Annotated in this window: 57 protein-coding genes, 1 tRNA gene and 1 pseudogene; 31 read left to right on the forward strand and 28 right to left on the reverse strand. The window is 53.4% G+C overall.

The window, feature by feature from the left end; translation table 11 throughout:
* Positions 1 to 158: 158 nt before the first annotated feature.
* Positions 159 to 728, forward strand: a complete 570-nt coding sequence (locus MVC73_RS01800; RefSeq protein WP_297506326.1) for an aldolase — start codon at positions 159 to 161, stop codon at positions 726 to 728.
* Positions 729 to 743: 15 nt separating this feature from the next.
* Here MVC73_RS01800 and MVC73_RS01805 read toward each other — a convergent pair whose 3' ends face one another.
* Positions 744 to 998 (reverse strand): UPF0147 family protein, encoded by a 255-nt coding sequence (locus MVC73_RS01805; RefSeq protein ID WP_297506328.1) that lies wholly within the window; start codon positions 996 to 998, stop codon positions 744 to 746.
* Between the two features lie 201 nt (positions 999 to 1199).
* On the opposite strand from MVC73_RS01805, the gene MVC73_RS01810 reads away from it, so the two are divergent.
* The 4 genes from MVC73_RS01810 to MVC73_RS01825 are packed head-to-tail and all read left to right on the forward strand — an operon-like array spanning position 1200 to position 4139.
* On the forward strand, positions 1200 to 1994 hold the full coding sequence (locus MVC73_RS01810) for a basic amino acid ABC transporter substrate-binding protein (protein ID WP_297506329.1): 795 nt from the start codon (positions 1200 to 1202) through the stop codon (positions 1992 to 1994).
* A gap of 32 nt (positions 1995 to 2026) precedes the next feature.
* Complete coding sequence (locus MVC73_RS01815; protein ID WP_297506331.1) at positions 2027 to 2713, forward strand: amino acid ABC transporter permease; 687 nt, start codon at positions 2027 to 2029, stop codon at positions 2711 to 2713.
* Entirely contained in the window at positions 2691 to 3452 is a 762-nt protein-coding gene (locus tag MVC73_RS01820; protein ID WP_297506333.1) for an amino acid ABC transporter ATP-binding protein, read from the forward strand. The genes MVC73_RS01815 and MVC73_RS01820 overlap by 23 nt, the downstream gene beginning before the upstream one ends.
* Positions 3453 to 3461: 9 nt before the next feature.
* Entirely contained in the window at positions 3462 to 4139 is a 678-nt protein-coding gene (locus tag MVC73_RS01825; protein WP_297064154.1) for an amino acid ABC transporter permease, read from the forward strand.
* Here the strand turns inward: MVC73_RS01825 and cobO are convergent, their stop codons facing one another.
* The 3 genes from cobO to dph5 form a co-directional block, all read right to left on the reverse strand.
* On the reverse strand, positions 4140 to 4667 hold the full coding sequence (gene cobO, locus MVC73_RS01830) for a cob(I)yrinic acid a,c-diamide adenosyltransferase (RefSeq protein WP_297506412.1): 528 nt from the start codon (positions 4665 to 4667) through the stop codon (positions 4140 to 4142).
* A gap of 745 nt (positions 4668 to 5412) precedes the next feature.
* Positions 5413 to 5490: transfer RNA gene (locus tag MVC73_RS01835), tRNA-Val, on the reverse strand.
* A 42-nt stretch (positions 5491 to 5532) separates the two neighbouring features.
* On the reverse strand, positions 5533 to 6327 hold the full coding sequence (gene dph5, locus MVC73_RS01840) for a diphthine synthase (protein ID WP_297506335.1): 795 nt from the start codon (positions 6325 to 6327) through the stop codon (positions 5533 to 5535).
* 88 nt (positions 6328 to 6415) lie between these two features.
* Between dph5 and MVC73_RS01845 the strand changes: the two genes are divergently transcribed.
* A complete protein-coding gene (locus MVC73_RS01845) occupies positions 6416 to 6850 on the forward strand; it encodes a metal-dependent transcriptional regulator (RefSeq protein WP_297506414.1) in 435 nt (144 codons plus the stop codon).
* Positions 6851 to 6864: 14 nt separating this feature from the next.
* Here the strand turns inward: MVC73_RS01845 and MVC73_RS01850 are convergent, their stop codons facing one another.
* The 3 genes from MVC73_RS01850 to MVC73_RS01860 all read right to left on the reverse strand — a co-directional run bounded on the left by MVC73_RS01850 (position 6865) and on the right by MVC73_RS01860 (position 10904).
* The gene (locus MVC73_RS01850; protein ID WP_297506337.1) at positions 6865 to 8196 is read right to left on the reverse strand and encodes an NCS2 family permease; all 1332 of its coding nucleotides are present in this window, start codon (positions 8194 to 8196) and stop codon (positions 6865 to 6867) included.
* Positions 8197 to 8271: 75 nt separating this feature from the next.
* Entirely contained in the window at positions 8272 to 9285 is a 1014-nt protein-coding gene (locus tag MVC73_RS01855; protein ID WP_297506339.1) for an ABC transporter ATP-binding protein, read from the reverse strand.
* A complete protein-coding gene (locus tag MVC73_RS01860) occupies positions 9279 to 10904 on the reverse strand; it encodes an iron ABC transporter permease (protein ID WP_297506341.1) in 1626 nt (541 codons plus the stop codon). The genes MVC73_RS01855 and MVC73_RS01860 overlap by 7 nt, the downstream gene beginning before the upstream one ends.
* A gap of 82 nt (positions 10905 to 10986) precedes the next feature.
* Between MVC73_RS01860 and MVC73_RS01865 the strand changes: the two genes are divergently transcribed.
* Complete coding sequence (locus MVC73_RS01865; RefSeq protein WP_297506343.1) at positions 10987 to 12030, forward strand: P1 family peptidase; 1044 nt, start codon at positions 10987 to 10989, stop codon at positions 12028 to 12030.
* Here the strand turns inward: MVC73_RS01865 and MVC73_RS01870 are convergent, their stop codons facing one another.
* Genes MVC73_RS01870 through MVC73_RS01885 form a run of 4 tightly spaced genes read right to left on the reverse strand, consistent with a single transcriptional unit; the run spans position 12031 to position 15415 of the window.
* Entirely contained in the window at positions 12031 to 12876 is an 846-nt protein-coding gene (locus MVC73_RS01870; protein WP_297506416.1) for a deoxyribonuclease IV, read from the reverse strand.
* Positions 12877 to 12908: 32 nt separating this feature from the next.
* Positions 12909 to 13973, reverse strand: coding sequence for a hypothetical protein (locus tag MVC73_RS01875; RefSeq protein WP_297506345.1), 1065 nt, complete (start codon positions 13971 to 13973; stop codon positions 12909 to 12911).
* On the reverse strand, positions 13930 to 15120 hold the full coding sequence (locus MVC73_RS01880) for a DUF373 family protein (protein WP_297506347.1): 1191 nt from the start codon (positions 15118 to 15120) through the stop codon (positions 13930 to 13932). Before MVC73_RS01880 ends, MVC73_RS01875 begins: the two co-directional genes overlap by 44 nt.
* Positions 15113 to 15415 carry an MTH1187 family thiamine-binding protein gene (locus MVC73_RS01885; protein ID WP_297506418.1) on the reverse strand — a complete coding sequence of 101 codons (303 nt, stop codon included), beginning with the start codon at positions 15413 to 15415 and terminating at the stop codon, positions 15113 to 15115. The genes MVC73_RS01880 and MVC73_RS01885 overlap by 8 nt, the downstream gene beginning before the upstream one ends.
* A gap of 92 nt (positions 15416 to 15507) precedes the next feature.
* Here MVC73_RS01885 and MVC73_RS01890 point away from each other — a divergent pair, with 92 nt between their 5' ends.
* Complete coding sequence (locus MVC73_RS01890; RefSeq protein WP_297506420.1) at positions 15508 to 16125, forward strand: TIGR00296 family protein; 618 nt, start codon at positions 15508 to 15510, stop codon at positions 16123 to 16125.
* A 9-nt stretch (positions 16126 to 16134) separates the two neighbouring features.
* The gene (locus tag MVC73_RS01895) at positions 16135 to 16317 is read left to right on the forward strand and encodes a hypothetical protein (protein WP_297506349.1); all 183 of its coding nucleotides are present in this window, start codon (positions 16135 to 16137) and stop codon (positions 16315 to 16317) included.
* Here the strand turns inward: MVC73_RS01895 and MVC73_RS01900 are convergent.
* Positions 16314 to 17669, reverse strand: coding sequence for an RsmB/NOP family class I SAM-dependent RNA methyltransferase (locus MVC73_RS01900; RefSeq protein ID WP_297506351.1), 1356 nt, complete (start codon positions 17667 to 17669; stop codon positions 16314 to 16316). The two genes, MVC73_RS01895 and MVC73_RS01900, sit on opposite strands and share 4 nt — an antisense overlap.
* A gap of 102 nt (positions 17670 to 17771) precedes the next feature.
* Between MVC73_RS01900 and MVC73_RS01905 the strand changes: the two genes are divergently transcribed.
* The 3 genes from MVC73_RS01905 to MVC73_RS01915 all read left to right on the forward strand — a co-directional run bounded on the left by MVC73_RS01905 (position 17772) and on the right by MVC73_RS01915 (position 21440).
* A complete protein-coding gene (locus tag MVC73_RS01905; RefSeq protein ID WP_297506353.1) occupies positions 17772 to 18353 on the forward strand; it encodes a hypothetical protein in 582 nt (193 codons plus the stop codon).
* Positions 18354 to 18360: 7 nt separating this feature from the next.
* Complete coding sequence (locus MVC73_RS01910) at positions 18361 to 18564, forward strand: hypothetical protein (protein WP_297506355.1); 204 nt, start codon at positions 18361 to 18363, stop codon at positions 18562 to 18564.
* Positions 18565 to 18629: 65 nt separating this feature from the next.
* Positions 18630 to 21440, forward strand: a complete 2811-nt coding sequence (locus tag MVC73_RS01915; RefSeq protein ID WP_297506422.1) for a DNA polymerase domain-containing protein — start codon at positions 18630 to 18632, stop codon at positions 21438 to 21440.
* 5 nt (positions 21441 to 21445) lie between these two features.
* Here the strand turns inward: MVC73_RS01915 and MVC73_RS01920 are convergent, their stop codons facing one another.
* The 3 genes from MVC73_RS01920 to MVC73_RS01930 are packed head-to-tail and all read right to left on the reverse strand — an operon-like array spanning position 21446 to position 23658.
* Positions 21446 to 22153 carry an HAD family hydrolase gene (locus MVC73_RS01920; RefSeq protein WP_297506357.1) on the reverse strand — a complete coding sequence of 236 codons (708 nt, stop codon included), beginning with the start codon at positions 22151 to 22153 and terminating at the stop codon, positions 21446 to 21448.
* Positions 22150 to 23187: a DUF3226 domain-containing protein gene (locus MVC73_RS01925; protein ID WP_297506359.1), complete on the reverse strand. Its 1038-nt coding sequence runs from the start codon at positions 23185 to 23187 to the stop codon at positions 22150 to 22152. Before MVC73_RS01925 ends, MVC73_RS01920 begins: the two co-directional genes overlap by 4 nt.
* Positions 23188 to 23658 carry a DUF2391 family protein gene (locus MVC73_RS01930; protein WP_297506360.1) on the reverse strand — a complete coding sequence of 157 codons (471 nt, stop codon included), beginning with the start codon at positions 23656 to 23658 and terminating at the stop codon, positions 23188 to 23190.
* A 127-nt stretch (positions 23659 to 23785) separates the two neighbouring features.
* Here MVC73_RS01930 and MVC73_RS01935 point away from each other — a divergent pair, with 127 nt between their 5' ends.
* The 3 genes from MVC73_RS01935 (at position 23786) to MVC73_RS01945 (ending at position 27945) form a co-directional block, all read left to right on the forward strand.
* Positions 23786 to 25249, forward strand: a complete 1464-nt coding sequence (locus MVC73_RS01935; RefSeq protein ID WP_297506424.1) for an S-layer protein — start codon at positions 23786 to 23788, stop codon at positions 25247 to 25249.
* Positions 25250 to 25416: 167 nt separating this feature from the next.
* Positions 25417 to 27639 (forward strand): DHH family phosphoesterase, encoded by a 2223-nt coding sequence (locus MVC73_RS01940; RefSeq protein WP_297506426.1) that lies wholly within the window; start codon positions 25417 to 25419, stop codon positions 27637 to 27639.
* 51 nt (positions 27640 to 27690) lie between these two features.
* Entirely contained in the window at positions 27691 to 27945 is a 255-nt protein-coding gene (locus tag MVC73_RS01945; protein WP_297506362.1) for a hypothetical protein, read from the forward strand.
* Here the strand turns inward: MVC73_RS01945 and MVC73_RS01950 are convergent.
* The gene (locus MVC73_RS01950) at positions 27942 to 30254 is read right to left on the reverse strand and encodes a PEGA domain-containing protein (RefSeq protein ID WP_297506364.1); all 2313 of its coding nucleotides are present in this window, start codon (positions 30252 to 30254) and stop codon (positions 27942 to 27944) included. The two genes, MVC73_RS01945 and MVC73_RS01950, sit on opposite strands and share 4 nt — an antisense overlap.
* 83 nt (positions 30255 to 30337) lie before the next feature.
* Here MVC73_RS01950 and MVC73_RS01955 point away from each other — a divergent pair, with 83 nt between their 5' ends.
* Positions 30338 to 30553: a hypothetical protein gene (locus MVC73_RS01955; RefSeq protein WP_297506428.1), complete on the forward strand. Its 216-nt coding sequence runs from the start codon at positions 30338 to 30340 to the stop codon at positions 30551 to 30553.
* On the opposite strand, the gene MVC73_RS01960 is transcribed toward MVC73_RS01955, so the two are convergent.
* The 3 genes from MVC73_RS01960 to MVC73_RS01970 form a co-directional block, all read right to left on the reverse strand.
* Positions 30545 to 31528 carry an asparaginase gene (locus tag MVC73_RS01960; RefSeq protein WP_297506430.1) on the reverse strand — a complete coding sequence of 328 codons (984 nt, stop codon included), beginning with the start codon at positions 31526 to 31528 and terminating at the stop codon, positions 30545 to 30547. The two genes, MVC73_RS01955 and MVC73_RS01960, sit on opposite strands and share 9 nt — an antisense overlap.
* Before the next feature lie 87 nt (positions 31529 to 31615).
* Complete coding sequence (locus MVC73_RS01965; RefSeq protein ID WP_297506366.1) at positions 31616 to 32794, reverse strand: MFS transporter; 1179 nt, start codon at positions 32792 to 32794, stop codon at positions 31616 to 31618.
* A 3-nt stretch (positions 32795 to 32797) separates the two neighbouring features.
* Positions 32798 to 33187, reverse strand: a complete 390-nt coding sequence (locus tag MVC73_RS01970) for a PaaI family thioesterase (protein WP_297506432.1) — start codon at positions 33185 to 33187, stop codon at positions 32798 to 32800.
* A 49-nt stretch (positions 33188 to 33236) separates the two neighbouring features.
* Here MVC73_RS01970 and MVC73_RS01975 point away from each other — a divergent pair, with 49 nt between their 5' ends.
* Together MVC73_RS01975 and MVC73_RS01980 are read left to right on the forward strand one after the other, a co-directional pair.
* Entirely contained in the window at positions 33237 to 33635 is a 399-nt protein-coding gene (locus tag MVC73_RS01975) for a DUF2240 family protein (RefSeq protein WP_297506434.1), read from the forward strand.
* 40 nt (positions 33636 to 33675) lie between these two features.
* Complete coding sequence (locus MVC73_RS01980; protein ID WP_297506368.1) at positions 33676 to 34212, forward strand: nicotinamidase; 537 nt, start codon at positions 33676 to 33678, stop codon at positions 34210 to 34212.
* Here the strand turns inward: MVC73_RS01980 and MVC73_RS01985 are convergent.
* Positions 34148 to 35185: an AI-2E family transporter gene (locus MVC73_RS01985; RefSeq protein ID WP_297506370.1), complete on the reverse strand. Its 1038-nt coding sequence runs from the start codon at positions 35183 to 35185 to the stop codon at positions 34148 to 34150. The two genes, MVC73_RS01980 and MVC73_RS01985, sit on opposite strands and share 65 nt — an antisense overlap.
* Before the next feature lie 47 nt (positions 35186 to 35232).
* Between MVC73_RS01985 and MVC73_RS01990 the strand changes: the two genes are divergently transcribed.
* Entirely contained in the window at positions 35233 to 35550 is a 318-nt protein-coding gene (locus tag MVC73_RS01990; RefSeq protein WP_297506372.1) for a hypothetical protein, read from the forward strand.
* 6 nt (positions 35551 to 35556) lie between these two features.
* On the opposite strand, the gene MVC73_RS01995 is transcribed toward MVC73_RS01990, so the two are convergent.
* Positions 35557 to 35943 carry a hypothetical protein gene (locus MVC73_RS01995; RefSeq protein WP_297506373.1) on the reverse strand — a complete coding sequence of 129 codons (387 nt, stop codon included), beginning with the start codon at positions 35941 to 35943 and terminating at the stop codon, positions 35557 to 35559.
* Positions 35944 to 36001: 58 nt separating this feature from the next.
* On the opposite strand from MVC73_RS01995, the gene MVC73_RS02000 reads away from it, so the two are divergent.
* Positions 36002 to 36685 (forward strand): DUF4152 family protein, encoded by a 684-nt coding sequence (locus MVC73_RS02000; protein WP_297506375.1) that lies wholly within the window; start codon positions 36002 to 36004, stop codon positions 36683 to 36685.
* Positions 36686 to 36689: 4 nt separating this feature from the next.
* Here the strand turns inward: MVC73_RS02000 and iorA are convergent, their stop codons facing one another.
* Both iorA and MVC73_RS02010 read right to left on the reverse strand, forming a co-directional pair.
* On the reverse strand, positions 36690 to 38597 hold the full coding sequence (gene iorA, locus MVC73_RS02005; RefSeq protein WP_297506378.1) for an indolepyruvate ferredoxin oxidoreductase subunit alpha: 1908 nt from the start codon (positions 38595 to 38597) through the stop codon (positions 36690 to 36692).
* A gap of 142 nt (positions 38598 to 38739) precedes the next feature.
* Positions 38740 to 39009 (reverse strand): hypothetical protein, encoded by a 270-nt coding sequence (locus tag MVC73_RS02010; protein ID WP_297506436.1) that lies wholly within the window; start codon positions 39007 to 39009, stop codon positions 38740 to 38742.
* Between the two features lie 85 nt (positions 39010 to 39094).
* Between MVC73_RS02010 and MVC73_RS02015 the strand changes: the two genes are divergently transcribed.
* A complete protein-coding gene (locus MVC73_RS02015; protein ID WP_297506380.1) occupies positions 39095 to 39382 on the forward strand; it encodes a hypothetical protein in 288 nt (95 codons plus the stop codon).
* Positions 39383 to 39391: 9 nt separating this feature from the next.
* Complete coding sequence (locus tag MVC73_RS02020; RefSeq protein ID WP_297506382.1) at positions 39392 to 39718, forward strand: nucleotide pyrophosphohydrolase; 327 nt, start codon at positions 39392 to 39394, stop codon at positions 39716 to 39718.
* A 5-nt stretch (positions 39719 to 39723) separates the two neighbouring features.
* Here the strand turns inward: MVC73_RS02020 and MVC73_RS02025 are convergent, their stop codons facing one another.
* From MVC73_RS02025 to MVC73_RS02045, 5 genes are all read right to left on the reverse strand, one after another.
* Positions 39724 to 40461 carry a hypothetical protein gene (locus MVC73_RS02025; protein WP_297506384.1) on the reverse strand — a complete coding sequence of 246 codons (738 nt, stop codon included), beginning with the start codon at positions 40459 to 40461 and terminating at the stop codon, positions 39724 to 39726.
* Positions 40462 to 40544: 83 nt separating this feature from the next.
* On the reverse strand, positions 40545 to 41195 hold the full coding sequence (locus tag MVC73_RS02030) for a CGP-CTERM sorting domain-containing protein (protein ID WP_297506386.1): 651 nt from the start codon (positions 41193 to 41195) through the stop codon (positions 40545 to 40547).
* 82 nt (positions 41196 to 41277) lie between these two features.
* Positions 41278 to 41970, reverse strand: a complete 693-nt coding sequence (locus MVC73_RS02035) for a CGP-CTERM sorting domain-containing protein (RefSeq protein WP_297506388.1) — start codon at positions 41968 to 41970, stop codon at positions 41278 to 41280.
* A gap of 4 nt (positions 41971 to 41974) precedes the next feature.
* Positions 41975 to 45838 carry a lamin tail domain-containing protein gene (locus MVC73_RS02040; protein ID WP_297506390.1) on the reverse strand — a complete coding sequence of 1288 codons (3864 nt, stop codon included), beginning with the start codon at positions 45836 to 45838 and terminating at the stop codon, positions 41975 to 41977.
* 171 nt (positions 45839 to 46009) lie between these two features.
* Entirely contained in the window at positions 46010 to 46471 is a 462-nt protein-coding gene (locus MVC73_RS02045) for an HIT family protein (RefSeq protein WP_297506392.1), read from the reverse strand.
* A gap of 52 nt (positions 46472 to 46523) precedes the next feature.
* On the opposite strand from MVC73_RS02045, the gene MVC73_RS02050 reads away from it, so the two are divergent.
* The 9 genes and pseudogenes from MVC73_RS02050 to MVC73_RS02090 form a co-directional block, all read left to right on the forward strand.
* Positions 46524 to 46742 (forward strand): hypothetical protein, encoded by a 219-nt coding sequence (locus MVC73_RS02050; RefSeq protein ID WP_297506394.1) that lies wholly within the window; start codon positions 46524 to 46526, stop codon positions 46740 to 46742.
* Between the two features lie 63 nt (positions 46743 to 46805).
* Complete coding sequence (psmA, locus tag MVC73_RS02055) at positions 46806 to 47588, forward strand: archaeal proteasome endopeptidase complex subunit alpha (protein WP_297506396.1); 783 nt, start codon at positions 46806 to 46808, stop codon at positions 47586 to 47588.
* Between the two features lie 11 nt (positions 47589 to 47599).
* Positions 47600 to 48310, forward strand: a complete 711-nt coding sequence (locus MVC73_RS02060) for a ribosome assembly factor SBDS (protein WP_297506398.1) — start codon at positions 47600 to 47602, stop codon at positions 48308 to 48310.
* Positions 48307 to 49083 (forward strand): exosome complex RNA-binding protein Rrp4, encoded by a 777-nt coding sequence (rrp4, locus tag MVC73_RS02065; RefSeq protein ID WP_297506400.1) that lies wholly within the window; start codon positions 48307 to 48309, stop codon positions 49081 to 49083. The genes MVC73_RS02060 and rrp4 overlap by 4 nt, the downstream gene beginning before the upstream one ends.
* The gene (rrp41, locus tag MVC73_RS02070; RefSeq protein ID WP_297506402.1) at positions 49067 to 49816 is read left to right on the forward strand and encodes an exosome complex exonuclease Rrp41; all 750 of its coding nucleotides are present in this window, start codon (positions 49067 to 49069) and stop codon (positions 49814 to 49816) included. Before rrp4 ends, rrp41 begins: the two co-directional genes overlap by 17 nt.
* The gene (gene rrp42 / locus MVC73_RS02075) at positions 49809 to 50624 is read left to right on the forward strand and encodes an exosome complex protein Rrp42 (protein WP_297506404.1); all 816 of its coding nucleotides are present in this window, start codon (positions 49809 to 49811) and stop codon (positions 50622 to 50624) included. Before rrp41 ends, rrp42 begins: the two co-directional genes overlap by 8 nt.
* A gap of 27 nt (positions 50625 to 50651) precedes the next feature.
* Entirely contained in the window at positions 50652 to 50933 is a 282-nt protein-coding gene (locus MVC73_RS02080; RefSeq protein ID WP_297506406.1) for a hypothetical protein, read from the forward strand.
* Between the two features lie 49 nt (positions 50934 to 50982).
* Positions 50983 to 51384, forward strand: a complete 402-nt coding sequence (gene sepF, locus MVC73_RS02085) for a cell division protein SepF (RefSeq protein WP_297506408.1) — start codon at positions 50983 to 50985, stop codon at positions 51382 to 51384.
* Positions 51385 to 51507: 123 nt separating this feature from the next.
* A pseudogene (locus MVC73_RS02090) lies at positions 51508 to 51691 on the forward strand (Lar family restriction alleviation protein); the annotation flags it as partial.

A 51691-nucleotide genomic window follows, 5' to 3' on the forward strand; every position in this document is an offset into this window, starting at 1 on the left:
CTTTGACGGGGAATACTGGTGTGCTAGGGGGATCGAGGAGGATATATTCACCCAGGGGAAAACCCTCGATGAGCTCATGGAGAACCTCCGAGAGGCCGTTGAGCTTCATTTTGAGGAGGAAATCGAGGGGGGAGAGAATATTTCAAAAGGTGATCTTTGTGAGCCGTATAATTAAATCCCAGCTGGTAGAATACTCCCGTCTTGCCCACCAACGCGGTTTAACCGCCGCCTTCGGCGGGAACCTGAGCGTAAGGCTCGGGGACAGGGTTTTTATAAAAGCCACCGGTGTTGTTATGGACGAGATGAACGAGGCTCAGGTGGCTGTTATTGACATGAAGGGAAACCAGCTCTCGGGCGTAAGGCCCTCCTCGGAGTACCGCCTTCATCTGGCCGTTTACAGGAAGAGGCCCGACGTTAGGGCCATAGCCCACCTCCATCCGCCTTATTCGATAGCGGTCTCGGCCCTTTTGAGGGGCGAGCTTCCGATAATAACCCCCGAGGCGGAGCTCTACCTTGGGAAGATACCAATAGCTCCCTTCAGGCCCGCTGGAACCGAGGAGCTCGCCGAGGTGACTTCAGAGGCTCTGAGAAAAGCCGACGCGGTTATAATGGAGAGGCACGGTGTAGTCACCGTCGGCAGAACCCTAAGGGAGGCCTTTTACAAGGCCGAACTCGTCGAGGAGAGCGCGAAGCTTTGGTACCTGACTGAAAGACCTTGCGGAAAATGAGCGAAAAAATAAAGCTCACTTCACCTGCTCAAGGGCTCCGAGAACCTCCCAGATGATGGTTCTCGTGTGCATGGGCATGTTCGGGTCTTCGCTTATCTCCTCAAGGATTGCTATCGCATCAGCCGCCCTGACGGCGGGCTCCTTGCTCTCGTCGAGGAGAACCTCGATGGCCTGCTCGGCAGCTCTCCTAATGTTCCTCGGGACGACGGTGTCCTGGACGACCTGCTCCTTGAGAACCTGCACTATTTGCTGGATCAGCTCGTTGCTCATATTCTCACCTCCGACCTATTCTAAAAAATTGTTACTAAAATCTTCCCGGCTTATTTTAATCACTCCCAACTAAAAAGCTTTTCGGTTAATGTCGAAACCCGCTAAGGAGTCACCCGAAAAATCATCCTCCTGAGGAATTTCTCACCGTGAAAATTTTGGGCTGGAAGTTTAACAGATGGATAAAAGCAAATTTTTAAATGAATGCAGTCAATTTTCAGAACGGTGGTCATCGTGAGGGCAAAGTCCCCGTACGTCGCTGTTGTTTTGGTGGCCCTTCTGCTGGCGGTCGCCGCGAGCGGGTGCGTCAGCACAGGGGCAAAGGAGAAGGTTCTCGTTGTCGGAACCAGTGCGGACTTCCCGCCCTTCGAGTATAAGAACGCAAGCAACGGCCAGATTACGGGCTTCGACATAGACCTGATAAAGCTCATAGCCAAGAAGATGGGCTACGACAGGGTCGAGATAAAGGACATGGACTTCGACTCCCTCATCCCTGCCCTCCAGGCCGGCAAGGTTGACGTCGTCATAGCCGGAATGACCATAACGCCTGAGCGCGAAAAGGTCGTTGACTTCAGCATACCCTACTGGGAGGCTGATCAAGCCGTCCTCGTGAGGAAGGGCTCGGGGATAAAGGTCTCCTCTGTGGATGACCTCAAGGGCAAGAAGATAGGCGTTGAGAAGGGAACAACGGGGGCAATCTACGTCAAGAAGCACCTCGGCAACAGCTCGACGATAAAGGAGTACCCAACTTACGTTGCGGCCCTTGAAGCACTCCTCAACGGGCAGGTTGACGTGGTTGTGCTCGACAGCCCGGTCGCGAAGATGTTCTCCAAGAAGTACAGCGTTGAGATAGTCTACACCATAAAGACCGGCGAGCACTATGGAATAGCCGTCAAGAAGGGTAACAAGGAGCTCCTCGACGGGATAAACAAGGCCCTCAAGGAGATAATGAACTCCCCTGAGTGGGACAAGCTCGTCGAGAAGTACTTCGGTAGCTGATTCCCCTTTCCCTTTTCCGGAGGGTGCCGGCGTTGATAGGAACCGCGGTTTCTCTCGACGTTGCAATGAGGATGCTCCTCGAAGGGGCAAAGATGACCGTTATCCTTTCGGTTCTCTCGATAATCCTCGGCCTCCTCGTTGGGCTCCCCGTGGCGATAATGGAGACCTACGGGGGTAAGGTGCTGAGGTACATAGCTATGGTTTACGAGGGAACCCTCAGGGGGATTCCGCTCCTCGCGATATACATGGTGATATTCTTCTCCATACCCCTCCTGACTGGAATAGGCCTGCCGGCCTTCTGGGCGGCGGTTATAGGCCTCGGGATACGCTCTTCAGCCTACCAGTCCCAGATATTCAGGAGCACCATACAGGCCGTTGGCGAGGGGCAGATAGAGGCAGCTTACTCCCTCGGGATGTCCAAGTTGGAGACCCTCAGGTACGTTGTTCTGCCGCAGGCGATAAGGATGGCCGTTCCGGCGTGGATGAACGAATACGTCATAGTCCTGAAGGACACCTCGATAGCCCTCGCCATAGGCATAGTCGAGCTCACGAGGCAGGCCCAGTACCTCGTTTCGATAACAGGCGAGCCCTTCCGCTACTACGGTCTCGCCGCCTTCCTGTACCTGATAATGGTTCTCCCGCTCACCTATCTGGCGGGGGTTCTTGCGAAGAAGTATGGAATAAAGGGAACGGGGGGTGCCTCCAACGTCAGAATCTGACGTTCTGATAATTAGAAACCTGAAGAAGAGGTTCGGGGAAAAGACGGTTCTCGATGGGGTCTCTTTCAGCGTGAAGAGGGGCGAAACGAAGGTCATAATAGGGCCGAGCGGTGCCGGGAAGAGCACCCTCCTCAGGTGCATCAACAGGCTCGTCGAGCCCGATGAGGGGGAGATAATCTTCGACGGGATAAACGTCCTCTCGAAGGACGTGGACATAAGGAAAATCCGCGCGAGGATAGGCTTCGTCTTCCAGCACTTCAACCTCTTCAAGCACCTGACCGCGCTCGAAAACGTCAAGATAGGGCCCAAGGTGGTGAAGGGCCTGAGCGACGAGGAGGCCGAGAAGATAGCGGTCAAAGCTCTAAAGGCGGTTCACCTTGAGGAGGACGCCTTTGAGAAGTACCCGGCCGAGCTGAGCGGTGGACAGCAGCAGCGCGTAGCAATAGCGAGGGCCCTCGCGATGGAGCCCGACATAATACTCTTCGACGAGCCGACTTCCGCTTTAGACCCCCAGCTCGCGGGGGAGGTCTTGGACGTCATGAGGGAGCTCGCTAAGAAGAAGGTCACGATGCTGGTGGTTACGCACGAGATTGGCTTTGCCCTGAACGCTGCTGACGAGGTGCTCTTCTTCTACAACGGAAAGATCTGGGAGAGGGGAGAGCCGAGGGAGCTGCTCTACAACCCGAAGAAGGAGGAGACAAAGGCCTTCCTGAGAAGGATAGCAGATTTGTCACTGTGAGGTGGGAGGATGGACTACGGGTTCATAATCGGCCAGCTCGCCAAGGGGCTTGAAGTTACCCTTGAGCTAACGCTCCTCGGCTTCCTCGGGGGCTTTGCCCTGGGCTTTCTCTTGGCTATAGCGAGAACCTACGGGGGTGGCATAGCCAGAGCGCTGGCAGTGGCTTACATAGAGCTCATAAGGGGCACCCCAATGCTCCTCCAGCTCTACATAATCGGTTTCGGGTTACCCCTCCTCATAAGGCAGTACCTCCCGAACTTCGTCATGAACCCAACGATAGCGGCCCTCCTCGGGATAATGCTCAACAGCGCGGCTTATCAGGCCGAGTACATGAGGGGAGCCTTCAACTCGATAGAATCGGGCCAGATAGAGGCTGCACTCTCCCTCGGCATGACGAGGTGGCAAATAATAAGGCACGTCGTGTTTCCGCAGGCCTTCAGGATAATGCTCCCCAGCTGGACGAACGAGATGGTTTACCTCCTCAAGTACTCCTCGCTAGCCATGCTCCTCGCGGTTCCCGAGCTCATGTACATGGCGAGCGTCACCGCGTCGGAGACCTTCCTCTACGCCCAGATATACCTGATAGTCGCGGGGATTTACCTGGTCTTCGCGACGCTGATAATCCAGCTTATGCGCATTGTCGAGCTTAAAATCCACATCCCGGGGGTAACGACGATAAAGAGGTGATCAGTACTCCACGCCCCTCCTCGCTAGGACACCCCTCTGGTAGGGGTGCTTTACCTCCCTCATCTCCGTCACGTAGTCGGCCAACTCGAAGAGCTCTTCGGGGCAGTACCTCCCGGTGAGGACGAGCTCGGTGTGGGGAGCTTTCTTCCTTATCAGCTCCTTAACCTCACCCACGTCGAGCATGCCGAAGCTTAGGGCAACGCAGAGCTCGTCGAGGACGACCAAGTCCCACTCCCCACTTGATGCAACTTCCCTGGCCCTCTCAAGGGCCCGCTTTGCAGCTTCTATGTCTTCCTCGCTCGGCTTCCCGTGGACGAACTTGGGAAGGCCGTAGGACTCTATAACTGCCCCGCACTCCTCTATCTTAACCTGCTCTCCGTAAGCCCTGCCAGCCTTCAGGAACTGGATTATTATCACCTTTCCGCCAGAACCCAGCATCCTGACGGCCAATCCAAAGGCTGAAGTCGTTTTTCCCTTCCCGTTGCCGGTGTAGATGTGCACTAGGCCAAGTCTGTCTTTCCACGACATTTCCTTCACCGGGTGGATATAATCGCCAGGCTTTTTAGTGGTTTGGGTGAATTAACCCGAGAGCTCAATTCAGAGAGTCATCGTACTGGATAACCATTCTGTGGGTGGGTCAAACGCCCAAGAATCAGCAATTGGTCGATAAACCCTCTGGAACCAGAAAGGCACTTCATTTCCGCCAGCGCTGAAGCTTTTGGGAAAAGCTTCACTAAAAGTTTGTATCTCTCTTTAAAGCGAGAAATTCAAGTTGGTTTAACTTCTAAAACAAACCCTTTAATAGGAGAACTCTCTTTAAGGTCTCAACCGTGAGAAGTTTACTCTTCCTTTGACGCCCTTTGGGCGTCGATTTTAGGGGTAAACTCACTCTGCGGAGCAATTCGAAAAGTCCTCACTTCAAAAGGGCTGTTCAAGGGAAACCAACTTAGAATTTTGCTTTTTAGAAGGAGCTACGAACTTTGATTAAACTTCGCGCAGGCGAACAAACTTTGCGGAGCAAAGTTTGGTCAAAAGAGTGCCTTTCACATGAAAGGGCAAAGGGTCAGTCGTGCACTCTTCAAGGAGTAAGTTTTGAGGGGTTTAACATTAAATTGGCCTTTTCAGACAGTTTCAATTTTAATCCGCGCCTGAAGGGCGCCTTCTTGAGTGAAGCACTCACCAAAGGAGCTAGCGAGTAAAACCCTTTCAAAATCCGAACATTATGGAAAGGGCACTTTATTTTCCGCCAGCGCTTGCGAGGCAAGGGCTGTTGTGGTGGGCCCGCGGGGGTTCGAACCCCGGACCTCCGCCGTGTGAGGGCGGCGTCATAACCAGGCTAGACCACGGGCCCATCCCGGGAATAGTGGGAGGAAGCAAAAATATAAAGGTTTCGCTAGACCTCGCGCAGGATTTCCTCGGGGGCACCGGCAAACTCCACCAAATACTCCGCCTCGACGATGTGTAGCCTTCCGGGCACTATGAGAACGTGGGGCTGTCTCCCGAAGTCCTCCCCAATCATATCCTTCACGTAACCAGCCCTTATGGTGGGGTTCAGCGAACCCGCCCTGGCAAGAACTACCACTAGGGTCTCGGGCGTAAAGACGCCTTCCCCCTTCATCTCCTCGACCTTTTGGAGTATCTCCATGGCCTCGTTGGCCGTCATGTAGCGGTTCTGCTCGGCCTTTATGTCGAGGAACAGGAGTGTATGAAGGCCCCTCTCACGGTTTTCCCTTATTACATCGTAGTGGCTCGTGGGAAACCAGTTCTTCTCGGGATAGGCAACTGTGGCGCTCTTCCCGAACTTGTATATCTGGAGTCCCGTTACAGCCACCGCCGAGTAAATGCTGGGGGCGTGGATGACGTAGCTTTCCACTCCTGCCCTCTTCGCCCTTATCCTCAGGTCAGCGTGGGTCGTGGCAACCATAGGGTCACCGGCGGTGAGAAAGGCAACGTCCTTCTCCCTCGCCTCCGGAAGGACTATTTTCTCGAAGTTCAGCTCAACGTCCTCCCTTGTGAGTCTCTTTATCGGCTTCCCTATCAGTTCCTCAATCCTTTCTATCGTTGTCCCTGCCAGCAGGGAGGTGTAGAACTCGGCAAAGACCCTCTCGCATTTCTTCGCTATCTCAAGCCCCTTGAGAGTTATGTCCTTTTCATCGTGGAGGCCCAGTCCTATGAAGTAGAGCGCCATATCATCACCGTTCGGAGTTCTCCTAAAACTTTTAAGCCTTGGGAAAACTACTTAAAGGTTTTTGGCAAACCTAATGCAGGTGGGACCCGTGAAGATCAGCAAGAGGGAGGAGGAGTACCTGGAGGCGATGTACATCCTCCACAAGAACAAGGGCGTTATCCGCGTGAAGGACATAGCCAAGCTCATGAACGTCAAACCCCCGAGCGTCGTCGATGCCCTCAAAAAGCTCGCCGAGAAGGGCCTCGTCGAGTACGAGAAGTACGACAGGATTCTCCTGACGGAAGAGGGAAGGAAGGTGGCCGAGGAGACCTACTCCAAGCACGTCTTCCTCACCGAGTTCTTCATAGACATACTCGGCATCCCGCCGGAGATAGCCGAACACGACGCCTGCCAGTTTGAGCATTACGTCAGCGAGATAACCGTCCAGAGGATGAAGGAGTTCGCCAAGTTCATACAGGAGCAGTGCCCCTACGTCCTCAAGCAGTTCCTAAAGGAGAAGCTTGAAGAAAAAGAAAAGGGCTGACTCTTCTTCTTTCATCAGAAGACTCCTGCGAGGTAGGCGAAGTAGGCAACGAAGACCAGCGCTAGGGCGTACATGAGCGGGTGCACTTCCCTCCAGCGTCCGCTGAAGACCTTGAGCAGTGTGTAGCTTATGAAGCCAACGCCTATGCCGTCCGCTATCGAGTAGGTGTAGGGTATGGTTATGAGCACGAGGAAAGCCGGAAGTGCCTCTGTGTGATCGCTGAAGTCAACCTCCCTCAATGCTGTGAGCATGTAGTAGCCGACTATGACCAGTGCCGGAGCCGTTGCGAAGGAGGGTATCGCGCCCGCGAGCGGGGCTATGAAGAGGCCTATCGCGAGGAAGAGAAGGCCAGTGACGAGGGCTGTCATCCCGGTTCTTCCGCCCTCCTCTATTCCCGCGGCACTCTCGATGTAGGTCGTTACCGTTGAAGTTCCCAGGATGGCCCCAAAGGTCGTTCCTATCGCATCCGTGAGGAGAACTTTTTCAGCATCGGGGACCTTTCCGTCCTTTGTGAGGAAGCCCGCCTTGGCACTGAGCCCTGTTACCGTTCCAAGGGTGTCGAAGAAGTCCACCATAAAGAAGGCGAAGACAACTCCGAGTGCTCCGGCGTTGAGGAGGCCGTGGAGGTCCATTTTGAGGAAGGTGTAGCTTATGTCGGGAGTTGAGAGTATCTGCTTGGGCCAGGGTGCGAGGCCCGTTATCCACCCGAGGAAGGCAGTTGTGAGGATTGAGATGAGGAGCGCCCCCTTGATGCGCCTCGCTATGAGTATTCCCGTGAAGAACAGGCCGAAGAGAAAGAGCAAGATTGGCCCGGTCTTCAGTGCCGGGGCGTTGAGGCCGGTAAACTTCAGAACGCCGGTCTTGCTAACGACCGCTGAGAGAAGTCCAACGTCGTTGAGGCCTATTAGGGTGAGGAACAGGCCGATTCCGGCTCCGATGGCATATTTCTGGCTCCTCGGAATTGCGTGTATTACCGCGCTCCTGACCTTGGTGAGGGTGAGGGCTATGAATATCAGACCCTCTACAAAAACGGCCGCGAGGGCAACCTTCCAGCCGTACTTTGGGGCAACCGTGTAGGCGAAGTAAGCGTTGAGACCCATTCCAGGGGCAAGTGCAAAGGGCTTCTTGGCGTAGAGGCCCATCAGTATCGTTGTCAGACCAGCTGCCAGGGCCGTTACAGCCACGAGAGAGTTGAAGGCCTCCTTGCCGATTGCGTCGCTGAGTATGGCAGGGTTCACGAAGAGTATGTAGGCCATCGTCATGAAGGTCGTTACTCCAGCGAGGACCTCGGTTCTCATGTCCGTGCCGTACCTATCAAACTCGAAGTACCTCTCGAACCAGCCCATTGTATCACCCCGGGTTATCTTGACATTAACATGGCTATAAAACCAACTTATAAACCTTATCTTGACAAAAATAAGTCAAAAACGTGGGGGGAGAACAGCGTAGGACGTTACCTCCAGACCGACCCTCTCGGGCGGTCTTTCGGGGTCGAAGAAGAGCTCCCCTATAAAGCGCTCGGCCGTGATGGTGGTTCCTTCTATTCCCACCCTCAGCCTCGCCCTTCCCGGAAGGAGCTCGACCTCCAAGAGCTCTGCACTCTCACCGGGCTTTATGAGGACGTTTTCCGGCCTGAAGAAAACCCTGACGGTGCCTTTCCCTTCGACGTCAAAGCACAGCTCACCCAAGCAGGCCTTCCCGTCCCGGGCCTCAAGCTCAAGGATGTTGCCGGTTCCGAGGAAAGTGGCCACGAACTCCGTTTTGGGGTGATAGTAGAGCTCCAGCGGTTTCCCGACCTGCTCTATTGTCCCGACGTTCATGACGGCTATCCTATCGCTTATCGCCATTGCCTCCTCCTGATCGTGGGTGACGTAGAGGGCCGTTATCCCGAGCTCGCGCTGAATCCTCCTCACTTCACCCCTCAACCTCTCCCTTATCTTGGCGTCGAGGTTGCTCAACGGCTCATCAAGGAGGAGAACCTCCGGCTCGATGACGAGTGCCCTCGCGAGGGCAACCCTCTGCTGCTGTCCCCCGCTGAGCTGTTCCGGGTAGCGGTTCTCGAATCCCCTGAGGCCAACGAGTTCAAGGGTCTCCCTGACTTTCCTCTCTATCTCTGCCCTCGGGAGCTTTCTCATCTCAAGGCCGAAGGCGACGTTCTTGAAGACCGTCATGTGGGGGAATAGGGCGTAGTCCTGAAAGACTATCCCGATGCCCCTCTCGTAGGGGGGCAACTCGTTGACAACCCTGCCTCCGAAGAGAACCTCCCCCGAGTCCGGCCGTTCAAAACCCGCTATAACCCTCAGGGTAGTCGTCTTACCGCATCCGCTTGGCCCTAGGAGAGTGAGGAGCTCGCCGTCCCTGACCTTAAGGCTCTCTATACTCAGCCTGAAGTCCTCCCAGCGCTTTTCAATCCCCCTGAGTTCTACGCTCACCATACCTCCTCACCGACGCGCTCTATTATCATGAAGCTGAGTGCGGAAACGAGCATCAGGAGAACCGAGAGGGCCGATGCGCTCCCGAACTGTCTCGCCCCGATGAACTTGTAAACCGCTATCGTCATCGTCGTGTACTCCGGTGTGGCCAGCATATACGTCGCCCCCAGCTCGGCTATGCTCATCGCGAAGGCGAATATCGCCCCCACGACGAGCCCTCCGATGGCCAGGGGTAGTTCGACCCTGAGGAAGGCAGTGACCTCTCTGGCGCCGAGGCTGAGAGCTGCCTCGAAGAGGTTCCTCTTTATCTTCCCGAGGCTCGTCGATATTGCCCTCAGGACAAAGGGGTACGCTATGACAACGTGAGCTATGGCAACTATCCAGAAGGTGTAGTAGAGGGGGGTGCTGTGGAAGAAGCGGACGTAGGCGAGGCCTATCGTTATCGGGGAGCTGGCCAGGGGCAGCATAGCCAGAACGTCGAGAATCCTCTTTCCCCTGAACTCCCAGCGGTTGAGGGCGTAGGCTATCGGGAGGGCAACGAGGGTCGAAAAAACGACCGTTGCAAAGCCGAAGAGGAGGGAGTTCCTCACCGCGCCGAGCGTTGAAGTGCCGAACATCGGGTTATACGCGGTGGAGAAAACCCTGCGGTAGTTTTCGAGGCTGAGGTGGCCGTTGAAGACCAGCGAGTCGTAGAGAACGGCCAGAAGAGGGGCGACTATGAAGAGCAACACAACGAGGATGTAAAGGGCCATCCCGATGCCCCTCAGCCCGAGGAAGTCCCTGAGGGTGAGCCTTCTGGTTTCCCTCACCAGCTTCTGCTCCTCCCTCTTTGAGTAGGCCTCAAGGCTCTTGAGGTAGAGGTACATGAAAACTCCACTCAGGGCGATCTGGATGACGGCTAAAACCGCCCCGGTTTTGAAATCGAGGAGCGTCATGACGGAGGTGAATATGTCAACCTCAATGGTGGCGTAGCGGTAGCCCCCGAGGATGAGGGGTATCGAGAAGCTAAGGAAGCAGAAGACGAAGGTGAGCATGGCGGAGGCGAAGATGGCCGGGGAGATCAGGGGCAGTGTAACCCTCCAGAAGAGCCTCCACCCCCTCGCCCCGAGGGCCATGGCGGCTTCCTCGTAGTGGGGGTTCACCCTCTGCCAGAGCGCTGAAACCATCCTGACGACAACGGGGAAATTGTAGAAGGCGTGTGCCAAGAGGATGGCCTTCCATGTGTAGATGATGCCCGGGTCGTGGCCGATGAGGTTAGCTATAATCCCGTCCCTGCCGAAGAGAATTGTAAAGCCGAGGGCGACCATTATGCTCGGCATGACAAAGGGGACGGTGAGAATGGCCTTTACGGCCCTCTTCCCCGGGAAATCGTAGTTGGCGAAGAAGTAAGCCCCGGGCAGGCCGATTGCCAGGGTGAGCAGGGTAGAAGCGAGGGCCTGGGCTATGGTGAAGGCTATTACCCCCCTGTGGTAGCCGTTCTCAATAACGGAGATTACGCCGGTGAGAGTGAGCCCGTTTTCCCAGAGGCCCAGCTTGAGAACGCTGGCCATGGGGAGGTAGAAGAAGACCAGCAGGAAGGAAACCGGGATGAGGAGGAGCAGGTGGGCAATCCTAAACCTCATGGGCAAAACTCGGTTTTTGCAGTTTATAAGTGTTGATTGGCAAAGCCCTTAAGGACAGTGGTTAAACCCCTCCGGTGGTTCTATGAAGGCCCCTGATTTGGGAATAAGAATCGGCCTTCACGAGCACGGAAAGAGGAACTCCATAGCGGATCTGGGCGTTAGAGTTGGACACAAAACGCTGATGGAGGGAGAGAACATCAGAACGGGCGTTACCGTTCTTCTACCGCCCGTTGAAAACCCCTACCGCGAAAGGCTTTTCTCGGCTACCTTCATCATGAACGGCTTCTCAAAGCCCATAGGCTTCGTCCAGGTTGATGAACTGGGATACATCGAGACGCCCATCGCACTAACAAACACGCTGAGCGTCTACACCGTTGCGAACGCGATGGTTAAGCACATGATAGAGCTGAACCCGGATTTGAGGAGCGTCTCGCCCGTTGTGATGGAGTGCAACGACTCATACCTCAACGACATAAGGGCGATGAAAGTTGGTGAGGAGCACTACTTTGAGGCGCTCAAAAATGCCAAACTCGACTTCGAGGAGGGTTCCGTTGGAGCGGGAACGGGAATGAGCGCCTTCGAGTTCAAGGGCGGAATAGGCTCTTCCTCAAGGGTCGTCGAGATAGGCGGAGAGAACTACACGGTCGCTTCCCTCGTTTTGGCGAACTTCGGGAGGAGGGAGGATTTAACCACCGCCGGTGTTCCCGTCGGCCTCTACCTGAAGGACTACCCCGGCAGGGGCACCTCTGGAAGGGGGAGCATCTCGATTGTTGTAGCGACGGACGCCCCGTTAACTGCCAGAGGGTTGAAGAGGCTCGCGAAGAGGGCAATCGTTGGACTCGCGAGAACCGGGGGCTACGCCTACCACGGGAGCGGTGATGTTGTTTTAGCTTTCTCCACAGCTCAGACGGTTCCAGCCGGGAAAGAACCAGAGCTTGTGAGTTCTCTCCCAGACAATGCCCTGAGCGGGCTCTTCAGGGCGACCGCCGAGGCGACGGAAGAGGCGATAATCAACGCCCTCCTTCAGGCTAAAACCGTTGAAGGCAACGGGCACGTGAGGTATGCCCTCCCCGTTGGGAAAGTCCTTGAAATCCTTGGGAAGCATGGGTTAATTGAGAAAGCCTGATCAGGCCTTTATCTCCTCGTATTTCTTCTTCATAAGGAGCGCATCACCCTCGATGTTCGGGCTCTCGCTTATGACGACTCCCTTAACGCGGAACTCCTTGAGAACCCTCAGGAGGTCTTCCCAGTTCATGTCGCTCTCCTGGAGGTTGAGGTGCCTCCTCTCGCCCTTGTCGGTGTACTCTATACCGCTCACGTGGATGTGCATGTTGTCGAGAGCCTCTCTCCCGAGCCTGTCTTCTATAAGGGAGAGCATCTCGCGCCACTCCTCGGTGGAGTTGCACCTGCCTTTGTTCCTCGCGTGTGCGTGAGCGAAGTCTATCGTCGGGAGAACCATCTCAAGCTCCTCGCTGAGCTTGACTATCTCCTCCAAATCGCCGAACTGGGTGGGCTTCCCGGTAAGCTCGGGCCGTATCCAGACCTTAACGCCTTTGTCCATTAGTTCCCTCTGGACGTCCTTCAGGGCCTCAAGAACCCTCTGGTAAACGCTCTCCTTCGGCTGTTTGAGGTAGTAGCCTGCATGGAAAACCACGCTCCAGCCACCCGCTTGGTAGAGCCTCTCGGCGCTCTGGATAATCCTCCTTTTACTTGCCTCAACCTTGGCCTTCTCACTCGCGTTGAGGTTTATGTAGTAAGGCGCGTGGGCCGTAAGAAGGACGTCGTGCTTTTTGGCTACGTACTTTATCTTTTTCGCCAGCTCGGGCTTGAGGTTAACTCCTCGCACGAACTCAAGCTCCATCGCGTCTAAACCGAGGTTTCTGACGTGGACTATGCCGTCTATCGTTGAGCGCTTTGGAGTTGATAGGGGAATCCCGGCCGTGCCGAAGCGTAGCCTGTCAACCTTGAACATGCTCACCACCAGTCGAATTAGGGGAGCCTAACTTAAAAGGCTATCCCGATTTCAACACCTAGGAGCTCTTCGAGCTTCTTTTTCTCCCCCGCGATTTCCTCCTCCAAGTGGGCTCTCTTGCGCTCAAGCTTTTCCTTCATGGCCTTTTTCTCCCTGAGGTCTCTCTCAAGCTCCCTTATCTCCTCCTCAAGTGGCTTAATCTCCTCCAGAAGTTTCTCCCTCTCCCTTTCGAGGGCCTCGATTTCTTCCCTGAGGCTCTCCAGCCTCTCGACCTCCGCCGGCAGGTTCTCCAGGAGCCACTCGGCTGCCTTCTTCGCCTTCCCGTCGAGTCTGGGGTAAATGGAGCGTAGCAGGGAGAGAAACTCCACCGGCCTTTCGAGGGCAAGCCCGCTGTTCCTGGCAACTTCATCAGCGAGACCGCCGAGACGCATTCTCTTCAGGGGCTTTCCAAGCTTGGAGACCTTTGATCTTACCTCCATCTCTCTCCTACGCAACTCTCTCCTGAGGTTCTCAATTTCCTTCTCCGTTTCCCTGATCTCGGGAGATGCCATTCTGGACTCCAGCTCCTCCCTTTTCCTCCCTAGCTCTTCCGCGATTGCGCGGATTTCAGAATCCAGCTCCTCAATGCGGGAGGAAACATCCCTCAGCTCGGAAATGGCCTTTTCCAGCTCGACCTCGGGGAGGAGGAGAGAGGAAAGTTCCTCCACGTATCTGGCGTATCCCTCGCTCAGCTCCTTGAGGAGGGCGTTTATGGCGTAAACTTCCTTCTCGTAGAGCACCATCACGTGCCTGCCGTGGCTCACATGGAGTTTGCCCAGGTCGGGAAGCCTCTTGCCGAGTTCCTCGATGTCCTCTATGGACTCAAGGGCCCGCCTCAGAGCGGAGACGTAGGCCCTCCTCTCCGCCTCGACCCTCTGTAGGAGGCGCTCGTCTACTTTCTTGGGGGGCTTCTTTTTCTCCAAGGCCGAAATCTTCTTTAATATCTCCTTCTTTTTCCTTGAAAGCCAGCGGTTGTACTCTCCTCTGAGCTTCTCAGCCTTCTCTTTGCTCTCTTCACGCCTTCGCCTGTACTCCTTCAACGCCTTTTCCAGGCTCATCCTTTGCTCCTTCAACCTTCATCCATCCCCTAACCTTTCCTCTGAGGTAGACCCCAACTATGACGGAGAACGCGATGTCGAAGACCGCGAACAGCAGTTTCTGGAAGACGTCTATGTCCGATATGGTGAGTATCGAGAGTGCATACCTCGTCGTGAGGTCAACGGTGACCCAGAGGGCGGGCGTCATGAGGAGCGCCGATGTGCTGTACCAGATGTGAGGGTCCCTCTTGAGGTATGCCTGGAGAACCTTTCCCGCTATCATGACGCCGATTCCGATCGCAAGCGGGCCGGCCAGCGCGTTTAGGTAGATGAGCGTGGCGAGCAACGGCGTTCCGGGGTAGCTACCTATCAGCTCCAGCGAGTACCTCTCAAGGTTGAGGTAGGCGTTTATCGCACCGCTTATTATGATTAACAGGCCTGCAATCACAGAGAGGACTACGATGAACTGCTCAACGACCGCCCTCTTGATGCCCCTGAGTATCGCCCCGAAGTCCACGTTGAAGCCCTTGGCGAAGAATATCCCGCCGATCAGGAGGAGTATCGTCCCCGAGATTATTGTCGAGACTATCTTCTCGCTCTCCGGGTTCCAGACCCCGAAGAGCTTCGCGAGGCCGTAGAGAAGGGCCATGAGGCCGGGTATTCCAAAAACCACCTTGGCGACCTCGGGGTCACTGAGTATTTCCCTTGTGTACTTGACGATTATGTACCATGTGGTCTCTATCCCGGGGCTCTGCTTGACGACGACGCGACGGGAGCTTATTATAGGCACCTTGGAGGCAATTATCGGGAATATCTGCTCGTCCTCGGCGCCGTCCGTTACGGGTATAACCCCATCCGCCGGGAAGACCGTTAGAACCTCGTCGAGTTGTTTTGCTAGTTCCATGTCGCTCTTGATGCCGACCTTCGGGTGGCCTGTGATGAGGGCAACTTCGACGGCGTTGAACTCCCCCTTCTCCCTAAGCTCGTCCGCGAGCTTCACCGCGGCGTAAACGACGTTCGCGTCGCTGTCCTCGGGATCGGCCAGGCTGAGCTTTAGGGCCGCGTCTATGCAGGCTTCCCTGCCTATCACGGGGCCTTTAACGCCCGCCTTCCTGCCGAAGTCGTCGTCGCGGTCTATCGCCAGAACAAGAACCCTGATGTCAACCACCCCTCACCTTCTCCATTACGGATTTAACCTTGTCCTCCATACTCCGCTCCTTATCGCGCCTGTCGTCTATCCTTATCGTCGTCGAGACCCTCCTCGCACCCAGCCTGAACATCAGTTCGTGGGCCTCCTCAATAACATCGAGGGCCTCCCTCACCGTTGGAACCTCTATTATCGTTGACATAGGCGTCAGCTGATATTTAATACCCCTCCTCTCTAAAAGCTTTATCACCTCGGCAACGTACCTGCTGAGGCTCCTCTCCCCGAGGGGCACTATGACGAACTCCACAATGACCACCTTCGACACCCGTCTTATCTTCCTTCGGCGATGTTTTAAGGCTTGCGATACGTTAATAAACTAACCGGTGGTAAATTTAAGTGGTGGTGGCGATGTACAGGATAAAGGATGAGTGGGGCGAGTTCCTGGTCAGGCTCGCGAGGAAGGCCGTTGAGGAGTACGTGAGGCACGGGAAGGTTATAAAACCCCCAGCGGATACACCGCCCGAGCTGTGGGAGAAGATGGGCGTCTTCGTTACCCTGAACAGGCACAACGTTCCCCCCCAGATAGCCCTTCGTGGCTGCATAGGCTTCCCGCTCCCGATTTACCCGCTCGTCGAGGCGACGATAAAGGCGGCAATCTACGCCGCCCTTGACGACCCGCGCTTCCCGCCGGTGAGGGAGAGCGAGCTTGACGATATCGTCGTTGAGGTAAGCGTTCTGACGCCACCCGAGCCTATCGAGGGCCCGCCGGAGGAGAGGCCGAAGAAGATAAAGGTCGGCAGGGACGGCCTGCTCATCGAGAAGGGCATCTACTCGGGATTACTGCTCCCGCAGGTTCCTGTTGAGTGGGGCTGGGACGAGGAGGAGTTTTTAGCGCAAACATGCTGGAAGGCAGGCTTACCGCCCGACTGCTGGCTTGACTCGGACACTAAGGTTTACCGCTTCACAGCCGAGATATTCGAGGAGGAATATCCCCGAGGCCCCGTGAGGAGAAAGCCTCTGGTTTGAGGTGATAGGATGAGCCTCCCCTATTCATTGGCCCTTATTTTACTGGCTGGAGCACTTTATTACCGGCTTACGGAGAAGGCGATTGAAAAGTACAGGGAAGCGTGGATAGATGGGAGGGGCTTTGGCGTTCGCATCGTGGCATACACGGCGCTGTACTACCTGATTGCCCTCTACGCTGTTTGCCATGCCTAGCCCTTTCCCATCTTCGCTATAAAGAAGCTGTTGCAGTCGTGCCTGTGGGTCCAGGCGCGGAAGACCTTATCTCCAATCTCAAGGAATCCCCTGTCGCCCCAGCTGAACTCGTAGGGGACAAGCTCAAAGCCCACCTTATTGACCGCGAAGAGCACGTTTTCTTCGTCTTCATCGATTCTGATCGAGCATGTTGAGTACGTCATCTCGCCACCCTCGCGGAGGTTCTCGTAGGCGTTGCGGAGCATGTTCCTCTGGACGCTGATTATTCGCTTTATCTTCTCCTCGTTAAAGCGCCACTTCACCTCTGGGAACTGGCGGTAGGTTCCGGAGCTTGAACACGGCGCGTCGAGGATTATTTTGTCGAACTTGTCTTTATCCCTGAAGCTCTGCCCGTCGGCGTGGACGAGCTTGACGTTTTTAATCCCCAAAAGCTTCATCTTCTCCTTCATGCGCATGAGCCTGTCGTAGGAATAATCCACAGCAATTATCTCGCCCCTGTTCTCCATCAGCGATGCAGCATGGAAGGTCTTCGAGCCGGGGGCCGCAGCTAAATCGAGAACCCTCTCGCTCGGCTCTGGAGCCAGAACGTGGGCAACGTAGGCAGAGGCTAAATCCTGAATCACGAACTTGCCCCCTTTATACCAGTCGAGCCTCGTAACCGGCGTCTTGTATTCAAGAACCTTCAAAACGTCTGGAACCGGAGTTAGGGCCGTCCTTACACCGTTTTCCTCAAGGTAATCCCTGAGGGAATCAACATCCGTCTTCAGCGTGTTGGCCCTGACGTAGTAGCGCTGAGGTTTATTGTTGCTGAGAAGTAAGCGAACCGCCTCGTCGTAGCCGAAAAGCTCTATTACGTACTCTACGTACCAGCGCGGGTGGGAGAAGCGAACGCTCAGCCACTCTATTCTGTCCTTCTCCTTGAGCCTTTTTAGGGCCTTTTCGACGTCGAACTTCTCCACCGAGTGCATCAGCGCGTTGACGAATTTGGCGCGGGAGAAATCGAACTTTTCTTTAACCACGCGGATTATTGAGTCAGTCGCTATCGCGGGAGGAACCTTCCGGAAGTGCATCTCAAAGGTCCCTATCCTCAGAAGATTCGCGAGATAGGGGTCGAGGTCTTCAACGGTTGAGCCCTTCAAAACCGAGTTGATTATGAAGTCTATCTTTTTCCTCCACTTCTCTATCTCGAAGACGTACGCATGGGCCAAACCGCGCGCCTTCTCGCGGTCTTTTCCAGCGACTCGCTTAAAGACTCTCTCAAGCGCGTGCTTGGAAGATAATTCGCGCTCCTCAACGAGCATCAGCGCGTCCGCCACCACTTCCTGAAAGCTTGCCCTGTAAAACAGCTCCATGGGCGGGACTTGAAAAAGGAGGTTTAAAAAGGTGATGCACCCGAAACCCATCTGCAAAAACGATAAATATCAGCGTGAGAATGGACATATAGTGGTGTGTCAATGGGAATTGAGGTCGGAAAAGGGGGAATAAGGATTTCAAGGGAGCTCAGCGACTTGGACAGATTCGTTCTTGATGTTGTGCACTTCATAGAGAGGCATGCAAACTACGTGATAGTCAGAGGTTACGTAACCATACTCTTCGGCCGCTCGAGGGGTACGGAGGATGTAGACTTTGTAGTGGAGCGGGTATCTAAAGAGAGATTCGTGGCCATGTGCAGGGAGGCCCTGAACGCAGGTTTTGAGTTTTTAAATCCTGAAGACTGCGGAGGCCTCTACGAAATGCTTGAAGAGAAGATGGGGATCAGGATGGTCAGAAAGGGCGAGATAATACCTAACGCGGAAATCAAGTTTCCAAAGGATAGTTTTCATGAAGAGGCTTTAAAGAAGAGAATCCCCCTCAGGCTGAATGACGAAACCCTCTATATTTCCCCTATAGAACTTCAAATCGCCTACAAACTTTACCTTGGGAGCGATAAGGACATAGAAGACGCCGTTTTCCTATACGAGATGTTTAAGGACTACCTGAACTGGAGGGCTCTGGATGAGTACGCAAAGAGGCTCGGAGTTGAAGTCCCGTTCTAAACGTGATATGGAGGAAAGACTAGCCTTTATACGGCTCTACGTGAGAAAGCTGAAGGAGAACCCGGATGAGGTGTTCAGACAACAGGTCAAGCTCGTTAACTCCTTCCTGCAAGCCGCTAAAGACTTCCCGCTCACGAAGGAGGAGTACCTTAGGCTGAAGGGCGAGCTTAAGAAACGGCCAAAATCCTCCCGCTCTTCGCCAACGTCTTGAAGTGAGTCCGAGTGTCCTAGTGAGGTTTATTAGGATGCAGTCTTAAACTTCTCTTGGTGTTCCTCATGATCCTCGACACAGACTACATAACCGAGGATGGAAAGCCCGTTATAAGGATTTTCAAGAAAGAAAACGGTGAGTTCAAGATTGAATACGATAGAAACTTCGAGCCCTACTTCTACGCCCTCTTGAAGGACGACTCTGCAATTGAGGATGTCAAGAAGATAACAGCCAGCAGGCGCGGGACGGTTGTCAAGGTAAAGCGCGCCGAGAAGGTTGAGAAGAAGTTCCTCGGCAGGCCGATAGAGGTCTGGAAGCTCTACTTCACCCATCCCCAAGATGTCCCGGCAATCAGGGACAAGATAAGGGAACATCCTGCTGTCATAGACATCTACGAGTACGACATCCCCTTCGCGAAGCGCTACCTCATTGATAAGGGCCTCATCCCAATGGAGGGCGATGAGGAACTCAAAATGCTCGCCTTCGACATCGAGACGCTCTACCACGAGGGCGAGGAGTTCGCCGAAGGGCCTATCCTGATGATAAGCTACGCCGACGAGGAGGGGGCGCGCGTTATTACCTGGAAGAAGGTTGATTTGCCCTACGTTGACGTCGTCTCCACCGAGAGGGAGATGATAAAGCGCTTTCTGCGCGTTGTCAAGGAGAAGGACCCCGATGTGCTCATAACTTACAACGGCGACAACTTCGACTTCGCCTATCTGAAAAAGCGCTGTGAAAAGCTCGGCATCAACTTCACCCTCGGGAGGGACGGTAGCGAGCCGAAAATCCAGAGGATGGGCGACCGCTTCGCCGTTGAAGTCAAGGGAAGGATTCACTTCGACCTGTACCCCGTCATAAGGAGGACCATCAACTTACCAACCTACACCCTTGAGGCGGTCTATGAGGCCATCTTTGGGAAGCCGAAGGAGAAGGTCTACGCGGAGGAGATAGCACAGGCCTGGGAGAGCGGGGAAGGTTTGGAAAGGGTAGCCCGCTACTCGATGGAAGATGCCAAGGTAACTTTTGAGCTTGGAAAGGAGTTCTTCCCGATGGAGGCGCAACTTTCGAGGCTCATAGGCCAGAGCCTCTGGGATGTGTCGCGCTCAAGCACCGGAAACCTCGTCGAGTGGTTTCTCCTGAGAAAGGCCTACGAGAGGAACGAGCTTGCACCAAACAAGCCCGATGAGAGGGAGCTGGCGAGGAGAAGGGAGAGCTACGCGGGTGGATACGTCAAGGAACCAGAACGCGGATTATGGGCCAATATTGTGTATCTAGATTTTCGCTCTTTGTACCCCTCGATAATCATCACCCACAATGTTTCGCCGGATACGCTCAACAGGGAAGGCTGTAGGGAATACGACGTGGCACCACAGGTTGGACATAAGTTCTGCAAGGACTTTCCGGGATTCATTCCAAGCCTTCTCGGCGACCTTTTGGAGGAGAGGCAGAAGATAAAGAGGAAGATGAAGGCAACGATAGACCCCGTTGAGAGGAAGCTCCTCGATTACAGGCAGCGGGCTATCAAGATCCTGGCAAATAGTTTCTATGGTTACTACGGCTATGCGAAAGCACGTTGGTACTGCAGGGAGTGCGCCGAGAGCGTTACCGCTTGGGGCAGGGAATACATTGAGACCACGATAAGGGAGATAGAGGAGAAATTTGGCTTTAAAGTGCTTTACGCGGATAGCGTCACAGGAGACACCGAGGTTATCATCAGAAGAAACGGCAGGATTAAGTTCGTTCCAATCGAGAGACTCTTTGAGCGCGTTGATTACAGAGTTGGTGAGAAAGAATACTGCGTTCTCAGTGGGGTTGAGGCACTGACACTCGACAAGAGGGGTAGACTCGTTTGGAAGAAGGTTCCGTACGTCATGAGACACAGGACCGACAAAAAAATTTACCGCGTCTGGCTGACTAACAACTGGTATCTGGACGTTACAGAGGATCACTCGCTCATTGGCCACTTAGATGGAGAATACTTGGAGATAAAACCCGTTGATATTCTCAAAACTCCCGACATGAAACTGATAACCATTGCATCCCGCGAGTTGCAGGAGGTTGGGCTCAGAAATCCATCGAGGATTGAAGAAATCTCCTATGACGGATACGTCTATGACATTGAAGTTGAAGGAACTCACAGGTTCTTTGCCAACGGGATACTCGTTCACAACACCGACGGTTTTTTTGCCACAATTCCCGGAGCAGATGCCGAAACCGTCAAAAAGAAGGCCAGAGAGTTTCTAAAGTACATTAACGCCAAACTGCCCGGCCTGCTCGAACTCGAATACGAGGGCTTCTACAAGCGCGGTTTCTTCGTGACCAAGAAGAAGTACGCGGTTATAGACGAGGAGGACAAGATAACGACGCGCGGGCTTGAAATAGTCAGGCGTGACTGGAGCGAGATAGCGAAGGAGACTCAGGCGAGGGTTCTTGAGGCTATACTCAAGCACGGTGACGTCGAGGAGGCAGTTAGGATTGTCAAAGAGGTAACGGAGAAGCTGAGCAAGTACGAGGTTCCGCCCGAGAAGCTCGTCATCCACGAGCAGATAACCCGTGATCTGAAGGACTACAAGGCCACCGGACCGCATGTGGCCGTTGCAAAACGCCTCGCCGCGAGGGGAATAAAAATCCGGCCCGGGACGGTCATAAGCTACATCGTGCTCAAGGGCTCGGGAAGGATTGGAGATAGAGCAATACCCTTCGATGAATTCGACCCGACGAAGCACAAGTACGATGCAGAATACTACATCGAGAACCAAGTTCTGCCCGCTGTCGAGAGGATTCTTAAGGCCTTTGGTTACCGTAAGGAGGACTTACGCTACCAGAAGACGAGGCAGGTGGGGCTTGGCGCTTGGCTCGGAATGGGGAAGAAGTGAAAGATTTACTCGCCCTCTCCACTCCCCATTTTCTCCAGCACCTCCAAAATCCCTTCAACGCTCGGCACCTCAAAGCCCCTCTCGTGGATTCTCCTCACTCCTTCCGCTTCCGGATTTATCCAGACCGCCCATAGACCGGCCCTTAAAGCACCTTCGAAGTCTTCCGCCTTTGTGTCGCCGATGTGGATGGCCTCTTCGGGCTCAACGTTGAAGGCCTTGAGCGTTTTTTCGAACATCTCGGGCATCGGTTTGTACGCTAAAACCTCATCCGCGAAGAAGGTCTTGTCCACGTAGTCCATAAGGCCGAACCTCTCCAGCAGGAGCCTCGTGTATGAGCCGGGCCAGAACATGACGTTGCCCGTGACGGTAACCTTCAGTCCTTTCCTTTTGACGCCCTCCAGAGCTTTCTTGGCCCCGGGGAGGACTATTTCGTCGCCAACCTTCAGCACCGCCCTGGCAGAGGCCCTCTTGACGAGCTCAACATCAACCTCGAAGAGGCCCGCGAGGAGCTCCTGACTCTCCTCCAGCGCCCTGCGCGGGTTACCTTCGCCCCTGGCGCGCATGCCCTTCAGCGTTCCTCTCGCCAGCATTATTCCCTCGACCACGTCTACTATACAGACACCCATAAGCTTCGAGAGCTCGACCGCGAGTGCGTCGAGCATGACGTTTATGTCGAGGAGGGTATTCCAGACATCGAAGGACACCAGCTTCATCTCCTCCCCCTCCCCTCAGCCCATGCGAGGCGTTGGAGGCCCTCCATGAGGCCCGCTTCCCTGAGAATGGACTTCAGGTTTCTAAATCTGGAGCGCATGACGAAGAGCTCGTAGAAGCCCTCAAGGTTGCCCCAGTGGCCGTAGGCCGAGAGGGCTAGATACATAACTTCCTTCGGCTTCAGCTTTCTCCCGAGGCTCTCGTTGAGGGCCTTGATACCCGGCTTAATCCTCTCAAGGAGGCCTTCCCTCTCTATGAGGTGTAGCATGAGGTCTTCGACCGTCGGTTTCTTCCATTCTATGGTTTCATCCTCGAAGGGAAGGCCTATTATGAGTGGAACAACCTCTGTACCGCCCACGAGGTAGCCGAAGGCCGTTTTCTCGTGCCTGAAGTTCGAGAGCTTTCCCGTTATTGAAGCGACAGCGCTCTCCCTATCCTCGTCAACGTCAATGGCAACCCCTATTCTCTCGACAGAAAAGTTGAAAACCTCCATCGCCCTGAGAAAGTTTCCAAGGTTTCTTATGACCCCTGAGTTTCCCTCGCTCGGGATTACGGCAAGGAAAACGCCGTCGGATTCCCTCCTCAGCAGGTCGAAGTTATCCCGCTCAAAGACCCTCTCGACGAATCTCAACGCCCTTGGGGCTTTTCTGCTCTCCCTGAACTCGAAGAGTTTCTTAAACACGGCTTTGAAGAACTTTGCATCGGTCTTTCCCTCGACGAAGAGAACGCTTGTCCCTGCCTCCTCCCCAGAGAACCCTCCCCTGACGTCAAAGTCGAGGTATTTCCTGAGTTCGTAGACCTCCTTCAGGGTTAGGGCCTTCCCTGTGTCCGAGTATATCAGGACGTTATCCTCTCCCCTCCTGAAGCGCTCCGAGAGAAGGTCAACAACCTCAAGGCTTGAGGTCACGACTGTCTCGTCTCCCCTGAGGGAATCGGCAAAGTCTATCAGCTCGTCCCGGTTCTTTCTGTATTCCGGGAAGAGGACTGCCCTCTCGTCGGCAAACTCCTCAAACCTGTTTCCGGTTACAATCCTCATTCACTTCACCATGTCAACGGTTATCGCCCCTATAACGGCGAAGGTGCTTATTATGACGGTGGCGTTAACGAACTGCTCCCCTGTGAAGTTCGCTATGGAGTTTATACCGTAGAGGTATATGAGAAACGCCGAGACGGCGTAGGATATTGAAGCCACCGTCAGAAGCCTCTTGGGGACGTGGAACACCTCCTCGCGCTTTATGTTCCCTATACGTGATTTGGCGAGGAACAGGTAGGCGAGCAGGAGGGTGAGGAGGAATATTATGAGGGAGCGCTCGATGGAGATGTCCTTGGCCACGTCCCAGACCTCGCCGGTGAAGAGGAACGGAAGGGCAAAGGTCACCGCGCCGATTATCTCCTGGGCGATGTCGTCCCAGCCAAGTCTGTCGGGGAGCGATTTACTTTCCTCGGCCTTCCGCAGGCGTTCGAGTTCGAGGCCTATCTCCTCAAGCCTCTCCCGGATCTCTCCCATTTCCCCAACCTCTTGCTCAGGTATGGGGTTCATCATCCCGTCAGCATTGGATTCACTCATCATCGCGCTCTCCCTTTCTCGGGAAGGGTTATAAATGTTGACGCGGTCATATGATAAGGTGATAGCTATGAAAAAGTTTGCCGGGGCACTGGCCGTTCTCCTTTCGTTTCTGATGCTCTCCACTGCCGGCGCCGTTACCTTCAACTCCGCCAACACGGTGATAGTGCTACCCACAACCAAGGTCGTCAGCAACGTTCCGCTCCACATCAACGAGGACGCAATAGCGGGTTCGAGGCTCGGGGCCTTCCTCGTCCTCAAGGGAATCGTCACGAACCCCCACTATCAGACGGTAGAGGTTCCAGTTGAATACCACAGCATCCTCATCAAGGACGAGAACCAGAGCTACGTTCTGACTTCCAGGGACATGCCGGATCTCGGACTGCCCCTTGGGAGCCGGCCCATTGGAAAGACAATCGTTCTGAGGGTCAACTTCGACAGGGTGAGGTACAACTCCACGAAGCACATGGCCGAGTTCATGGACAGAAGCGTTGAGATAGTCTTCAACGAGAACACCACCCCCCTCAACATTGGGGGCAACTACAGGGTCGTCTACAACACCGTCAACGGGACAGATTACATGTACTTCTATTCCTATCAGTCCGGCGACGGGAACATGAGCTCCATAGGTGACACGATAACTTTTGGTAGCTGGAGCATACACTTCATAGACATAAACATCAACCAGAGTAGCGCCCTTGTCGAGGTCAGCTATCCGAGCGGTGTGCTCAAGCTCAAGCCCATGCTCAAGGGCAAGTACTACCTGATGTACCTCGACGCCAAGGGCAACGAGGATTACGAGGAATACGACACCTATCCGAGCGTCAGGATTAACGAGCTCCTCAAGAACGGAGTCGTCCAGATGGTCGTCTTTACCCCAACGAGCTTCTTCATAGGCGTCAACGAGATAAAGTCCGTCATCTACAGCTACTGGTTCTACGAGAAGGAGAGGGAGTACCACGACGGTGAGGTCTACAGCGGGCAGTGGGTGTGGGACATAGACCCGCAGGACAACCTCTACGTGCTGTACCTCCACGTGAAGGCCAACACTACCTTTGAGCCGGTGTTCATAGGTTCGGGCGCGCGCCTTGAAATACCTATACAGTCCTGGGGCCTCTCTATAGTCCCGGTCTTCAACAGGACGAAGAACGGTGGCGTCATAGTTGGCGTCCTCGGCTACCGCTTCGTCAGAACAGTTATGCTCAAGAAGAGGGTGAAAGTCGACGTCCCAACGGTCGTGGCTACAAACGACGTCAACAGTTTCATAATCAACGATACGGCCCTTCAGAAGCTCCCAAGCGACAAGAATGTCATAATCATCGGTGGTTGGGTCAGCAACAAGGCCTGGAAACTTTTAGAGGGAGTTTACGGCTCGGCAAAGATAAACGAGCTGAAGAACGAGCTTGAGAGCAAGGGCTACATAGTGGCTGAGCTCCCGAACCCCTACAACGCCAGCTACAAGGTCGTAATACTGGCCGGTAAGACCTACCGCGAGACGGCTAAGGCCGTAGAAGAGTTCATGGAGGGCATTTGAGCCCCTTATTTTATCCCCTTATTTTAGCTCGAAGGGTGAATTTCGCCCTGAGTAATTCTTTTTTACTGATAAATTTTTTGGTTCACCAGTGCAAGGAAACAAGGGAAAGGTTATAAGCCGACCCTCGGTTTAGGCTTGAGGGAGAGAGGCGTTTTTGGGTGATGCTTATGGTGGTAAAGGAGTGTCCCGAGTGTCATGGAACCGGAAAGGTAAAGGTGGGTGAGAAGGAGTGCCCCGTTTGCGAGGGATGGGGCTACGTTCCCGCTGACTTCAAGATAGGTGACAAGCTGAAGGGCTACCGTAACCTTGACCACCTCGGAGTCGAGGACGAGGTTGACGAGATACCCTGTCCAGAATGCCACGGAAAGGGAACTGTCCCGGTTTACGACACCTGCCCAACGTGTGGCGGAACCGGAAAAGTTCTCGCCTGCGACATCTGCGGTAAAATCAAGGGCCCCTGGGAGCCGGGTATGGAGACCACGTGGGTCTGCCCCGACTGTCTGAGGAAGTACAAGGTGGTCTTCATACTCGACAAGACCTGCGACTACGAGGACGTTGAGATAGGGAGCCTTTACAAGGGCACGATAGACAGGGTGGAGCGCTTTGGCGTTTTTGTCAAGCTCAACCCGCACGTGGTTGGTTTAATCAAGAGGAAAGACCTTCTCGGTGGCAGGGACTACGTTCCCGGGCAGGAGATAGTAGTTCAGGTTCTCGACGTGAGGCCGGACAAGAGGGAGGTTGACCTCATCGAATCGGCCCTCAGGCACTACAAGACCGTCGTGGTTAAGAAGGAACTCCCGGTGACGCTCATCAAAGACCTCAACAAGGACATGGCGGGCAAAACGGTAAGGATACAGGGGAAGGTGACGCAGATACAGGTTACCGGCGGTCCAACAGTCTTCACAATAACAGACGGAACCGGAATAACCTGGGCCGCTGCCTTTGAGGCACCGGGAGTGAGGGCTTATCCGAACATAAACGTCGGCGACATCGTGGAGATAATAGGCAAGATAGCCTTCCACTCGGGCGAGATACAGATAGAGGTCAGCGACATGGCGAGGCTCTGGGGACCGGATGCAGCGAGGGTTAAACAGCAGATAGAGGCCGAGCTGGACAAGCGTGCCCAGCCCAAAGACGTTGGCTTCCTCGTTGAGAGCGAGGTTTTAGAGAAGCTCAAACCCAAGATTATGAAGGCCGCGTTCATGATAAGGAGGGCAATCTTCGAGGGAAGGCCCATCCTACTACGGCACCACGCCGATACCGACGGCTACACCTCCGGTTTGGCTCTTGAGTACGCTATAGTCCCGCTCATCGAGCAGGTTTCGCCCGATCCACAGGCAAGATGGAAGCTCTTCAAGCGCAGACCTAGCAGGGCACCCTTCTACGAGCTTGAGGATGTTCTCAAGGACATTATCTTCATGGTCGAGGACCACGAGAAGTTCGGTGATCCCCTCCCGCTGGTTGTCATAGTTGACAACGGCGGAACCAGCGAGGACATTCCGGCTTACAAGCGCATAAGGGCCTACGGAGTTCCTATCGTCGTCATAGACCACCACGATCCGCGCGAGTGGGTGAGCGAAGGTAAAGCCAAGGTCGATGAATACGTTGACGTCCACGTCAATCCCCACCACGTGAAGAGAGGTTACTACGAACTTACCGCTGGAATGCTGGCAACCGAAGTGGCAAGGTTCATCAACCCCGAGGTGGAGGACAGGATAAAGCACCTGCCGGCAATAGCCGGAACCGGCGACAGGAGTAAGGCTCCAGAGTTCTACCAGTACCTCGAGATAGCCAAGAAGGCCAAAGGCTTAACAGAGGAGGATTTGAAGAAGATAGCCGAAGTAATAGACCACGAGGCCTACTTCTGGAAGTTCATGGACGGGCACGGAATCATCGACGAGATTCTCCTCCTCACCGGCAACCTCCAGAGGCACCGCGAGCTGATAAATGCCATCTACCCCGAGGTTAAAGAGAAGCAGGAGAAGGCCCTCAAAGCTTCTCTGCCGCACGTCAAGAGCGTCGTCCTTCCGAACGGCATAAGGTTCAACACGATAGACGTGGAACTCTTCGCGCCTAAGTTCAGCTATCCATCGCCGGGCAAGTTAAGCGGACTCATCCACGACCACTTCAAGGAGAAGTACGGCGAGGACAGTCCAATCCTGACGCTCGCCTACGGCCCGGACTTCGCCGTTGTGAGGGCCAGCGACGGAATGGCCGCTTACAACTTCGACCTCAACGAGATAATCCCAAGGCTCCAGGAGAAGCTCCCGAGTGCGGGAATAGAGGGCGGCGGCCACAGCTACGCGGGCTCTATTAAATTCTTCGAGGGCATGCGCAAGGAGGTCTTAGAGGAGTTCGCGAAGCAGGTGGTCAGGCTGAAAAGGGCCTAATCCCAACCTTTTTAACCCTCCCGGAGAAATAGGAGAAACGGAGGAATTTGCATGAAGATAGTTCTCGAAGTTACCTTCAGGATGGGCGGGGTCTCCTACAGGGGCCACCGCTGGGAAGACGATGCACTCGTTTTTGAGTTCGAAAGGCTGGGGGATGCTTTCATACAGGTTTTGAGCACGAGGAAGGTTGAGGTAGAGGTAGAAAAGACTCCAGAGAAGGTTCTCGTCGAGCTGAAGACGAAGGAAGGGGGAAAGGTCTTCGAGGCCTTCGAGAGGGATGGCGTTTACCTGGCGGTGGAGCCCTAGGTTTCTCTCTTCCCAACCATCAGCACTAGGAGGGCCAGTATTCCTATAAAGGCAGGCCCACATATGTTTCTTTTCTCGTTTAACGGTTGTGTACCCATGTTTTGAGCTGGGGCGCTTGAGGTTTTGTCATGAGTAACGGATGAAGATGTATTCATCGAGCTTGTTGTGGATGGCGTCACCGGGGTGAGAGTGATGTCCAGTTTTCTGGTCTCTCCAGGATCGAGGGTTATGTTCATGGAGTAGTTCTGGTAGCCCTCCCGTGACAGGACTACACTGTAATTTCCGGGATTAAGGGTAACAGTTAGGGGGGTTATATTGTACATCTTCCCATTTATCAGCACCCTTGCTGATGGGTTGCTTGATATTACCAGAGTAGCGGGCTCGGGCCTAAGGTTGAATGTTAAGTTAATAGCACCAAAAGTCCATATCTTCTTTGATTGGGGAACGTAACCATCTTTAATGGCAGTAACAAGGCAGTGGTAGCTAGTTGGCAATATTATTCCCCTTGTCTCGGGTGTAAGGTTAAATGTGAACTTGTAGGTTGGTCTATAGGATATTGGGCATATTATCTTTATAGTGGCGTTTTTTGGAGAAACAGAAAGCCGCAAAAATGACGCAAGAACATCGACATGAAAACCATAACTAACAAACGCCTGTAAGTGAATCTTCTCCGTGTGGGATATGAAACCGGGACGGGTTACAGTAACATTGTGTGTTCCGGGAAGGAGGTATAGAGTAGTCACTGAGCTAACGTTAATTTTAGTGTTGTCTACGTAAATTGACGCATCTTTTGGAAATTGTGAATTTTTTCCCCGGATTATTTCTACCTCAACCATTGGTTTTGGATTTCTGAGTTCAACAAGGTTCAAGGCAGAATCAACAGGAACAATGCTGATATTTCCGGGATGCATCTCAACGTTGAGAAGTTTTATGTTATAAGGGGCAATATATCTGCCTGCCTTAATCCTGAAACCCGTATTCCGTAGCTGTATCGAAAAGTTTCCTCCATAGAGGAAGCTCTTGCTCAGTTCTGAAGGGTTATGGAGCTTGGTGTAGGGAATCCTGATGGCTAGAAGGGGATTGTATATCTTGAAGTTCGTATCTGAGTATCGTGTAGCAGTTAATAAGAGAACTAGGGAATTGTCCATGCTGAAAACAGAGGTGAATGGGGGAATGGTTGAGGGATAGTAAGTTACGGGAGAGCGGTTAACGTTAACAAAATAGCCGTCTATAGAGCTATTGTGAATCCACCCTACAAAAAATCTCTCATAGTTCTTGTAGATCCCAGACACTATCAGAGATTCGTTGGCAACCGGTAAATGATACAGGGTGAGGACACCGGAATAACCAAGCTCAATGGGGCTGGAGTTAACGATAGCTTCCTTAAATGAATAATAAATGGGGTTAAGGTTCTTATCAATGGTCATCCACCATAATCCGCTTTTCTGAAGGGTAGTCCTCACGGGGCTGTACTTTTTAACGAGGAACTCTCCAAAGAGCTTAATCGTATTGTTAGAGTAGCTTGCATTAATTGTCCACCAGTCAGCTGACCTTACGGGAGTGCCGCCATCAAGGAGAGTGTATGCAATCGAGTTCAGAATGCTAAGATCCTTTGTGAACTTCAAAATGAAGACTTTCCCCTGAGTATCGCCTAGACTCCAAGAACTTCCCACTACAATGTACGAGTTCTTGAGAACCAGAACGGCATCAATTCCATCGGCGTAAAGACCACCAATAGCAACGAGCCTCTCAAGCTTTCGGGTTTCTGGGTTGAAAATCCCAATGAATCCATCACTACCAGAGTAAAAGGATCCACTACCTACCAGCAAAATTTTCCCCGTGAATTTATCAACGAGCACCTTTGAGATAGACGATGTAGAACGGGTTAAGTAAGCCCTCTCCCATAGAATATCCCCTTTTTTGTTGAGATAAGCTACCCAGAACCCTCCGTGAAAATTTGAATGAATGTTTCCAGAATCTATGGCACCTGCAATTAAAAACCCTTCATCATAAGGGATGATTGAGGAAGGATAGATTGTATAGCCTTTTGGCTCAGAAGCACGGTATACCCGAAGGGGAATGAGATTCATATCATCGTCCAACTGGATAAGGGACCAAGTGTTTGTATTGTCAAAGAGGAAGATAAGCAAGCCATAATTCCCATTCTGTTCCATCACTAGGGCTGGTGTCTTATTGTTAACAGCGTATCCTGTAACTGTCACTTCGTCTTTAGGGCTGACTCCTGAGACATAACCAAAAGATATGATGTGAAGTAAAATAATGGTTAGAACTATCCGTCTAATATTCATAACCTCATCACCTCGTACATCCAAACCCTAGGAGTCCATTATAGTTTTAAATGTTTCTATTAGAGAAGAAAACGGTGGTGCCGATGTTCCTTGCCGAATTCAAGCTACGCTTTGGAGACAGGAAGTGGTACGTCAGGAGGATCGTTGAGGCATCGAGCATCGAGGAGGCCGAGGAGAAGGCGAGGCGCTACGCCGAGCTCATGAACCGCGGGGAGGTGAAGTGGGAGCTGAGCTACGTCATGGAGTCCAAGAGACCCCTCCTTCTGGGGGACGAGGAGATAGAAAAGCTCTCAGGTTGAAATCTCGCAGGCGAGGTTCTTCCCCATTATTTCCCTAACCTTCTCAACGCTCTTCGTGTGTCCCAGAGCGTACATGAGCTTTGTGAGCGTTGCCTCCTTCGTCATGTCTCCAGCGGGGATTACGCCGGCTTCAAGGGCTCTCCTGCCGACTTCGTAGCGGGTCAGGTCAACGCCACCGTACAGCGCCTGCGTCGTCATGACCACGGGCTTTTCTCCTGCAACCTTGGAAACGGCCCCGAGGAGGTTTCTGCCCCTGTAGGGAATTCCTCCCGCACCATAGCCCTCAAGCACAATCCCTTCACTCCTTCCGGCAACCGTCAGGAAGACCTCCGGCGAGAGGCCCGGCGTTAGGCGGAGGTAGGTAACATTGGGCTCTATTCTGGGGTCGAAGGAGGGCTCTCCCGATGGTAGGGCCGGCCTGTGCCTCACGATAACGTCATCCCCCTTTACGTAGGCAACGTCCGGGTAGTTGATGCTCTGGAAGGCGTTCAGGCCGAGGGAGTGAACCTTGGAAACCCTCGTCCCGAGCATTATCTTGTCCATGAATGCCACGTAGATTCCGGGGAAACCTTTAACCGCGAAGGTGAGCGCGGTTTTGATGTTTCTAGGGGCGTCGCTCCCGGGCTCGGTTATGGGAAGCATAGAGCCCGTCAGAACCACCGGGACTGGAACGTTCCCCAGCATGAAGCTCAGCGCGGAGGAGGTGTAGGCGAGGGTGTCGGTTCCGTGGGTTATCACGATGCCGTCGTACTCCCCGAAGGCCCTGAAGACGGCCTTTCCGATGGTAACCCAGTCCTCGGGCTGAATGAGCGTGCTGTCAAGGTTCAGAACGTCCTCCGTGTCTATTTTAACTCCATCGGTCTTTTCAATGCCGGCAAGGCTCAGTATCTCGTCGACGCTCAGTTTGGCTTTGTAACCTTTCTCGGTTCTCGCGCTGGCTATTGTTCCCCCGGTCCCAATGATGAGAATCCTCAACGCCCCCACCGTCCCTAATTGTCCCAACTCCTTTTAGTCTTTTTGACAATGAATGGGTGGAATTCCGGGATAAAATTTAAACAACTGTCATTTTTCACCCCGAATAAAGAGCATCATGACAAAAGCGAGGAGGTTCACCAGGGCGGAGTATAGGAAGGCCCATTCCAGGGAGCGGGCCTGCCAGAGGTAGCCGGCTATGACCGAGGCAGGAAAGACGAAAACGCCGAAGACCGTGTGATAGGCCCCGATTACCGTCCCCTTCTCGTAGCCCTTTGCAATATCGGCCATGTATGCCCTCGGGACGGTGTCCTCTATGGCTATGTAAACTCCGTAGAGGACGAAGGCCAGGAGGAGTGTGTGTATGTCGTGGGCGTAGGCGAACGCCAGAGAGGCCAGAGAGGCAACGAGAAAGCCAATGGTTATGAGCCTCTTCTTGCCGAAGCTGTCAGAGACGACGCCGAGGGGATAGGCGGAGAGTGCGTAGATGAGGTTGAAGAGGGCGTAGAAGGCTATGCCCTGCACCACAGTAAGGCCGAGCTCCTCTGCCTTCCAGAGCGTGAAGGCGTAGCTGTACCTCCCGAGGGCACCAACCGCGGCGGCCGCCAAAAAGAGCTGCAGCTCCCTGCTCCTCAGGGTTGAAATCCCGCTGATTTTCTTCTTGGCATTTCCTCCCCTCTCCCTGATAAAGAGGACTATCACGAACAGCGAGAGAAGTCCCGGCACCGCCGAGAGGAGGAAGAGGTAGCGGTACATCGTCCCCTTGGGCAGTTCCTTGAGGAGCTCTATGAGGGCTATGGCAACGAGAGGACCCGCAACTGCCCCAAGGGTGTCCATCATTCTGTGGAAGCCGAAGGATTTACCGCTCTTTCCCTTCTCGCTCGACTCGGCTATGAGTGCATCCCTCGGTGCTGTCCTTATGCCTTTGCCAATCCTATCGAGCGCCCTAATGGTTAGAAAATCCCACCAGTGCCTTGTAAAGGCCAGCGAGCCTTTAGCAAGGGTTGATAGAGTGTAGCCTGCCAGAACAAAGGCCTTCCTCTTCCTAAAGCGGTCGCTGAAGTAGCCAAAGATGACTTTAAAGAGGGAGCTCATGCTCTCTATCGCGCCCATGACCGAGCCACTGAGCAGTTCCCCGGTTCTGAGGACGTCGGTGAGGTAGCTGGGGATGACCGGGTTTATCATCTCACTGCTCATGTCGTTGAGGAAGCTGACTATACCGAGGATGAAGACCGTCCAGCTTACTCCGAGGACTTTGCGCTCGGACATGGCCTAACGCTCCAGGACGTGCTTTTCGAGGACGTAGCAGTGGAAGGCTCCCTCGAAGACCTTTTCGTCCCTTTCATTAAAAACTTCCGCCCACACCACCTTCTTTCTCCCGAGGTCTTCCCTTACTTCTGCCCTAGCGGTGAGCAGTTCACCTGCCTTTACGGGCTTCAGAAACCTCACCTCGGCCTTTCCAAGGACGACGGTAGGCTCGTTTACCGCCAGCATCGCGGCGTAGTCGGCTAAGCCAAAGGTAAACCCCCCGTGGACGAGGCCGTACTCGTCGACGGCCATCTCCTCCGTTGTCAGAAGCTCGACCTCGGCGTAGCCTTCCCCAATCTTCAAGGGCCTTCCGACGAGCCTCTCGGAGGCAAGCCTGTGGGTTCTCTGCTCCACGGCGACCACCAGCTTTATTTATCCTGGTGCCGTAAAAAGGTTGATGGCCATGCATCCGCTTGAGGAGGCTGTTAAGGTTAAAGGCTCTCCGGAGTTCACGAGGAGCGAGCTGATAGGAATACTCTCCTTCAGGCTCAGGAAGATGTCCCCCTCGGAGGCGAAGAAGGCCATTGCGGAGTGGATAGAGGAGGGCCTCCTGGAGGAGAGGGAGGGCAGGCTCATCGTAAAGGCTGAGGCCCTTGAGAGGGAGGAGAGCGGTGAGAGGCTCCTAGGGGAGATGGTTTCCCACATAGCCCGCTCGCTGGGGTGGAGCGAGCTGGAGGTCGTCGAGGGAATAAAGACCCTGAAGAAACGATACGGCGACCTCGACGAGAGGATACTGGCATACCTCTTCGGAATGGAGAAGGGGGTTGACATGTCGAAGTTCAGGGAGAGGCTTGAGGTATAACAATTTTAACCCGTTCGCCGAACTCTCTCCGGGTGGTACCATGCCCGAGGAGGCACTCATAGTTGTTGACATGCAGAGGGATTTCATGCCGGGAGGGGCACTTCCAGTTCCCGAGGGAGACAGGATAATCCCCAGATGCAACGAGTACATCCGCGAGTTCCGGAGGAGGGGAGCGTTGATAGTCGCGACGAGGGACTGGCATCCCCCTAACCACATGAGCTTCAAGGAGCGCGGGGGGCCGTGGCCGAGGCACTGCGTCCAGAACACTCCCGGGGCGGAGTTCGTCGTCGAACTGCCGAGGGATGCCGTGATAATCTCCAAGGCAACCGAGCCGGATAGGGAGGCTTACTCGGGCTTCGAAGGGACGAACCTCGCAGAAATACTGAAGAAGAACGGTGTGAAGAGGGTCTACATCTGCGGGGTTGCCACCGAGTACTGCGTGAAGGCCACAGCCTTAGATGCCGTAAAGCACGGCTTTGAGGTCTACCTCCTTCGCGATGCGGTGAAGGGCATCAAACCGGAGGACGAGGAGAGGGCCCTTGAGGAGATGAAGAGGGCCGGAGTGAGAATTCTGTGACTTTTTTCCACTCCTTCAGGAGGACGAGGAGGAGGTTGAGGACTATCGGCCCTATTATGAGGCCCTTCAGACCCATTGCCCACGTCCCACCTATCATCCCGATGAAGACTAGGGTCTCGTCGAGTTCCGCGTCCTTAGCAACCATCATGGGCCTTATCGTGTAGTCAGGAAGGGGGGAAACGAGGACGAAGCCGTAGATGGCTATTCCTATTGCGTGGCCGTACATTCCGTTGACCCAGAAGTATATCGCGGCTGCGAGCCATATCATCCAGCCCTCGAATAGGGGCACGAAGGAGAAGGCGAAGGTCAGAAGTCCGGCAAGAAAGGCCGTGTAGAGGTCAGAAACGCTGAAGATTATGAAGCCCAGTGTCATGAGGAAGCCCTTGGCGATGTTGAGGAGCAACCACGCCCTGAGGAGCGCCGAGAGAGTCCTGTCAACGCTCGACAGTATCTCCTCCCCGAGTTCCCTCTTGCTCTCCGGCAGGAGGGCCTTTATCTGGGCCGATATCTCATCTCCGTAGACGAGGGAGTAGTAGAATGTGAAGAAGAAGACTAAGAGCTGGAGAAGGTACCAGGGAAGGGAAAAGGCTCCCTTGGAGATGTAGTCCGCGATGCGGGGAATGAGCTGTTCCCTGAAGTTCTGCACGAAGTTCAGGACGTCGGGAGGGAGGGGCAGGGTTGCGATCCAGTCGAAGATGTTGACGACGTTGGTGTAGAGGGAAGTGAGAACCTGAACGGAAATCAGAATGAGCTTGAGGGCGAGGGCACCGCCCACTGCTATCATGAGGAGACTTATCGCTAAGGCGGATTCCCTCTTTCCAAGCTTCTCCTCCAAGCGTTCCTGAAGGGGGTAGAAGACGTAGGCCAGCACAAAGCCGAAGAATATGGCCGTAACTAGAGGCTGGACTACCCTCCAAGAGAGGTAGAGCACGAGGAAAACTGTCGAGGCCCAGACGAGTTCCTCAGTTCTCATCTCAGAAAGTTTATTTGGCCAACGTATAAAAAGCTCCCGGTGGGAGCATGGAGGCCGAGCTGAAGGAGAGGTTTGAGCTCTACATTGAGAGGGGCGACAGGCTGACGGAAGAGAGGAAATATGAGGAGGCCTTTGATGCATATCTTGAGGCCCTCATAACCCTCGCCAGTTTGAGGGTTTACGCGGACACGGGAATGCTCGTTCCAGCGGAGAGGCTGATAGGCTTCCTGGGGAAGTATCCGAGACTTGAGGAGGCCTTGAGAAGGTTCTCAGGAGTGAGGGGCGGTGAGAAAGAGGCAAGGGCTTTAAGGGAAGAGCTCGAAAGGCTCAGGGGCATGATGAGTTTGCCGAGTTCCGAGCGGTGAGGAGCCTCAGGGACTGACCCCGATCAGCTCGTTCCCCGTTTCCGTGCACTCCTCAACGGCTTTCCTTATGGTTCTCGCCAATCCGGGGCCGGTTTTCAAAACAAGCCTCAGCTTTCCCCTCTTTGTTTTGAAGAACATCTCAAGGACACTGCTGAGGCGGTGGTATTTCAGCGATGGCCTTCCCCGGACGAAGATTAGCCTCCCCTTTCCGTTTACGCTCACCTCGATTGAGGTGCCGTTGAAGAAGAGCGAGAAACAGGGGGTTCCGGAGGTTATCTCCTCGCCTTCCAGATAAGCCCTTCCCCTGGCCGTCCCGAGGTACACCGAGGAGGACACGCTGTCGAGGTAGCTCCCCAAAGCTTCATAAACCGGGGCTTCCCTATACACGGACATCACCTGCATAAGTTGGGCGTGGTGATATTTGGGTAATTACCCGTTAACGGTGGTTTCCATGAGGATAGTGTCGGCCGACACGGGCGGTGCCCTTCTGGATGAGAACTATGAGCCGATCGGGCTGATAGCAACGGCTGCGGTGCTGGTGGAAAAGCCCTACAGAACCGCAACGCTGAGCAGGGTGAGGTACGCGGATCCATTCAACTACGACATGAGCGGAAGGCAGGCGATAAGGGACGAAGCTCTCTTGGCAGTCGAGCTCGCGAGGGAAGTTAAGCCGGATGTTGTTCACCTCGACTCGACAATAGGCGGAATAGAGCTCAGGAAGCTCGACGAGCCGACGATAGATGCACTCACGATAACCGACCGGGGAAAGGAGGTCTGGAAGGACCTTGCCAAGGAACTCCAACCCCTCGCCAAGAGGTTCTGGGAGGAGACGGGGATAGAGATAGTCGCCATAGGGAAGTGGAGCGTCCCGGTGAGGATAGCGGAGATATACTCCGGGATATACACGGCGAAGTGGGCGATCGACTACGCGAGGGAGAACGGGAAAGTTATGGTGGGCCTTCCCCGCTATATGAAGGTCGAGATAAGGCCGGGAAAAATCTACGGTGAAAGCCTCGATCCCAGAGAAGGCGGTCTCTTCGGGGAAATAAAAGCTGAAACGGACGGAATATGCTGGGAGCTTTACCCTAATCCCCTCGTGAGGAGGTACATGGTGCTGGAAGTATGGGAAGAATAAGGGGCTAAGCCCCCTTCTCCAGCTCGCTCGGGAACTTTATGGCGTCGAAGGGGCACGTCTGGTTGCAGACGCCACAGCCCGTACAGAGCAGGCTGTCTATCCTAACTTTCCTCTTCTCCGGGTCGTAAACGAGCGCTGGACAGCCGGTTAGGAGTATGCACGCCTTACAGCCGGTGCACTTCTCCTCAATGACGAGCGGTATCTCCCCTATTTCACCGCGCCTTATCACCGGGATTACGCACTCGCGCCTCGCTATAATCACAGCAGGCCCCTCAACCTGCATTGCCTCCTTTATAGCGTCTCTCGTCTGCTTGAGGTCGTAGGGGTCAACTGTCTTGACGTACTTCACGCCGAGAGCTTTAACGAGAGCCTCTATGTCTATCTCGTTGAACTTCCTGCCGGTTTCGCTTCCGCCCGTTCCCGGGTGGGGCTGGTGGCCGGTCATTGCCGTTGTCCTGTTGTCGAGTATCATCACTAGAACGTTCAGGTTCTTGTAGACGGCATCGATTAAAGGCTGGATCCCGTTGTGGAAGAATGTGGAGTCGCCTATCGTCGCTATTATCTTCTTGTCCATGACGACGCTCTGCCCGTTCGCTAAACTTATGCTCGCGCCCATGACGAACTCCGTCCAGATGGCTTCAAGCGGTGGGAGGAGCGATAACGCGTAGCAACCTATGTCTCCGTGTATGGGGACCTTGTAACGGCCGAGCTTCAGGTCGCGGAGCGCATCCAAGGCGGCCCTGTAGGAACCGCGATGGGGACAGCCTGGGCACATCACAGGAGGCCTCTTTGGAGCCAAGCTTTCGGCAAACTTTACCTCCTCGGGCTTCTCGTAGGTCTCTCCTTCCTCGCCGATGAGCCTTAAGAGCGCGTTCCTTACGAGACTCGGGGTGAGCTCGCCCTCAAGGGGCAAATGCCCGGTCCTCTTGCCGTATATCGGGACGTTTAGGCCGGCCTCGTAGGCGGCTATCTTGACCTCTTCCTCAAGGAAAGGCGCGCCGTCCTCGATTACTATCGCGTACTCAATCGTCTTCAGGAAGTCAGTAACCAGCTTCCTCGGGAGCGGATGGGGCGTTGATAGCTTGAGAACCTTGAAGTCCGCGTTTATCTTTGGCAGAATCTCTCTAACGTAGTTGTAGGGCGCTCCCTCGACGATTATTCCGATTTTTCCGCTCCCCTCGACCCAGTTGAAGGGCATTGAGTTGAACTCCTCCTCTATCTTCGCCAGCGTCTCGTTGAGCCACTTGTGCCTCTTCCTGTTGCCCTCCATGCTCGCCCTTACATAGCGCTCTATGTCCTTCTTGAAGACGGGCTTTCTGTCGAGCTCGACGAACTCGCCGACCTCAACATCTGCGGTCGTGTGGTTAACCCTCGTTGTCGTGCGGAAGATTACCGGAACCTTGTACCTCTCGCTTAGCTCGTAGGCGTACTTTATGAGGTCGTGGGCCTCCTGCGGGTCGGCAGGTTCAAGAACTGGCAGGAGAGAAATTTTACCGTAATACCGATCGTCCTGCTCCGTCTGGCTGGTGTGCGGTCCGGGGTCGTCGGCAACGAGAATTACAAGACCGCCCTCAACGCCAGAGTAGGCCAAACTCATGAGCGGGTCGGCGGCGACGTTTAAGCCGACGCACTTCATCGTTACTAGAGCCCTCAACCCGGTGTAGGCAACTCCCGCCGCTTCCTCCAAGGCCACTTTCTCGTTCGGTGCCCACTCGGCAAAAACCTCGGGTTTAAGCCTTGCTATGGTCTCAATAACTTCTGTTGACGGCGTTCCGGGGTAGCCAGTCGCGAAGACAACGCCGCTTTCAAGCGCCCCGTAGGCTATGGCCTCGTTGCCCATGAGAAGCTTTTTTTCGCGCCTCTCAGCTTTTACCTCCACCGAATCAGAAGGGTGAGCTTTAACGGCCTCCATAACACCACCGTATGGGATTGACGAAGGAAGTTAAAACTCTGACCTCAGAAAAGTCCCGCTAGAAATCTAAAATTTTCGGTTATGTCATGTTATAAATTAAAAAGTGTCGAACTAAAGCATCTTTCCAACGATAGGAATCAATTCACATATCTAGCCTGCTATTATGAGAGTATTTAGCCCGAGTTTTTGACTCCATCTTTTGTATTTTCTCAATCTTTCGTATTCTTTCACTTTTGTCAAGGGCGTACACAATGGCCAGAAAAACTATTGCCAATACTCCCAAGGGTCCAATTATCATGAAGAACACAGAAAAAGACGAGAAAAACTCAAGGAACATCCCAATCATGATCAGACCAAAGAGTAGTAGGAGCATATCATATCCATACCGCTCCATAAAGAGATCAAAGTCCATTTCCACCACCGTAAAATTTCTCTCTTTGAGACGTAAAAGCTTTTCGGGCCGAGCCCCTTAAATACCCCGCCCGGGAGCTGTTATTATGAAGGTCGGAAAGCTGATGGGGGAACTGGATAAGGCCATAGCCCACCTTGAGGTGGCCCTCGTCGCGAACCAGCAGAGGATTTTTGAGAGCCCTTATACCAGCTACGAGTTCGCCCAGAGGGCCCTTGAGATAGAGGAAGACCTTAACGACCTGAAAAAGCTCAGGGAAGAACTCTCGAAGCTTGACCCGGAGAGCGAAATCGAGGAGCACTACCCGGAGAAGGATGTCGAGAGGCTTTTGAAACTCCTTGAACTGCTTGAACGGTCGAACGCTCACCTTTACTGAGGTGATCGTATGGACTTCAGGGAGCTTGAGAAAAAGCTGGTGACCTTTAGAGACGCAAGGGGCTGGAAGAAGTACCATACTCCAAAGAACCTTGCAATATCGGCGGTGGTTGAGCTCGGCGAGCTCCTTCAGCACTTCCAGTGGGCGAGTAACGAGGAGATACTGAAGGCGATGGAAGATCCGGAAAAGAAGGAGGCAGTGGCCGATAAGATAGCCGACGTTATAATCTACCTGACCCTCCTTGCACATGAGCTCGGCATAGACCTTGGCGAGGCCGTTGCGAGAAAAATTGAGAAGAACGAGAGGAAGTACCCCACTAAGATGGTCGAGAAGTGAATCTACTAATCGTCTTTTAGTGCATTCCTTCTGCTTTTCAGGAGGGTGAGTACTGGTAGAACGGCCAGTCCAGCGATTATCCCTAGACCACAAACTGCTTTTTCTCTGGATGGGCTGCTTTTGGGCGGTGTTCCTATTGGGGGTACGTTTGGATAAGCCTTAAACACGGGCTTTCCCCATTTACAGGTTATATTTTTCCTTTCTCTCCAGCATTCGAAGGTGATGTATTCGTCGCATTCTCCTGAACCCCCGCAGGTGAAGGTGTGTAGTGTAATCTTCAAGTGGTTTGACGTGATTATCATGTTCCATTTTTCTATTGTGCTGTTCCAGTGTCCTTTCTCCCATTCTCCAGCTGAGAATTTCCCGCTGATGTTAGGCAGGTAATTCACAACGCCCCACTGGTATTCTTTGAGAACCTTTGAGAGGTTCCAGTCTGTTATGTTGAAGGGTATCCGGGGAGTGTTTGAGTAGTACTGGTCTGGTTTTTCGGTCTTTGCTCCGCTTGGAGAGTACGAGATTGTCCAAACGTGTGTCTCGTTGTAAGGCATTATAACGTAGACTTTTTGGATGGAAGAGTCGTTGAAGGGATTCCACGGTGGAGTCCAATTTCTTAGGGTCGCGTCACCTCTAATGCAGATGCAGAGGTATGTTTGGTTTTGGTCGAGCTTTTCGAGAGCATTGAGCGCACTAACCGGCTGGAGGAGCATCAAAAAGACAAAAAGCAAGGGAAGGAAACGCTTCATTCATTCACCCCCACCGTACGGTTAAGTAATAGCCTACCCCCGTGTAAGGGCCGACTTTAGGTATGTTGTCTGGTGGATAGGTATTACCTCTTTCCATTTATCCTCCTCTCCAACAGCGCAGAGATTAACGCTAGGCCAACTAACAAAGCTGGCCCGCAGGTTCTTTTGTCTTCTGGTTTCTGGGCATTTGTTTTGGTGTACCTCATGTCCATTCCGCAGTCTGGGGGCACTTGTGACATCACTTTACAGTTCGTTGCGTTAGCACTGCAATTAATATCCAAAATCAGCAAACAACCGTGTACCTCGCAGTCGCTACAGTGGAACTGAAGGTTAATCCCTTCACTCCAGATTTTTCCGTTCATTTCCTCAAAGCTTCCCTTCCATTTCGCTCCATATGGATCGTGTGCTGTCGTGTTTTTTGTGACGTTCTCCAAATTGCTCCAGTTAATGTTACTGATCGTGAAAGGGGGTGAGTTTTTTGTCGGAATGAGTTCTCTTCTGCTCTTGTTTCCAGTTATTATAATCTTGAGGTCGTGACTCTCGTTGTAGGGTTTAATGACGGTCAGGTTATCAACCAGGAACCACTTTTCTGGCGTGCAGTTTGAGTGGCACTCGAAGGTCACCAGCTTCACCGTTTCATTAGCCGGCAGGTAGTTGAAGAGATTGACTTTTCCGGCCGAAACGAGCGGGGGGAGAAAAAGAAAGAGCAAAGCCAAAGCATAGAGCCTTCTCACCTTAACTCACCTCCACTCTAAGGTAATAACCAACTCCAGTGTACGGGCCGGTTTTGGTATGTTGTCTGCTGGGAGTTAGGTATCACCTCTTTCCATTTGTTCTCCGCTCCAACAGAGCAGGGAGTAACACCAATCCAATTAGCAACCCAGGCCCGCAGATTTTGTTTTCTTCTTTCCTTGTGTTTTCAGTCGTCTCCTTCCCGATGGGTGGTACGTTAGAATAAGCCTTAAACGCAGGCTTTTCCCATTTACAGGTTGTGTTGTTTCCTTCTCTCCAGCATTCAAAGATGATGTACTGCTCGCACTCGCCACAATGCCCACCATAAAGGACAACCTTAAACTTGCTTGCTGAGAGTGTGACTTCCCATCTGGTTATTGTGCTGTTCCAGTACCCCTTTTCCCAGTGTTCCCCGCTGATGTTAGGCAGGTAGTTTTCAACGCCCCACTGGTACTCCTTGAGGACCTTTGAGAGGTTCCACTCTGAGAGATTGAAGGGCTTTGGGTTTCCGTGTTTGGAAAAGTATCCTTCTTTCCATTTTCCTCCTTCGTAGTATTTGTTGAATGTGTGTGTTTCATTGTACTCGTAACCTATGTTAATCCAGGTTATAGAGGAATCGTTAAGGGGATTCCACGGGGGAGATCCAGTAAGACTGTATCCTTCAATGTTGACGTAGTAAATGGGTTTATCAATTAAACCTTCCCACACGCTTACACCCTTAACTAATGGGACTGAGAACAGTAGGGCAAAAACAAAAATTGAAAAGCGAATCCCCATAGCATCACCCCCAGTTGACCCTTAGGTAGTAGCCAACGCCAGTGTAGGGGCCGACTTTAGGTATGTACCCCTTGGGGAGCTCCTGATCGGGTGTTCCATCAAAGTCCAAGTCAAGATAAAGCCCTGCATCTTGGTGGTATATCCCATTATAAGACAAAGTATGGCCCCTTGCAAGCAGTGCAAACACGACTTCCCACGCTGATGTCCTGTTTGTGGAGATGCTATCTATAGTGTACGCATCTTGCCAGTGAGACGGCATAATTTGATATAGGGTGGTTATGTTCTTGGTTGGATTGTGGTCATTTATTGCTTTCACAAGTCCATAACCAAATTTTCCTCTCAGTTTTTTGTCGTACTCAACCAGTTCGTTGTAGAACCAGTCATAGTCGCTCTTCAGTGTGGGGTGCCCCTTCGTACTTAATTCTTCTCCTTTCCATTTCCTGCCCATAACCGTATGGAGCCAGTCGAAGCCTGAAACATGGTACTCATTCTGAAGAACCGAAGCCAAATCCCAATAGCAGAAGCCTTCAAGTGTTCCGTTCTTATCGTGATCCCATGAAAACGGTGCACTGTACTCATCCCCTATGCCGAACACGAAGTGGCCGAGTTCGTGGGCTATTCCCCTATAGTATTCATCTGGAGTTTCATTCCCGAACTCTCTAAAGAGTTCGATATATCCATTCTCCTTATTGGTCATATTCTTCACCCACTTCCAGTACCAGAAACCGTGGTGTGTGAGTAAGGTGTCGTTCTTTGTAGGTCTAATTCTCACCATTGACTCCCTCCATTCCTCGCTTCCCTCCTGTACGTTGTTCTTTATGCTAATCTCCGTTATCATCGCGTAGCCGTCAGTGTAATCGTAGATCACCTGGCTTGCCCTCTGAAAACCTTTGATGAGTTTTTTAAGGTAATCTTCATCGGCGTTCCAGCCAACTGCGACCGAAAGCTTTATTCCGAGAACATCTGGCTTTACTGGATTCTTTCCTATGAACAGCTCCACCGCATTCGGAACGCTGTCGCCGTCGTAGTCGCCGTAAGCGTCGTTTATTCTCGGCGAGAATCTGTTAGTTCCAAGCTCTTTGTTAAGCTCCAGCTCTCTGTGGAATGGTATCCCATCGCCGTCTGCGTCGTTCAGCTTTATGAGGAACCATATTTCTGCATCGTCCTCGTCGATGTCCTCCGACGTTGCAACGGCGTCAAAGGTCAGCGCGCTTGTCTCAGTAGAGGTTTCTGAACTCGAAACTGATTCGGTGCTGAGGGTCTTGGCGCTATCTCCTCCCCTCCTGAAAATGAGTGTTGCCTCGTACTTGGTGTTCTTTCTAATTTTGGCCGTCGCATTGGTCGTGAGGTTACTTACGTTGGTGCCTTTACCTACCCCTTCCGTGGAGGTTGCACTCACTTCATCGTTCAGCTTCATTGTCCTCACTTTCGCGTTCCGCTTGTTGATGATGAGTACTTTCTTCTGAGTTCCGTTGGGTAGTGCGAGGGTGAAGAGCACGGCCTCTTCCGGGTTTGTGTACCGGTAGAGAGTTCCGCTCTGGTAATCTTTAAGTTCTAGCTCCTCTATTCCATCCCAGCCCTTCACGTCGGTGATGTTTACAACGCTTAAATCGTAGCCAAGGGCTTCAAGCTCATCGTAGTACTTGGAAAAAGGTTCGGCATCGTGTTCCCCTCCGTTCGTGTAGTCCTCCGTGGAGTCGTCGGCACCGCTCAGGTGGCCATAGCCGAAGTAAAGCTTATGGTCGTTTATGTAATCGTCACCCCACCACGTGCCGTTTCTAAGGCTAAAGAAGAGCTTAGCAACCTTTCCAGCTTCATTGTTTCCCGGTTTGGGGGAAATGTCCATAACGTCATCCCCCGAAGCCAAGTCTCTGTCCACAAGTTTAAGATCTACCTCAATAGTCTCAACGTCATCGGGCGGGTTGAACCTCAGAACGGCCACTGCTTCTCTCTGGATGTTCTCGAAGATGTCTTTTCCCAGCATTGTCATCTTCTCGACGTCTTGGGTGTTGTCGGGGAGGTCTTCTTTTAAGGTCTGGATGATTGAACCCGCCTTAAAAGTGGCCTCAACGCGGAAGTCAACATCCCAGCCTAAGTTGTAGTTTTCGGCTGGGTCAAGTGCCCTTGCTCTGAAGATATACAACTCAACAACGGCATCCCTCAGCGGGTCAACGTCCTTTGAGTCAATAACCCCATCACCGTCCGTGTCGTTGTTCCTCGGATTAGTGCCGTACTCAAGCTCCAAGGCGTTGCACCACCCGTCTTTATCGCTGTCGGTAATCACTGTTATCGTTCTGGTTACGGATTTGCCCTTAAGTCCATATTCATCGATTGGCGTCGCCTCAACGGTGACTTCCTCCCTGCAGTTCGTGCGGTTGTAAATCGGTGCCAGCGGAAACTCTCTGGTTTTTCCGGAAACCAAGCCTTTTAGCCAGAAGCTGTAGCGACCGATAACCCTCACCCAGACCTTGACCCTATCTCCATCGCCATCAACCACAGTAACGCTTCCATTGCCCTTCTCGTTTGCATAGAGCAATTCTGGAAGCTCAAGGTCAACTATTGATGGTGGAGAGTTGGGTTTTACGTAGATGCGCTTCTCCCACCTGCTCGTTGACCCGTCGCTGGACTGCATGATTATCGTGACCGTGTGATAGCCAGCCTCGGGACGCTTCCAGAGGAGGTAAAAGCCGTACTCACTGTGCCCGTACAGGAAGCCTTTCGTGAACTCGTCCGTCTTCGCCCCATCAACGAGAAGCGTTAACCTAACGTTGACTTTGCTTCCCGTGGGGTTCTCGGCCGTAATGTTGAACTTGAGAGGATGATTTTCGACGGGTTTTCCGTATTCAACGTCCTTCAGATGCGGGTGAACCTCCAGAACCTTAAATGTCTTTGCCGAAGTTTGGGTTCTTCCTTTGTAGTTCGGGATGAACTTGACGACGAGAGAGTGAGTGCCGGTCGTTGCCCTCCATCCAGTCCTTACCCAGTAGCCCCTTATACTGTAACCCCACACCGTCACGTTTTTGTTAGTTACAACAAGGTTTCCGTCAACGTAGACCTGAACGGTTCCGGCACCGCTGACAACGCCCCTGTTGTCCAGCTTAATCTTAACTCTTAGAAAATCCCCAACCACAGGGCTCACGGGATACACGGAAACGTCCTCTATGGTTATGTTTGGTGACGCTGTGTATCTGTAAATCGAGACGAGGTTGCCCGATTTATCAACCAGATAAACGGTATCCCCGTCGTTGTTGAGTATAGCGTTTTCTGGGGAAGTTGCAAGCTGAACCTTTCCAACGGAGTTCGGCGCGATACTTAAGGAAAGCTTAACCACGTGGTCTCTGCCAAAAGAGTCGTGGCAATCATCGCGCGGGAGGTTGTTTGCCCAGCACTTCTGATTGTTGTACGCGTAGCCATCTAGGAGGTACCATCCGTTTAGGCTAACGGTTGTCAGCGAGGGGTTTTCAATGTAAACGTACTCCCCGCTTCCATCGTTCGTCAGGTAGTCAACGCCCACTATCCTGACGCCGGGGCTTACCGAGAGGGGAGTTATTACGAAGTGGTTCTCAAGGGATTGAACTGAATAAGTGCCTGATTCAGCCTTTTTGACCGCGTTGAGGGCAGAATACGGATTTTCCCAGAGGTATGTTTTGATTAAAGCTGGCTCGGTTCCGTTGTACCACCATATCTGGAATATCAAGTCAGTCCCGTTCCAGCGGACGTTTTTGATTCTCATGTAATCCGAAACCACAACGTCGCCGTTTAGAGTTCCGTTTAGGAGGGTTTCGATGAGGGAGAGCATCGCCTTCCTCTCGTCCGGGGTTGCGTTCTGGAGGGATTTCAGGTACTCCTCGAAGAAGGGGTTAATCACGCCCCCCCCCAGTTCGGGTTTTTGAAAGCGCCTTCACCTGTGGATTTCCTATCCCGCTTAAAACCACCAGCGCTATGAGAAGCACTCCAACTGCTTTCCTCACGTTTATCACCACTAGGAGTTGTTTCATAAAAAGTTCTGAATTCAAAATAAAAATCTTACGGAAGAATGTTAAGCCGACCTAATTTCGGTTAAAAACTTCCTCAGCAGTGAAACTTCTCCCGGACTCAGCCTGTTCCTAATCCAGCGCTCCTTCATGTTCAGGTTCTCGTCCTCCAGGTCGAGAACGGCCTTCCTAACGCCTCCGCGGGGATTTTTGCTGTCCCCCTTCCACCTTGGAATAACGTGGAGATGTAGATGGGGAACCGTTTGGCCTGCTTCCCTTCCGAGGTTCATGCCGACGTTGAAGGCCTCCGCCTTCAGGACTTCCCTCAGGGCTTCCATTGCCAGCTCCATGCCCCTGATAAGCGCCAGCTTCTCCTCTTCCGTTAGTTCTTCCCACCTTTCGACGTGCCTCTTTGGGACGACGAGGAGATGGCCTTTGCTGGCTGGATACGAGTCGATTAGAATCCTGATGAGCCTCCCTTCGTACACAACGCTTTCCGGTTCGGGCGAGCAGAAAGGGCACCCCATAGAACCACCAAAGGCTTAAATCCCATTGGGGTTAAAAAGGCTTGGTGATTTAATGGACGAGCTGAAGGAGATGGAGAGAACATACAGGAGGCTCTTTGGACTCGGCTCGCTCTTACTCCTGACGGGCTTTGTCCTGCTGATATTCAGGCCAATAGGGAATGAAACCTCGGTCGTTGCCGGGCTTATAGTCTTCCTGCTGTCCTTCATACCCCTTGACATGGCAAGGCGGACAGCCAGAAAGATGGCCGTTGTTGCCCTCAGGGGAAAATAGAAAAGCTTAATATATCACCGGAGAACAATCGGAAAGGAGTAGTGAAAGTAGGGGTGATGTGAAATGGCGTTTGTACCACCGCAGGCAGGTTACGACAGGGCTATTACGGTCTTCAGCCCCGACGGAAGGCTCTTCCAGGTCAACTACGCAAGGGAGGCCGTTAAAAGGGGAGCCACCGCCGTAGGCGTCAAGTGGAAGGATGGTGTTGTTCTGGCAGTTGAGAAGAGGATAACGAGCAAGCTCATCGAGCCGAGGAGTTACGAGAAGATATTCCTCATAGACGACCACATAGCGGCAGCGCCGAGTGGTATAATAGCTGACGCGAGGGTTCTCGTGGACAGGGCTAGGCTGGAGGCTCAAATCTACCGTCTCACCTACGGCGAACCCGTCCCGCTCACCGTTCTGGTGAAGAAGATTTGCGACCTCAAGCAGGCCCACACCCAGTACGGCGGTGTGAGGCCCTTTGGAGCGGCCCTCCTAATGGCCGGGGTTAACGAGAAGCCGGAGCTCTACGAGACGGACCCGAGCGGTGCCTACTTCGAGTGGAAGGCGGTAGCGATAGGCAGTGGAAGGAACGTTGCCATGGCCATCTTTGAGGAGCACTACAGCGATGAGATAGACATGGAGGGGGCCATAAAGCTCGCCATACTTGCTCTCGCGAAAACCCTTGAGGAGCCCAGCGCCGAGGCAATAGAGGTCGCCTATATAACCACCGAGGAGAAGCGCTGGAAGAAGCTCCCGGCGGAGAAGCTTGAGAAGTACCTCAGCGAAGTCCTTGAGGAAGTCAAGGAAGAGGAAGTCGAGGAGAGGGAGGAGGACTACTCCGAGCTCGACCAGAACTACTGAGGTGACGGGCGATGCCGATAAGCGTTGATAAGGCCGTCATCGCCCGTCTGAAGACGCACGGCGAGACCTTTGAGATACTCGTTGACCCATATCTGGCTAGGGACTTCAAGGAGGGCAAGGACGTTCCGATAGAGGAAATCCTGGCCACTCCTTACGTTTTCAAGGATGCCCACAAGGGCGACAAGGCCAGCGAGCACGAGATGGAGAAGATTTTTGGAACGAGCGACCCCTACGAGGTGGCAAAGATAATCCTTCGAAAGGGCGAAGTTCAGCTCACAGCCGAGCAGAGAAGGCAGATGCTTGAGGAGAAGAGGCGCTACATAGCGACGATAATCCACAGGCACGCCGTCGATCCCAGAACAGGTTACCCACATCCGGTGGAGAGAATCCTCAGAGCGATGGAGGAAGCGGGAGTCCACGTTGACCTCTTCAAGGATGCAGAAGCGCAGGTTCCTCAGGTGATAAAGGCGATAAGACCCCTCCTCCCGATAAAGCTTGAGATGAAGGTGATAGCGGTAAAGATACCCGCTGACTACGTTGGCAGAGCCTACGGCGAGGTTCGGAAGTTCGGGAGCATAAAGCGCGAGGAGTGGGCCAGCGACGGCTCTTGGATGTTCCTCATTGAGATTCCGGGAGGAGTTGAGGAGGAGTTTTATGAGAAGCTCAACGCCCTGACGAAGGGCACCGCGGTAACCAAACTTATAGAGAGGAAGGGACTATGAGGAGGATTTTTGTTAAGCCAAGGGAATTGGTAGTCCCTGGGACACTGCTTGCCCAGGGGCCCTTTAAGAACGGAAGAGGGACCTTCAGGGAAGGCAACAGGATATACTCGACGGTGATAGGGCTCGTGGAGATCAGGGGAGACATGATAAGGGTCATACCGCTTGAGGGACCCTACATACCCGAAGTTGGAGACAACGTGCTCGGCAAGATAGTGGACGTCAGGTTCTCGAACTGGGTCGTTGACATAGGCGCGCCATACCAGGCCAACCTCCGAGTTCAGGACGCTGTGGAGGAGAGGATAGACCTGCTCAAGACTGACCTGAGGAAGATATTCGACATTGGGGACATAATCTACGCCAAGGTCAAGGCCTTCAACGAGATAAATCAGATCGACCTGACAACGAAGGGGATGCCCTTCAAGGGCGGACCCCTCAGGGGAGGCCAGCTTGTAACCATTACCCCCTCCAAGGTGCCGAGGCTCATCGGCAAGGGCGGTTCTATGATAAACCTAATCAAGAAGCTGACGAACACGAGGATAATAGTCGGCCAGAACGGCTGGGTCTGGGTCAGCGGAAAGAACGACGAGCTTGAGAAGCTCGCGATAGAGGCAATTCTGAAGGTTGACCGCGAGAGCCACACCCAGGGGCTCACCGACAGGGTGAAGGAGTTCCTGCTCTCAAGGCTCAGGGAACTGAAGGAGCAGGGCGTTATAGAGGAGGTACCCTCTATCGAGGAAAAGGAGGAAGGTGACAAAAATGATGGGCAGGCCTGAGGGATTAAAGCTCATCGATGAGAACGGTAAGAGGCTTGACGGTAGGAAGAAGTACGAGCTCAGGCCAATTAAAATGGAAGTTGGCATACTCAAGAACGCGGACGGCTCGGCCTACGTCGAGTGGGGCAAGAACAAGATTTTAGCTGCCGTCTACGGCCCGAGGGAGATACACCCCAAGCACCTCCAGAGGCCGGACAGGGCAATACTCAGGGTAAGGTACAACATGGCCCCGTTTAGCGTCGAGGAGAGAAAGAAGCCCGGTCCGGACAGGAGGAGCGTCGAGATAAGCAAGGTCATCAGGGGTGCACTTGAGCCGGCCTTACTGCTCCACATGTTTCCGAGGACAGCCGTGGACGTCTTCATAGAGGTTCTTCAGGCTGACGCCGGAACGAGAGTTGCCGGGATAACCGCCGCCTCATTGGCCCTTGCAGATGCGGGCATACCCATGAAAGACCTTGTAGCTGCATGTGCAGCTGGAAAGATAGACGGGGAGATAGTGCTCGACCTGAACAAGGACGAGGACAACTATGGCGAGGCAGACGTTCCCGTTGCCATAATGCCCCTCAAGAACGACATAACTCTCCTCCAGATGGACGGCTACCTCACCAGAGAGGAGTTCATCGAGGCCGTAAAGCTCGCAATAAAGGGCGCCAAGGCCATCTACCAGAAGCAGAGAGAAGCTCTCAAGGAGAAGTACCTCAAGATAGCGAGGGAGGTTGAGGGAAATGAGTGATGTTGAGGTTATGGCAAGCATAATGCGCGATCACATTCTCGGCCTTCTCCGCGAGGGCAAGAGGATAGACGGTCGCTCCTTCGAGGACTACCGCGACCTGGAAATTAAGGTCAACGTCATCGAGAAGGCCGAGGGCTCTGCATGGGTCAAGCTTGGAAACACTCAGGTTCTCGTGGGCATAAAGGTCGACCTCGGCGAACCCTTCCCGGACCTGCCTGAGAAGGGCGTCATGACGACCAACGTCGAGCTTGTCCCGCTGGCCTCGCCGACCTTTGAGCCCGGCCCGCCTGACGAGAACGCCATCGAGCTTGCGAGGGTTGTTGACAGGGGCATAAGGGAAAGCCAGGCTGTTGAGCTGGAAAAGCTTGCGATAGTTCCGGGCAAGCTCGTCAGGGTGATATTCATAGACGTCCACGTCCTGGACCACGACGGGAACCTCCTCGACGCCAGCGGTATAGGTGCCATAGCGGCCCTGATGAGCACGAAGATGCCCAAGATTGAGTACAACGAGGAGACCGGCGAGGTAACGGTGCTCGACGAGTACGAGCCCCTCCCTGTGAGAAGGGTTCCGATACCGGTTACCTTCGCCAAGATAGGCAACAACATCGTCGTTGACCCGAACCTGGACGAGGAGCGCGTCATGGACGGCAGGATAACCATAACCACCGACGAGAACGGCCACATCTCCGCGGTCCAGAAGGGCGAAGGCGGTGCCTTCAAGCTTGAGGAGGTAATGTACGCCGTCGACACCGCCTTCAAGAAGGCGGAGGAGATAAGGAAGATAGTCCTTGAGGCCGTCAAGGCCTGAACCCCTTTCTATTTTCCGGTGGTTGAAATGGACATCATAACAATCATAGCCTCGGTTATATTCGCGGGTTTCTTTGTGAGAACGGTTTACCTTCTCCTCAGGGAGGAGTCCCAGAAGGAGCTCCTCCTCACAACGGGGCTATGGGGTTTAGCTCTGCTCGTGTGGGCCCTCTACCTCTGGAGCGAGAAGGGGCCAAAGCTCTCGATAACAGCTGTTATCCTGCTGTCCGTTGCGACCTTTGCGCTCTCCTTCTACGGGCTCTTCTGCCTGAAGGAGGAAAGGCCCGAAGAGTTTGAGAAAGAGCTATAAAGGTTGGTAATTAAAATTAGACAGCCTTAGGTGTTACGGGGGGACGGTCATGGGATTGTTTGACAGCCTTAAAAGGAAGGAAGAGAGGCCCAGGAGAAAGATTCCGGCTTCGCTAAAGAAGAAGGAGGAGGTTCCACCAAGGAGCGACATAGAGGTCGTCCCTATTGAGGAAGACGTTCTCGCCAAGGAGCTCGTTAAGCCCCAGTTCCGCTACCTGAAGAAGATAACCGTGACGAGCTACTCCGACCTTGAGAGGATTTCCGCTGAGCTCCAAGAGGGCAACATAGTCCTTGTGGACTTGACGCCCCTTGAGAAGAGGCCCGACGTCCTCGAAAAGATAGCGGAGCAGATAAAGGGCATGGTAAACGCCCTCGACGGGCAGGCCGCGAAGGTTTGCAGGAACGAGATAAAGCTCATACTCCTTCCGAGCGACATAAGGATAGCCAAGTGACTTTTTTCTTAACCATGCCTTTATAAATCCTTTTGGGTTCTTCCTCCCGGTGGTCGTGAAATGGTGGAGGGCGAGAAGAAGGAGAAGGTTGATGTTAAACCCGAGCTCGGCGAGATTCAGGTAATAAGCCTTGGGGACTGCCCCATATGCGGTGGGAAGGGAACGCTCAAAGCCATGCAATACATCCACGAGATTCCCTACTTCGGCAAGGTCATGGAGAGCACGATATACTGCGAGAGGTGTGGCTACCGCAACGCCGACGTCATGATACTCGAAGACAGACCGCCGAAGCTCTACACGGTGAGGG

Origin of the sequence: Thermococcus sp., from assembly GCF_027052235.1 — an archaeon.
In the GTDB taxonomy this organism is placed as follows: Archaea; Methanobacteriota_B; Thermococci; order Thermococcales; family Thermococcaceae; genus Thermococcus.

Bases quoted from the DNA above. Each gene is read 5' to 3' on its own strand.
- MVC73_RS01805 (WP_297506328.1), bottom strand. From the start codon at position 998: ATGAGCAACGAGCTGATCCAGCAAATAGTGCAGGTTCTCAAGGAGCAG.
- MVC73_RS01810 (WP_297506329.1), top strand. From the start codon at position 1,200: ATGCAGTCAATTTTCAGAACGGTGGTCATCGTGAGGGCAAAGTCCCCG.
- MVC73_RS01825 (WP_297064154.1), top strand. From the start codon at position 3,462: ATGGACTACGGGTTCATAATCGGCCAGCTCGCCAAGGGGCTTGAAGTT.
- cobO (WP_297506412.1), bottom strand. From the start codon at position 4,667: ATGTCGTGGAAAGACAGACTTGGCCTAGTGCACATCTACACCGGCAAC.
- dph5 (WP_297506335.1), bottom strand. From the start codon at position 6,327: ATGGCGCTCTACTTCATAGGACTGGGCCTCCACGATGAAAAGGACATA.
- MVC73_RS01850 (WP_297506337.1), bottom strand. From the start codon at position 8,196: ATGGGCTGGTTCGAGAGGTACTTCGAGTTTGATAGGTACGGCACGGAC.
- MVC73_RS01855 (WP_297506339.1), bottom strand. From the start codon at position 9,285: ATGGTGAGCGTAGAACTCAGGGGGATTGAAAAGCGCTGGGAGGACTTC.
- MVC73_RS01860 (WP_297506341.1), bottom strand. From the start codon at position 10,904: ATGAGGTTTAGGATTGCCCACCTGCTCCTCCTCATCCCGGTTTCCTTC.
- MVC73_RS01865 (WP_297506343.1), top strand. From the start codon at position 10,987: ATGAAGGCCCCTGATTTGGGAATAAGAATCGGCCTTCACGAGCACGGA.
- MVC73_RS01870 (WP_297506416.1), bottom strand. From the start codon at position 12,876: ATGTTCAAGGTTGACAGGCTACGCTTCGGCACGGCCGGGATTCCCCTA.
- MVC73_RS01875 (WP_297506345.1), bottom strand. From the start codon at position 13,973: ATGAGCCTGGAAAAGGCGTTGAAGGAGTACAGGCGAAGGCGTGAAGAG.
- MVC73_RS01890 (WP_297506420.1), top strand. From the start codon at position 15,508: ATGTACAGGATAAAGGATGAGTGGGGCGAGTTCCTGGTCAGGCTCGCG.
- MVC73_RS01895 (WP_297506349.1), top strand. From the start codon at position 16,135: ATGAGCCTCCCCTATTCATTGGCCCTTATTTTACTGGCTGGAGCACTT.
- MVC73_RS01900 (WP_297506351.1), bottom strand. From the start codon at position 17,669: ATGGAGCTGTTTTACAGGGCAAGCTTTCAGGAAGTGGTGGCGGACGCG.
- MVC73_RS01905 (WP_297506353.1), top strand. From the start codon at position 17,772: ATGGGAATTGAGGTCGGAAAAGGGGGAATAAGGATTTCAAGGGAGCTC.
- MVC73_RS01910 (WP_297506355.1), top strand. From the start codon at position 18,361: ATGGAGGAAAGACTAGCCTTTATACGGCTCTACGTGAGAAAGCTGAAG.
- MVC73_RS01915 (WP_297506422.1), top strand. From the start codon at position 18,630: ATGATCCTCGACACAGACTACATAACCGAGGATGGAAAGCCCGTTATA.
- MVC73_RS01920 (WP_297506357.1), bottom strand. From the start codon at position 22,153: ATGAAGCTGGTGTCCTTCGATGTCTGGAATACCCTCCTCGACATAAAC.
- MVC73_RS01925 (WP_297506359.1), bottom strand. From the start codon at position 23,187: ATGAGGATTGTAACCGGAAACAGGTTTGAGGAGTTTGCCGACGAGAGG.
- MVC73_RS01930 (WP_297506360.1), bottom strand. From the start codon at position 23,658: ATGGGAGAGATCCGGGAGAGGCTTGAGGAGATAGGCCTCGAACTCGAA.
- MVC73_RS01935 (WP_297506424.1), top strand. From the start codon at position 23,786: ATGAAAAAGTTTGCCGGGGCACTGGCCGTTCTCCTTTCGTTTCTGATG.
- MVC73_RS01940 (WP_297506426.1), top strand. From the start codon at position 25,417: ATGGTGGTAAAGGAGTGTCCCGAGTGTCATGGAACCGGAAAGGTAAAG.
- MVC73_RS01945 (WP_297506362.1), top strand. From the start codon at position 27,691: ATGAAGATAGTTCTCGAAGTTACCTTCAGGATGGGCGGGGTCTCCTAC.
- MVC73_RS01950 (WP_297506364.1), bottom strand. From the start codon at position 30,254: ATGAATATTAGACGGATAGTTCTAACCATTATTTTACTTCACATCATA.
- MVC73_RS01955 (WP_297506428.1), top strand. From the start codon at position 30,338: ATGTTCCTTGCCGAATTCAAGCTACGCTTTGGAGACAGGAAGTGGTAC.
- MVC73_RS01965 (WP_297506366.1), bottom strand. From the start codon at position 32,794: ATGTCCGAGCGCAAAGTCCTCGGAGTAAGCTGGACGGTCTTCATCCTC.
- MVC73_RS01975 (WP_297506434.1), top strand. From the start codon at position 33,237: ATGCATCCGCTTGAGGAGGCTGTTAAGGTTAAAGGCTCTCCGGAGTTC.
- MVC73_RS01980 (WP_297506368.1), top strand. From the start codon at position 33,676: ATGCCCGAGGAGGCACTCATAGTTGTTGACATGCAGAGGGATTTCATG.
- MVC73_RS01985 (WP_297506370.1), bottom strand. From the start codon at position 35,185: ATGAGAACTGAGGAACTCGTCTGGGCCTCGACAGTTTTCCTCGTGCTC.
- MVC73_RS01990 (WP_297506372.1), top strand. From the start codon at position 35,233: ATGGAGGCCGAGCTGAAGGAGAGGTTTGAGCTCTACATTGAGAGGGGC.
- MVC73_RS01995 (WP_297506373.1), bottom strand. From the start codon at position 35,943: ATGTCCGTGTATAGGGAAGCCCCGGTTTATGAAGCTTTGGGGAGCTAC.
- MVC73_RS02000 (WP_297506375.1), top strand. From the start codon at position 36,002: ATGAGGATAGTGTCGGCCGACACGGGCGGTGCCCTTCTGGATGAGAAC.
- iorA (WP_297506378.1), bottom strand. From the start codon at position 38,597: ATGGAGGCCGTTAAAGCTCACCCTTCTGATTCGGTGGAGGTAAAAGCT.
- MVC73_RS02010 (WP_297506436.1), bottom strand. From the start codon at position 39,009: ATGGACTTTGATCTCTTTATGGAGCGGTATGGATATGATATGCTCCTA.
- MVC73_RS02015 (WP_297506380.1), top strand. From the start codon at position 39,095: ATGAAGGTCGGAAAGCTGATGGGGGAACTGGATAAGGCCATAGCCCAC.
- MVC73_RS02020 (WP_297506382.1), top strand. From the start codon at position 39,392: ATGGACTTCAGGGAGCTTGAGAAAAAGCTGGTGACCTTTAGAGACGCA.
- MVC73_RS02025 (WP_297506384.1), bottom strand. From the start codon at position 40,461: ATGAAGCGTTTCCTTCCCTTGCTTTTTGTCTTTTTGATGCTCCTCCAG.
- MVC73_RS02035 (WP_297506388.1), bottom strand. From the start codon at position 41,970: ATGGGGATTCGCTTTTCAATTTTTGTTTTTGCCCTACTGTTCTCAGTC.
- MVC73_RS02045 (WP_297506392.1), bottom strand. From the start codon at position 46,471: ATGGGGTGCCCTTTCTGCTCGCCCGAACCGGAAAGCGTTGTGTACGAA.
- MVC73_RS02050 (WP_297506394.1), top strand. From the start codon at position 46,524: ATGGACGAGCTGAAGGAGATGGAGAGAACATACAGGAGGCTCTTTGGA.
- psmA (WP_297506396.1), top strand. From the start codon at position 46,806: ATGGCGTTTGTACCACCGCAGGCAGGTTACGACAGGGCTATTACGGTC.
- MVC73_RS02060 (WP_297506398.1), top strand. From the start codon at position 47,600: ATGCCGATAAGCGTTGATAAGGCCGTCATCGCCCGTCTGAAGACGCAC.
- rrp4 (WP_297506400.1), top strand. From the start codon at position 48,307: ATGAGGAGGATTTTTGTTAAGCCAAGGGAATTGGTAGTCCCTGGGACA.
- rrp41 (WP_297506402.1), top strand. From the start codon at position 49,067: ATGATGGGCAGGCCTGAGGGATTAAAGCTCATCGATGAGAACGGTAAG.
- rrp42 (WP_297506404.1), top strand. From the start codon at position 49,809: ATGAGTGATGTTGAGGTTATGGCAAGCATAATGCGCGATCACATTCTC.
- MVC73_RS02080 (WP_297506406.1), top strand. From the start codon at position 50,652: ATGGACATCATAACAATCATAGCCTCGGTTATATTCGCGGGTTTCTTT.
- sepF (WP_297506408.1), top strand. From the start codon at position 50,983: ATGGGATTGTTTGACAGCCTTAAAAGGAAGGAAGAGAGGCCCAGGAGA.